Below are 57,671 nucleotides of genomic sequence, written 5' to 3'. Positions count from 1 at the left end.
AAATACGTATCACCCTATTTTGCCATTTTGCTTTTTTCACGCTCAAAGTGAACCAGGAATCATTCAGAGCTTTCATTCTCAACAAGAAAGGAATAATTCTCGCCCCTCAAACGCTCGGCGAGCACCTTCGCAACCGGAGGCTTGCCTTGAACTTGCGTCAGGAAGACGTGGCAAGCCAGCTCGGCAACTTGCGAGAGGTTTACGACCGCTGGGAACGTGATGAGCGGCAGCCTGTCGTGTCGGAATGGCCTGGTATCCTTTCATTCCTTGGCTACTACCCATTCAGTCTTGAAACCGCTGCCGATCTTGTCCTCAAAACCCGCCGGTACCAAGGCATGGATCAGAAGCATCTCGCAAATTTGCTTGGGGTCATCCACCAGCGTTTACGAAGATGGGAGCATGGTGCAGAGATTCCAGATGAGGGCATCCTCCTTCGCCTTGCACGAATGGCCCGATTACCCGGCGCATCCCTTGACCAAATCCCCTGCTCAGGATCGTTGTTGAGGTGTTGAAAAAAGCCCCTGTCATCTGAAGGGGCAATGTGCCAGATTCCTTTTTCAACATGGCCCATCTTTCCAGTTCCGTTGGCGTCCTCCCACCTTCCCGATTCATCGCCTTCTTCGATGAATGCGGTGACCACTCGCTGACGAAGATCGACCCGGACTTCCCTCTTTTCGTGCTCGCTATGGTGGTGGTCGAGAGAGAGGCCTATCAGGACGAGATCTTGCCTAAAATGAACGCCTTCAAGCTCCGCTATTGGAATCATGAGGGTATCAACCTCCACAGTCGTGATATTCGTTTGGCACAGGGGCCGTTTTCGATTTTGCTCAATGCCCAAGTGCGCACACGGTTCATAACCGAGATTTCGGAATTGATGGAAACCTTGCCATTCACTTTGTTTGTGACTGCCATCCGGAAATCGGCCCATGTAGACAGGCACGGTACCGAAGCCACCAATCCATACGATCTGGCGCTGGAGTTTACCATGGAGAACCTGCTCCATTTCATGGAGTCTCATGGCGAAACCCACCTGCCAGTTGTAGCAGAAGCAAGAGGTCGCAATGAAGACAATTCTTTGGAGCAAGTGTTTTACCGCATCCTCTCACGTGGAACCGAAAACGTTCCCGGAGAGCGATTCCGCCGGCTTGACTGCCCGTTGGCCTTCCAGTCGAAAAAGAACAACATCGTTGGAGTGCAACTTGCGGATCTCTGCGCCTACCCATGCGCCAGACACATTCTCAACTCACTCAAGCCGAATCGTGCTTTTGAGGTGGTGAAGAACCATTTTTACTCGTCCAATTCCGCAAATGGCTGGAAGGTTTTCCCCAGTCTGTAAAATCAAATGGGCGCTTCCGGCTTTCGCCAGAGAGCGCCCACCGACCGAGCATTCTCAGTCCTGTTCACATAATATCTGCCTCAGCAGAAATTGCAACCTCCCAGTGCGACACGGACGAGACTGACCCGAACAAAAAGCTCAACCTCGCCAATGCCCGTTACTCAGACATCGCCAGCCTCCGTCAAGATTGAGCTGTTTCGATCTTTGTTTCGGGGCCGCACCGAGGTCTATCCGCGACGTTTTGAGAGTCGCAAGACCGGAAAGTCAGGATACCAGCCTGTCTGTGGAAACGAATGGGTGCGCGGTGTTTGTGAGAAACCACGCATCAAGTGCAGTGAGTGCCCCCACCAGCGATGGCTCCCGGTCACTGACGATGTGATTCGATGGCATCTCTCGGGCATGGATGACCACGGCCAACCATTTGTCATGGGTGTGTATCCTATGCTGCTTGATGAGAAGTGCTGGTTTTTGGCGGCAGATTTTGATGGGGAGGATTGGGCTGTGGATGCAAGTGCGTTCCTGGAAACCTGCCGAAGGCTCAAAGTTTCTGCGGCCTTGGAGCGCTCACGTTCAGGCAACGGCGGGCACGTTTGGGTATTTTTCGCCAATGCGGTTCCAGCAGTGCTTGCGCGAAAGTTGGGGGCGCATGTGCTGACCGAGACGATGGAAGGCAGGCCGGAGATGGGATTTCGTTCGTATGATCGATTTTTTCCGAATCAGGACACCCTCCCAAAGGGGGGCTTCGGCAATCTGATTGCCTTGCCTCTGCAAAAGGGCGCACGTGAACATGGGAACAGCTTGTTCATTGATGAGTCTTTTTCTCCCCACGCCGATCAATGGGCCTTTTTGAACGGAATTGAGCGGCTTCCGGCATCGCGACTCGATCAATTGGTTCGCTCGGCTGAAGGTCGAGGAAGGGTGATCAATGTGCGTTTTGCAGCACCTGAGGAAGAGCCTGACACAGCGCCATGGATGCTTTCTCCCTCCCGCCGCAATGATCAGATTCCGCAAGGCCCCATGCCTGCCAAACTAGAACTGGTCTTGGCCGACCAAATCTATCTTCCAAAACAAGAACTGTCTCCGTCATTGCGAAACGCCTTGCTCAGACTCGCGGCGTTTCAAAATCCGGAATTTTACAAAGCCCAGGCCATGCGTCTCCCCACCTATGACAAGCCGCGGATCATCGCCTGCGCAGAGGAGCACGCTGAACACGTCGGATTACCACGCGGGTGCCTGGAGGAAGTACTTGTGTTGTTGAATGCGCTTAAAGTTGAAGTCAGCCTGCGTGACGAACGCTTCATAGGCCATCCAATAGACGTGAAGTTCAACGGGAAACTGCGGAATGACCAGCAAAGAGCAGGCACCGCCCTGCTTCGGCACGATACAGGAGTACTCTCGGCGACAACTGCATTCGGAAAGACTGTCATTGCGGCATGGCTTATTGCTCAGCGAGGGAAAAACACCATAGTATTGGTGCATCGCTCTCAGTTGCTGGAACAATGGGTGGAACGACTCTCTCATTTCCTCGGCTTGCCCTCGAAGGAGATCGGCCGCTGGGGAGGTGGAAAAAAGAAACTCACAGGCCTCGTTGATGTGGCGTTGATGCAGAGCCTCGTTCGCAAGGGAGCGGTCAATGACCTCATAGCCGATTATGGCCATGTGATCGTCGATGAATGTCATCATCTGTCCGCCCAGAGCTTTGAATTGATCGCTCGGCGGGCAAAAGCCAAATTTGTCACAGGGCTCTCAGCCACTGTCACGCGCAAGGATGGCCATCACCCCATCATTTTCATGCAATGCGGCCCGATCCGACATCGGGTAGATGCACAACAACAGGCCGCTGAACGCCCCTTTGCTCATGAGGTGCTGGTTCGTCCTACAGGATTTTTGCCCCAGGGTGAGCCGGATGGCGATCCGAGAAAGGAGTTTCAACGTCTGTGCGATGCGGTGGCAAAAAACGACACACGTAATCGCATCATCTGTGAGGAAATCTTGCGAGTAGTCAAAGCAGGCCGCAATCCGCTTGTTCTGACGGAAAGAACCGAGCATCTGGAAAAGCTTGTCGATGAACTGCGCCCCGAAATCCCACATGTGATCGTGCTGCAAGGCGGCATGGGAAAGAAGGCTCTTCGTGCTACTTTGGATCAGCTTAACTCTATCTCTCCTGACGAAGGACGTGTCGTGGTCGCGACCGGACGGTTTGTGGGTGAAGGGTTTGATGACCCGCGTCTGGATACTTTGTTTCTCACCATGCCCGTCTCATGGCGAGGAACCATCGCACAGTATGTCGGCCGTCTTCACCGCCTCTACGAAGGGAAACGCGTAGTCCAAGTCTATGACTATGCCGATCTTGATATTCCAATGCTGGCCCGCATGTTTGACCGCCGTTGCGCAGGCTACGAAGCCGTCGGCTACAGCATTTTGCTGCCCGCCAGCGCCTTGCCGGGCTGGCCTGCTGAGGTACCTCTGCCTGTTGATGCACAATGGAAGCAGGACTATTCTGCCAGCGTGCGCCGCTTAATCCGCGACGGCGTCGATCAACCTCTTGCGCTGCTTTTCGTCCATGCTGCGCGCCCTGCTTCTGCAGACGCCCAGGGTGTCGAACGAGCTCGCAGCGCAAGCGAAGCATTCTTCTACCGACGGCTCGAATCACTGGGATCGACCAAAGGTTTGTTCAAACTCAATGGCTCATTACCCATCCCGTTTGACGACGGCAGCCAGATGGAAGTCGATTTTCTCTGTCTCAACCTGCGTTTGGTGATCGAGATTGATGGCATGCAGCACCTCTCCACCCCAGAATCATGGCGTCGGGATCGGCGAAAAGACGCGCTGCTTCAATTTCACGGCTTTTTCATCCTTCGCTTCTTTGCCGATGATCTAAGCAAACGCCTGGACGAAATTCTCGACATGGTTCTCCGCTCGCTTGAGCATCTGCGGAGTGGCAGAGACGTGTAATCCGGCTTTCACAAGCACCTCCACCGCGTCGCCAAATTGGCAAAAGATTGAGCCAGCAGATCGGCCACTACAAATCACTGAAAAAGAACGATTCACCAACTATTCGAAAAACGTATCACCCTATTTTGCCATTTTGCTTTTTCACAATTCGGGCCTCACGAACCGCTCTCCGGTTCAGAAAGCTCACACGGAAAGGATTCATTCTGAATCCAGAAAGCCTCGGACAGCATCTCAAATCGAAGCGCTTGTTGCTAAACCTCACTCAGGAACAAGTCGCCAAGCAATTGGGGACAGTTCGGGAGCAGTATGAACGTTGGGAACGCGACGAGGTCAGCCCGGCTGTTTCATTCTGGCCCCGCTTGATTCGCTTTCTTGGTTACTACCCTGGCCCGGAGGTCAGCTTTGCAGATTGGGTGTTGAAGGCACGTCGGATGTGGGGTCTAAGCCAGTATGGGCTTGGCAGAAGAATCAATGCCATTGCCAGCGCTGTCCGACTATGGGAGCATGATGGCAAGATCGAGCCGCCTCTGGCTGTGTTAAAGAAGATCAAAATATTAGCCGACAACGGGATCGACATCGCAAAGTCGCATCAGCCGACTGGGTTGCCAGATGGCGCTGTGGGTAACCATGAGGAGCATGCAGTGGCGAATGGTTTCAGGACTCACGATCAATCCCAAGGCTCAACCCGGCTGCTTGCCATCACTGCGGTTTGAGAACATGAGGCGTGTGACATCGAGCAAGCAGTCGCACTCCTTACCGAAGTCTTGTTCCATCCCTCCTAACAATCGCGTTTTGAGGACACGGAACGGTTGTGATCTGCCCCCGGAGCTTGAGCCAGTTTCTATGAGAGTCTGGCAGCGGTTTGCGGCTTGGTTTGGGTGTTGGGTTTAGTTGGGGGAGATTGTGTTGCCTTTCGGTTGACGGAGCGTAGCGTAGTCAGCCGAAAGGCAACACTGCGCGAACTCTGCCGGGGTTTGATAATCCAGCGACGAGTGCAGTCGCTGTTCATTGTAGGTGCGACGATACTCGCTGCCCAGCACTTTTGCTTCGGCCAGCCTGGCGAAGACCTCGCGGTTGAGCAGTTCGTCGCGCAGAAGGCTGTTGAAGCTCTCGCTGTAGGCGTTCTGCCACGGGCTGCCTGGCTCGATGTAGAGGGTTTCGAAGCCTTGGCTTGCGATCCTTGCACGCACCGCCTTGGCAATGAACTCCGGCCCGTTGTCGCTGCTGATATACACAGGTGCTCCGCGTTGTGCCACGGCTGCCGCCAGCACGCACACCATATCTTTGGCCTCCATCCGTCGCTCGACTTCCAGCGCCAAACTTTCGCGGGTGAACTCGTCACAGATGGGCAGCCATTTGAGCCGCCTGCCGTCCTCGGTCTGGTCGAACACAAAGTCGTAGCTCCACACTTCATTCATGGGCGTGGCACTTCGTCGTTGCGTGCTGTTGTCGCCGTGGCCCAGCCTGCGGCGCTTGTGCTGGCGCTGCGGCACTCACCCAAAACTGCCCCTGGCGTTTGGTCTCAAATCTATGGGCGTTGCTGATGATGACGGAATTGTTTATTCTGCGAATGGAACGAAGGTGCTGCGCCTCCTGAATAGGAAATCGACGTGGCATCCATAAAGAAGGCGGTCTCCCCTGTATTTACCTTGCCAAAATTTGTGGTTTCAAATAGAACGGAAAATTATTGGCTAATTTATAATTTTATTCTTAATAAGAGAACCAAGATTATGCTCCACCAAATACGTGAACCGAGTTCGATTATAGCATTTGGGGTTCAATTATTGGCGCTGACCTGCCTATCATCAGCAGCGGACATTACGCCATTCGATGTGCTGTCCACTTCCCGTGTTACGTATAACGGCGATTCCACGGATCGCAGAACCAGTGGCCAGAATGCGTCCGCAAAAACCAAATCCAGTGCCGAGGATAAATTGATCATTTTCCCTTCCTATCCTGGGGAACCTGCAAAGAAAGTTGATTATCCGGCAGTTGGATTCTTGGCACGGGACAATCATCTTCCAGAGTGCAGCTGCTTTTCGCCGGACTGCGGTAACGAGTCTGCAGACGAGCGAACTATTGTCATTGTGGTGAAGCGCAGCGGGAAAAGCGATGACGTGAACTTTCATGCCACAAGTGATTCCATCGCCGCGCTCCGTCGGCTGTCATGGACTCGTTTTAGGGCCGTGCAAGCCGAGTTCTTGCAGTGGTTATTTAAAAAAAGTGCACCGCCAATCTGCCGGATATTCAAACCCGCCGCATGCCGGTTCAATCAATCACCAGGGCCGAATGGAGAGCCGGTTTATCAGGATAAATTGGAGTGCTTTTGGAAGAAGTGTCTCGACACGGCGCATTTCGATGACTATGCAAAGGCGAAGCTGCCGCCCATCTCGGGCCGGCCGCCCCGCAGCCTGGGAAGTTCCGCTGGCGAGAGAATGGGGGCTCTCTTGTTGCGACCCGGGATGCGCCTTCGGGTCGCGTGGGGCAGCACGGCCGATTACAATGCCGGCACATTCGGAACGATCAATCGTCAGACGCAGGGGGGCACGACGCTGATTCCAGTTCTGCAAAGGAACGGACGTGTCGTCGTCGGTCCGCAATCCGATTGGGATTTCAACTCGGTGCCACCCAACCAAGGGAAACTGAGCGGTGCAAATTTGGAAAAATTTCTCCCCTTTGGTAAGGACACTCCGTTTACCAAAAAGGTCATGGCAGTCGATAACGAGTTTGACCTCCATCAAAGACCCGTTCCCCCGTCCGGCTCACCCAATCTCTTCCTCCTCATCCCCCAAGAATATACCAAAGCGGATCAATCAGCGAGCTTTGATGGAGGAACGAGCGTCCCATTCATCAGCGATGCCCGTGATGACCAATCGATGGATGTGAAAGACTCCGTTTTCACGGGATTGTCACGCCGATTTATCATCTGGATGTCAACGGAAGACAATCCGCGCAAAATCATCCCCAAGTTCACGGAAGATGAGATCAAAAAATGGTATCCCGCCTATGTGTTCGGCAATCAATCCTGGGTCTCGGCCGAAATTCCGGTGGATGCCCGAACCAATGCCTTCGATTGGCATCCCGTCGGAACCAGTTGGAGCGACATCTTGCAAGCCTATCATCCGGAAGCATCAGGCGGGGGCATCGGCGAACTGCAATGCCCCCTCATCACGATCAAACGGGTCGAGAACCAAAAGGCAGGACATACTCCATCTTATCGCTTTTGGGATATGGAGCTGTCTACACTGGAAAGCGTGGAATGCCATTCGGGAGATTCATTTAGATAAACATTATGAATTTTACTCAGTGTTACTCTCAGAACTCGATTGTCGCTTATACACTCGCCAGCCGCTCGGATTGCGCTGTTCTCTTCGACTTAGGCAGTGCATCCGTGCCACCGTCGAACCTAGATGGCAGCGTCCTTTTCCAAAAATGGGATGCGGCTCCCACCGGAAGCCAGGGAGTGCGGCGGCGTGCTCTGCTCTTCTTCCCCAGCGATTCGCAACATATTGCCGAATATGTCGATACTGCCATCTCTAACGAGACTTGGGGAAAGCTATGTTATTGGCGGACACCTCTGCCAAATCAACTTCCCCTGACCTTCCTCACTGGAGGGTCGAGAATCGTCGGTATCAAACAGATCGGATTGGGCCTGGCGCAAGATGGGGGATGGTTACGCCCACGCTCGTTGGATGACCTCGACATCATGTGGGATACGGATCGTCTATTATTGTCGGTGCCGGACGCGGTCTGGGTCGCAGAAGATACGGACGCCAGCTCCACTTTGCTCTATGCCACGGGTCCAGAATGTGCCATCGATTTTGATCCTCGAGCGGTCTTCCCGATTGGCGCATTGGAAGTCATCGGCACTTCGACCGCCTTCGAAAATATTCCCTTTGAGATCGGTTACTCGCGACTCGTCGCTAATCCGGATACGACGGTTCAACGGCAATCAGTCCTTCGCGGGCGGGTTTTCTCTGCCAGCAACGATGGCACGCAGTCCACGCTGGCTCTCGACCCCCGCGATTCCGATCAGGGCATTCTGCTTCAGGATCCGTTCCTTTCCCGGGTGGAATTTGCGAGCGGCAGCCAGTGGCAGTCCAATTTTGTCACCACCCACGGCCAGAAAGTCGTCTTCTCCATTCCAGCCGATGCGGAGGCGGGCTTCGCCTCTCTGCAACTGGAGATGGATATCACCGACGGCACCACGACTGAGTCTCAGTTTGCTTCATTTGTGCCCGTTAAGAACTTTGTCTTTTCCAGCATCCAGCAGGCGAAGCGAATTACTTCACGCACCAGCGTGGAACCACATCGGATCATGACAGGGACGGCTCCCACCGAGCACGCCCTAGCGAACATCGGAGATACCTTTCGCTTTGAAAGGGGCAATCGCGCGCTCCTCCTCGTCGACGGCGATCCCTCTTTGCGGCGGCGCAGGACCCGGAGTCCAGATGACATCAATCTTGGCGACGCGGATCAACGCATCACGACCTCCTGGCTCACCGTGCTTCCTCAAGGTCACGGCGACGCGCCGACCTTCGTCTCCGAATCAACGAAGTCACCCCTATTCGAACCGCAAGCCCTCCGGAATCGCGCGCACCGCGGCCGCGCGGTCACCCGGCTGGGGCGGACGCACCTGCAGTATGGAACGTTTTCCGCGCAAAGCTTCGTCCCGGTATTTCCCTGGCCGGGCTCGCAGGCCACCGCTCCGATCGAGGTCGTCAAGACCGGCCCGGACTACGAGACCTCCTTCCTCGCCGATGCCCGCCGGAAGCTCTTTTCCGGCCCCTACTCTCGAAAGAAGCGCCCGGGCCGGGTCAATCGCTTGGACGGCGGCTCGACCATCGGCGTGACCCCGCAAGGTATCGTCGCGCAGATTACCGACTCCAATTTCACCGCGCTCTACTTTGGGGATCCAGATGCCGGGAGCACCCTGGCAAAGGAATTTACTATTGGGATCACTCCGGCCACCTCATCTTCGACCCAGAGCGAACAGGATCTGAGTGAAGAGCTACAGCGAAACCTGCGGGCCAACAACCTCTTCATCGTCCTGAGTCAGCACGATGGGTATGTGGATAAGGTGATCCAACTCCGGGGCAATGCCAACTCTTCGGGCGGCCAGTTGACCTTGCTCGGCATCGCAGGCTTTCACTTTGAACTTGGCTGGAATTCCGGCGCAAAGCCGGAAGACGCCGGGATCATCATCCTGAAATATTTCCGGGGGATGTCGCTCGCCACGCTCGTGGAAAAACAGGAGCTGTGGGCCTGCCGGTCACATCTCGCTCCCAAACTGGACTCCCAAGTCGTCACGAACGTGGCCAAGCTCCCGGCGAATAGCGGCGCGCAGAAATATTGGAGCAGCATCTGGGACGATAAGGATTGGCAAGGGGTTCTTTTCCTCAATTTCCTGCCTGAAACCGTGAGCGATCTGGTCGAGGCCTTGGGTGCCGGCATGGACATGAAAGCCTTTCGCTTCCACGATTTCGGCCTTTCCTTTCTCCCCATCAAGTCGAAGGACATCTCCGGTGGAAGCACCCCGGTGCGCATCGGCTCGGCGTTCGGGTTGCTCTGTTACGACAAGGCTAAGGCGACCACCATTCCTGCCACCGTTGGGAATGAAAAATATGAACCGATCGACACCACCACCGGCGAGCTCCCCACGACGCCGGACTATAAGTTCAGGGTTAACTTTCTGGAAGTCGCCTTCAATAACAGCCGGATCGCCAGTTTCCATGCGGACGCCGACATGTTCTTCAGCCACTTTATGTGGGATGAGGCGGTCACGCCGCCCTCCCCCCACGCGGATCCCAATGATCCCAAGGCGGTCCTGAACCTAGTCGCCTCCTATGAGGCCAAGGATGGTGACGATCAATCGTCCATGCTCCGCCTCACGACGAAAGAAGGCTTCAACATCAAGGTGGACTTTACCAAGGCGAATCCGAAATCGTTCCTCCAGGAATTGGAGATCACCGCGGCCGAACTCCGGGTGACGAATGTGCGGCCCCTCGGGAACGCGCCGCGGCAGATTGCCTTCTTCATTGGCGTCAAGGGCGACCTGAAGTTTGACCCCGCGCAGCAGCCCTTCCACGAGTTGGTGCATGTCAACAGCGTCCACCTCGACCAATTAGGCCTGGAGATCGACTATCAACCCGCCAACTCCGACGTGAAGTGCCGCTTCCGCGCCGATGGCGTCCGGGCGGATGTCGAAATCGGGGATGTTAGGGATTCGCTCTTCTCGATTTGTCCGCTCAAGTTGAAAGGGTTTCGCATGGCGATCGGCTCGCCCTTCGATCTTAAAGCGCTCAACTACTTCTCTTTCCCAGGGCTCGGCGGCGCCGGCAAATTGTTCGATTTCGCCTTCGATCTGGAGATTGATTTTGGCAAACTGGGAGGCTTGATGGGAGGTGCGGGAGGGCTGAAGTTTCCGCTTATCCTGGGCTGGCGGAAGAAGACGCTTGATTTCGGATTCGGCATCCAATTTCCAAACCTTAACAAGAAAGGTTTCGAGATTGGCATTCAACAGTTCGTCGCCATCCGCGCCGAGAAGGCGGATTTCCACGCCTGTCGCTCGGGCGGGAATATCGTCGCCCAGGTCATTGCGTTCAAGAACGTGCGGCTCGTCTTTTTCGGAAAAGAGTGGCCGAGCAATTTTCCGATCGATCTCGCCCTTTTCATCGGAACGAATGGCGAACGTAAGTTTGCCTGGATCTTTGGGCATCAAGCGCCACCGCATTCCTCGGAGGCACTGCAATATATTGCCGCCGGCCATCGGGTGCTGGTCCCTTCCGGGACAACCGCGGAGGCCATCATTGCTTCGGCGGAGGGCTACCTTACCCTGGAGCCCGGGAAGGATCCCTGTGCGCTGCTTTCGACGACGGATAAAAGTCAGGATGGCTGGATGGTGCTCTTCGATTACCAGAGCGAGGGGTTGTTCGAGGCTTGGATGGCGATTTGCGACAATCCCGCGGTCTATGCCCTCACGCTGAAACTCATCGGCAAAATCAAAATCGGCGCCGCCTATCGTCGCGTGAACGATAAACTCGGCGTCTACTCAGCGGAAGTTAACTTGGCCGACACGATCCCGCCGATGCAATTTGGCGTGGTCTCGGTCCGCCTGCCCAAGATCGCCACGGAGGTTTATACGGACGGCGGATGGTTGATCAACCTCGGCTTCGATGGACACGATTTTGGGGGCGGATGCCAGATCGAATTTGCCATCTTCCTCGGCACGATCGGCATGTATTTTGGCTATACCTCCGCGATGGCCACGAAGTCCTTGCTCATCGAGGAGGGCAAGTTTGGTTACCACGCTCCCCCGGCGACGATTGATAACGATTACGTCAAGAGCTTGTGCGCCATCCGCGCCGGTCTCTCCCTGCGAGTCGGGATCGGCCGAAGCATCGACCTCGGCATCCTCAAGGGCGAAGCCTCCATCAGCGTTTACGGAATCATCGAGGGCGCCGTGGTGTTTAAAGATGGACTCAACGTGGTCCTCTACTCGATCAAGGGAACCACCGGGATCATGGTCCTCATCAAGGCGGACCTGGACTTCATCGTGCTGCAGGCCAGCGCTTCGCTCTGTGCCTATCTCCAGTTCGAATTGGTGCTGTCGAAAGTGCTCGCTTACCAGCCCGGCGGGCTGAATGGGCACTACTGGGCTGCCACCATGCCGATCGTGATCGCGGCGGAGGTCGGCATCCATCTCCACTTCGAAGTGTGGGTGACGATCGGCTGCGTGCGGGTCAAGCTTTTCGATCTGAACTTTAGTGCGACGTGGCGAATTGAGGAGGAGATCGGCGGCTTCGATCCCGGCCCTGAATTGCCAGGCCACAAGGCTCGGAAGACCGCGCACCCCGCCCTTGCGGCTGCGCGTCAGGGAATGCCGCGTATCATCCCGCAACGAGGCATCTGGGGGCCGCCTCCCTCCAACCTTCGGACCAGCAGCGTGCAGACGCTGACCATCTACGCGGTGATGATGCCCTGCGTGGCCGACCCGGCCGACCTCGGCCAAACCACGGGTCAATACGTGCCGTGCCTCGTGGGACAAATGATGCTCGACGTGCACAAAGAGTTCGTCGTCCTTGCGCAATTCCTCACCGCTTGGGCACTAGGGCTGCCCGACTATTCGCAGAACCCGCCCATCTTTCATAGCGACATCGACGCCGCCCGCAGGAGGCTGCGCGACGAGGCTTATTGGAATCAAACCGGTGCGCCGCAGCTCCTCGCCGGCATCCAGGGTGCGTTCGATGTCACGGTCGTCGAGGCGCAACCGGATCCGGACCCTACAGACCCCGTTACGACTTATGCCGTCATCCCGGCCTGGCCCGGCATTACTTGGGGACTGGAGGGTGCCAAATCCAACGATCCAAAGTTGATCACCTTGCCCCCGGGACGCGGGGTATCCACCTCTACCCCCGGCGTCGGCGATGCCGGGATCAATGTGTTCTTGGACTACCTTCGTCTCCTCACCCTGTCGTTCCTCGCCGAAATGGATCGCCAGGTCAAGGCATCGGGCGTCAATCCCGGCCCACACGACGATCCGATGTTACCCTGGGATAAGATCTGGGAAAAGATCGCCCCGAAGCAACGGAGAAGGCGGGTCAAAGCGAACCGCTCCAAAGCTCGTCGCACCTCCGTCTCTACCCGCAAAGAAAGGGCTCTCTAACTATGGCCGAAGATACCTCCATCGTCGCTAACATCGCCCGGGACATGAACCGCCAGGTCCTCGGCGGAGGACGCTGTCTCAACGATCAAACCAAAAAAATGGAACCCGCCGGGCTTCTCACCGGCCAGCAGGCTCCGGTTAATCCGGCGGATATGAAAACGTATGACGTACGCTACCGCAAAAACGGGACGGATATCCCTGGCGGACTGTTGTCGGGCCATCGCTCTACCGTCGATCGGGCATACACGGCGGCGAAGACTGCGCTCACGGGAGACATGGGTGTTTATTTCGACCTTCAGGAGGATTTCAGCGTCCCCACCTGGCTTCTCACGCCGAAGCAATTCACCATCTCCACCGCCCTCGCGCCCGAGGAATTTGTCAACATCGACAACACCCATCGCGTCGCGCGCTTGCCCGCACCGGCGCTTATCGAGGCGGCCTCCAAGTCGCCCAAAGTCTCTTACTGTAAGGTCATCAAACTCGAGGAAGACAACGCAACTTCCCTGGCCTTGGAAACGATCCCCAAAGCCGATTGGAAATCCGCGATTCTCCTCCGCTGTCCGGTCAGGCTCGCTCCCTCTCCCCCCGAGAAAACCAGCCGGACACGCCGCGGGAAGACAAATCGGGCGGCGGCCCGGGCGCCGGTCGTCTATGAGTTGAAAGGCATTCCCCAAGGCGATCGCTGGTATCTGGACCAACTTCACCTTTTGCCCGGGCCGACTGAAACGGCCGTGCCACTCGCCGGGGCCACCCTCATGCTCTTCGTCGAATTTACCAATGCCAACAAGGAGCGCCAGCGGACCTTGGTTTCTGAATGGACGATGGCGCGGGATAACTTGAGCGGCCTCGCCCGGCCCGGCAGCACCTTCCAGCTGAATTTGCAGCACCTCAAAAGCAATTCTCTGCCCTATACGGCCGAGAGCGATTCGGCCGGGACCGATCCATCCGATGCTCTTCGTTTGCTTCAGATGGCCAGCATCACGAACAATGGTGGCTATTACTTTCGCGTTATCACGAGTGATGTGGATCTTTCTGCTGTGGCTGGAGAAGACATCGTGCTCTGCGTGGTGCTCTTGCTCCCGGATAACAGGCGGCTGCGGTCCGCCGACGAGTCGCGCTCCCTGCCGGTCTATGCCAACGCCATCGAGTTCTCCACGGCCCCTACCGGCGATCCGGCTGACACGCAGAATCGCATCCTGCGCTTCGATGAGAAGGAGCATTTCAACATCACCCCGACCTCTCCTCCCGGATGCCTGACCTTCGGATGGACCCGCCATCTGCCTTGGCCGATGGATCCTAAATTGGATGTTCGCGACCCCAATGGCTTTGCTGAAAGCATTCACCTCGTCGATTACGAAGTCGCAGACAGTAATGGCAAGCTGATCACCAGTTGGTCGCCGATCCCGGACTCCTACGACATCGATCCCGATAAAAATTGGAAGTCGTGTGTTTGTGCCGCGGATTCGATCACCCCGCTGTCCCCGACCAAGGATATTGGCATCGCCGCCCCCCTCTTCGACTACCGCGATCTACAGGATAAGCGGGTCGCCGCGAGGTATCTCCCCACCTCGACTGACCAGACCAAACGCGCTGCGCGAGCCACGGCGGGTGAGCATACTTTCAAATACCGCACCACGGTGAGATTTGCTTACAAGGACGTATTCAAACGTATGGCGGTGGAAGCGGACGCCGAATTTGCGCTCACGGCAGGCTTTCGGGATCTCTACGGAAACCGGCTCTTTGCCGGCTCGGCGAAAGCCAACCGCACGTTGATTTACACGGACGCTCTGATCAAGCCGCAGGATTGGCCTGGATTTCACTTCGCCGCGTCTGCCAAGGGCGGCCAGCTGTGTCTGAAAGTCTGGTTTGAGAGACCGGATCCCCTCAAATTTCATTTGGGGCAGGTGAAAATGGAAGAGATGACCAAGTCGTTCGGTGCGGCCCGTACGCGGGATATCGACACCTACGTCAACAGACGTCTTTTGACTTCGTCGGGGTTCTCGATCAGCAAGCTTCCTGATCAACCCACTCTTGAACAGCAACATCGCTTTGTGCTCGGATTGCGCGCCATCGTGGACGGGCCTAATATTTACGACCCTAAGGTCTTTAAACATGTTAACTTGAGAGATGAAACCGCAGCGCTAATTCTAACCAACCCAAAAGGCGAGCAACGCCGTCTCCTCAATCGTCTACTTCTGGAAGATAGTTTTCCACATACCTTGGCACCGTATCAGCCGCGAAATGTCAAGACTGACCATCAACTCCTGCAAAGATTGGCGTTGATCCTCGATCAGCTCACCGGGACGGCAGACGACGTAACCGTATCACTTTGGGATGCGGGACGCCGCCCCCTTGCTCAGCTCAATCCCAATGCGCCGAATGAGGCCGATCGTGCCAATTTTGATTACCAACACCCCTCGATCGATCTGCGCAAGGCGTTGCGCGAATACTTAGCCAAGATTCTGGCGACCGGGGGCATTCCGCCTACACAGCCCGTCGAGTGCTACTGGGACGTGCAAAAACGCAGCGATCGCCCGGGCCCCGTCAGGCTCTATCCAGTTTTGCAGATTGCCCGAGACACAACGCATTTGCCAGTCAACGAATTGCCTTCCGACGGAGACTTGAGCATTCAGATTCTACGGCAGATCCGTTTGGCCGAATCGGCGATGCCGCTCGCTTCTGGAGACGAGGGAACCTCTGCTCCGCATGTCGAATTCAAGGCCGTCGCCCTGGCCTTCCGCGCCCAGCTCCAAGTCGGCCCTTCTTGCCAGGTCGGGATGACAAGGAACCGCTTCAATGAACACGAACTCTGGTTCATACCCAATACTTCCTTCCCTACCCTCGCTCCGGCAGATCCGATCTACGCCACGCCACGGCCGCTCAAGAATCAGTTGGGCAGCGAAACGTTCGTCCTTCCCGACTTTACGAAATACGTCGGCACGTCGGCTTCGAACCAATGGAATGGATTTCCCCTTCCAGAGATTCCCACATCCTTCGCCGGTCTGGACTACGATGTCCTCGGCCGCCGGATCTTTGCCGCCTTCGAAGGAATGCTTACTCCCTTGGCCGTTACCGAGCCGAACGACACAAACATGACGCCCTGGTTTGCACCCTTGCTGCCCGCCAAGGACCTCGTGGCCATGCAGTTGGCCGATCCCGACAATTGTATCCTCCCGCTCTTTGCCGAACTGGTGCCCAGTGCTAATGCCAGCGGGATTAGTCGCATGGCGCAGGATGCTTTCCAAGGCAGCCTCAAGAATTTCTACGATATCGATACCTTGATCGGTCTGCCTCTCATCGCCCCAGTCGACGCGCCCCAACTGGCCGGCCGAATCCGCAATTACTATGGCAGGACCATCGCCACTTTCCCGCCTAAGCCATTTCCCGCGGCGAAGCCATCCGTCACTAGTCCGGTGAGCGTTCCGTCGTTTTCGGATTTTGTCATCTCACTTGACGAAGACTTCTCTCCAAACTCCGATCCCGCTGGCTATCTAACCCTCGCGTACCATCTCCCGCCCGGGGAAGAGGCCAACTGGGTGTCCTGGAAACCCACGTCCCTCGCCACCACGATAACTCACGTCCAGCTTCCCGTCCCCAATCAACCAGCATTGCACGCTTTCGATGCCGGACAGTGGTTGGAACTGGCCTTTCCAAATGCCAGCCTAGATCCCAACGTCACGCAGCAATGGAATCTCAAACAGTCCATTCCTGCCATTGACCGAGTTTTTCCGCCGGAGCCCGCTCTCAAGGCCGTGACGCCGATCAAGTGCATCAACTTCGTCACGGATATCAACGGCAACCCGCTCACCCAGACGAGCGAAGAGACTCGGCATGCCTCACGCTGGGGTTGGGAGATCGACTTTGCCGGTAACTACGACAATAACGATCGTGTCTATTTGGAGATCGATTACTACACCGAGGAGGCCACCAAACGTGTGGTCGCCAAGCATCTGGCGACTTGGCGACCTCAAAGCCTCCTACAGGTCCTGGTCGCACTCGATTCGCTGCTCGCGGCCTACCCTACATGGACCTCGACTGCGATTAATGACCTGCCGAGGTGGCGCAGTATGATCGAATCTCTTGCCAGCCTGCTCGATTCCTTCGTCACTTTCGTCAATCAGGTTCGTTCCAAAGCCACCGCCGCTCCGCCCACGCCGAATAACTATTGGCTAGATATTTCCACCGCCACGCCCACGGGAACCCTCCTACCTCCTTTTGGCACTCCAGGCTTGTTGGTGGATCAACTCCGATTCGCCATTACTTCGCAGGGCACCCAGCCCGAAACGCGAGAATATTCGATCACCGCCAACGTGGACAAGGCCAACGAGCCTCACAACCACCTGCTCTTGTTTGGGAGCACCTTGAATGCCTTGGGCTTTCAGCCAAGACTCTCGTTGAAACGAAATGTTAGTATCCCGGATACTCTTGGCCTCAAGTTCACGACCGATCCCCGGCTCGTTTACGAGAGTGGCCCGGTGGTCTGGCCGAAGATCGTCCCCGTCACCAATTCCTGGCCGATCCTGTCGGTGAACGATGCCAAGGGCCGGAAACTGACGGATATCATCCTTCAGACTCTGCAAGGGATTTTTGGAATCGGCTCAAACCTTGACGCTTTCACGTTGCGCATTTCCATCAGGCACGCGTTCAACCTCCTGCCCAGCGATCCCACCGGACTAATAGTCGAAGACCCCATTTGTCTCTTCCCGGTAGACTATGGTTATTCCTCCGTTGAATTACTGGCCGAAGCCATCGCGCACGAGTATGTGGTGTATCTCACCAAGCAGGGTGGGACGATCAATGAAAATCTGGACAAGATCGTTAGTCCGCGCCTACGGTTTGGCATTCAGGCCGCGCAAGGCAACGCTGAAGCCAAGCCGCCGACGCCTGTTTCCCATGTGCTCCTGGAGATCGAAGCCATCGAGATCCCGACTGATCAATTGAATTGGAGTGCATGAAGATTTTCCTCTCATTTCCAACCTTAGGACCACTCTCTTTGCCCCTCTTGCGATTGTGCAAAGATTGAGGGCACAGTCTACTCGCTTCTTTTCATCCAGATAATTCTTCCAAAAAATGAACACAAACTACAATTCACCATCATTGTCCGTTTTTGCCAGGAAATATTTACTTCGGTATGGCTACCTCAACGACTCCAAATCTACAAGCAGAGCCTCAGAAGAAGAGATTTCTTATGCCATTGCATTATTTCAAGACATATTTGGACTGGAGAAAACAGGCGTGCTAAACAAGCAAACATTTGATGCCATGAAGATAGAAAGATGCGGCATGCCGGATATTATAGACAATCGTTTTTCCAAGATTACATGTGCATGGGACCGCAAATCTCTCAATTACTCATTGGGGGACGCCACTCAGTATGTTAGTGCTGATCAAGCTTTTCAAGCTGTGCGAAATGCATTTGCCACCTGGTCATCGATCACCTCTTTTTCTTTTCATGAGGTAAGCTCCGATCAATTTCCGGATATTATCATCGGTTGGGTTACTTCTAGCGATTCCGATTTCCCAAATATGGCCCAGAATGATGTGCTTGCACATGCTGATTACCCACCCAACTGTGCTGTAATAAGCGGTATCGGCCCTCGCCCTTTACATTTTAACGACACAACGGCTATATGGTGTGTCGGGGCAACCCCAGGAGCTTTTGACATTGAAAGCGTCGCCCTTCACGAAATAGGTCATATCCTCGGCCTGGCTCACAGTAGCGATATTTCCGCCGTGATGTATCCAAGCGTTCAACCAAACGCTATTCGCCGCGATCTTGCGCAAGATGATATCGATGGAATTAGACAGTTATATCCATGATTAAGTTTTTTTGAAGTTAGCCACGCAATCAAATCTTAACTTTTACACCGTTCATTTCCTAAGATATATACATCCTCATGCGAGTACGGCGGAGCGCAGCAGCAGAGAAAACGCAGCGTCTGGGAGGCCGTGATCTGGTGCCAGGCTCCGGGTGGGATGAGGATGGCGTCGCCGGGGGAGACGGTGCGCGTTTCGCCGTCGATCTCCATGGCCCCCTGCCCTTCGAGGATGAAGTAGAATTCTTCGCTCAGCTTGTGGTAGTGGCGCTCGGTGGGGCGGCCCACAGGGACGGTGGCTTCGGCAAGGCTCTGGTTCTGCACGGGCGCATTGGTGCGGTCCAGGATGCTGCGAATGGTGCTGCCGTCCTTGGTGGTGAACGGCGGTTGTGCGGAAAGAGCGTTGAGAGTCATGAATGCGCTCCCAGCCTCAACGCTGGGACCGGGAGCGCCACTCGAAAATGTCTAAAGACAAGAATTCTCAGGCCACCAGCCCAAGCTCGGCTGACACATGATCTGAGCGGTCTGAGGCGAGGAGCTCGCCGATGGCGGTGAGGATCTCGCTGGCCGAGTAGGGCTTGTTCAGAAAGGTGTTGATCTGCATGGAGGCGAGCGCGGCGGCCTTGTCCTGCCGGCCCTTGGCGCTGCCCATGCCGCTGGTGGCGATGATCTGGATGGACGGGTCCATCTTTTTCAGCGTGCGCGAAAGAGTGACGCCGTCCATGAAGGGCATCATGATGTCGGTAAGCACGGCTTTGATCTCTCCACGGTTCTGGGAAAACTGGGCGATGGCCTCCGTGCCGTCTCCAGCCGTGATGACGCGATAGCCATGCGCGAGCAGTGTTTTCTGCACGACCTCGCGAATGACCTCCTCGTCATCCACGACGAGGATCATTTCCCCCTGGCCGCGGGGGGCCTCCATGGCAGGTGCCGCGCTGCTGGCCGCCACCGCATCAGGCGCGGCAGGCAGGTAGATTTCAAAGGTGCTGCCCGCCGAGACCCGGCTGCGCAGATTGACGAATCCTTGGTGGCTTTTGACGATGCCCATCACCGTGGAAAGGCCCAGCCCGGTCCCCTTGCCGGTCTCCTTGGTGGTGAAGAAGGGATCAAAAATCTTGTCGATCACATCAGGAGAAATGCCTTCTCCGGTGTCTGACACGCGGATCACCACGTAGGGGCCGGGCATGGCGTCCACGTTCATGGCCGCAAAATTTTCGTCCAGCCGCGTGTTCTCTGTGGCGATGGAGAGCGCGCCTCCCGCCGGCATGGCGTCGCGTGCGTTGACGCAGAGGTTGAGCAGCACCTGGTGAAGCTGCGTGGGGTCGCCGATCACAGGCCACACGTCTTCGGGCGTTCTGGCGGAGAGGCTGATGTTCTTTGGGAAGGTTCCGGACATGATCTTCATCATGTCCGAGGCGATCTCGCTGATCTGCACCACATGGCGCTGGCCGCTCATGTCGCAGTTCACCGTGAGAAGCTGCTTGATGAGGTCCGCCCCGCGCTGGGCATTGGTCTCGATGTTGGTGAGCATCTTTTCAAAATCGTCCGGCGGCAGCTTGCGCCGCAGCATGAAGGAGGAGATGAAGATGGGGGTCAGGATGTTGTTCATGTCATGGGCGATGCCGCTGGAGAGCCGGCCGACGCTTTCCATGCGCTGCGAGCGCAGGAACTGCGCCTCCATGTTTTTTTTCTCGGTGATGTCCTCGACCACGGCGACAAAGGATCTCACGCCGTCCATCTCCAGCACGCTGATGCGCGACCGTGTGATGAACGGGGTGCCGTCCTTCTTCCGCGAGCTCATCTCCCCCATCCAGGCGCCCTTTTCACGCAGAATGCCAAAGAGCTCGTCCATGGCCTGCCTGCCATCCTCCGCGGGCAGATTGCGGATGACGGAGTAATGCTGGCCGATGAGCTCCCCGCCTTCGTAGCCAAACATGGTGTTGCAGGAGTTGTTGCTGAAGACAATGCGTCCGTCTTCATCACAGACGGTCACGCCTTCGGCCATGCTCTCCAGCACACGCCCCTGCATCTTCAGGGCTTCATCGGCCTTTTTGCGCCCGGTGATGTCGGTGTTGATGGCGAGCACCGATTTCGGCTGCCCTGCGGCATCGCGCACGAGAGTCCAGTGTCCTTCGATCACCAAAGAGCGGCCGCCTTTGCCGATCTGGTGCAGCTCCCCCACCCATTCCCCGGTTCGCACCACCTGCTCCCGGGCGCGGTGAAACGCCTCCGCGTCCTTGTAGAGGAGCTGTGCCACGGAGCAGCCGGCCACCTCCTGTGCGCTCCAGCCGTACAGCCTCTCCGCTCCTTTGTTCCAGTAGGTGATGCGCTGCTCCAGGTCATGCGCGAGGATCGCATCCTGGGCTTTGTCCAGAAGGGAGGCCTGCTCGCGGAATTTTTCTTCCAGCGCGCGGCGCTCCGCCATCTCGCGTTTCAGCTCCTCATAGGCCTGCTCGGCCTTCTCCCGATGGCGCACCGCGTCCGCCATCATGCTCACCGCCGCGGCCTGGGACTCCTCCAGCTCCCGGGTGCGCGCACTGACCATGCGCTGGAGGTCGCCAAACTCGACCTTCGACTCCTGCAGCCGCAGCCATTTTTGCGTCAGCGCATTGGCCATCTGCAGAATTTCGATCGTGTCGAAGGGCTTCTTCAGCACCATCAGCCGGTCCTGCGGATTGATCTGGTCCTGCATGTCGTTCCAGGAGCAGTCGGAGAATGCCGTGCAGATGACCACCTGCAGGTCCGGGCAGATCTGCCAGATGCGCTGGGTCGTCTCGATGCCGTCCCAGCCCGGAGGCATGCGCACATCCACAAACGCCATGGCGTACGGGCGCCCCTCGGCCAGGGCTTTCTCCACCATCTTCAGGCCTTCTTCACCCTGGCAGGCGGTGTCGATCTCAAACAGCATGGGCGCCGGGGTGCCGAAGATTCTGGCTTCGGCGGCCTCCAGCGCGGCGTCCGGGGAGTCCGATTCACCAAGGATCTTCCGAAAATCATCATGGATGGCCTGGTTGTCATCAATAACCAGAATGCGGCGGTTGAGATTATCGGTGGTGGTGTTCATCATATTGTTTGGTTGGGGTGCGACAAAGGAAGCTCGAGTGTGAAGACTGCGCCGCGGCCGACGCCGCCGCTTTCGGCCATGAGCTTTCCGCCCATCTCACGCGCGGCCAGGGCGCCGCTGTGCAGGCCGAAGCCATGGCCGTCTTTTTTGGTGGTGAATCCGTGCTGAAAAATCCGGGTCAGGTTCTCCGGCGCGATGCCGGCGCCATTGTCAATGATCTTGATCTGCACGGTGTCGCCGCCGTCCATCGACACGCGCACCTTCAACTGCTTTTCCCCGGTGAGCTCGGCGAGCGCGTGCTTGGCATTGCTCAGCAGGTTCACCAGAATCGGCATCACTTTGTGGCGGTCCAGCACGACGGGCGGCACCGTCTCAAATTCGCGCACCAGGGACACTCCGTGATGCATCAACCCCACGCGGCTGATGCTGATGGCGTCTTCAATGATTTCGGCCACCTCCAGGGTTTCGAGGACGCCCGCCACCCGTGCGTGGTTCTGCTGCATGGAGACGATCTGCTTGATGTGCTCGATGTTGTTTTGCAGATACTTCACCTCTTCCAAAATCGCTTTCTGCGGCTCCGCCAGAGTCTCCGCCAGCCGCACCAGGTAGTCCGGCAGCTCCCTGCCCCGCGCGTCATGAGTCAGGAAGTCCGGCAGGTGGTGCTGATGCTCGCGCAGCAGACGGGCCACGTTTTTCAGGCTGGCGATCCTGAAGTGGCGGATCTTCCCGGCCACGGTCTCGGCGGACACATTCACGCTGTTGAGCACGTTCCCCACGTTATGCAGCACATTGGTGGCCACCTCCGCCATGCCCGCCTGGCGGGAGGTCATGAGAAGCTGCTTGTGCGCCTCCGTCAGCTCCGCGGTGCGTTCGATGACCTGGCTTTCAATCTGCGCATTGATGCTTTCCAGCCGGCTGCGCCGCTTCGCCACTTCCAGGGTCTCCGTCAGATTCTGCTGAATCGAGATCATCAGGAAGACATCCTCGATCATCACCCAGCCGACGTGCTCCAGCCACCGCCACTGGCTCACATCCACTACGCCAAAGATGGACTGGGGCCAGAGGATGCCGCGCACCACATGGTCTGCCACCACCACCAGGGTGGCCGTCACCAGCACCCGCCAGTCCCGGTAGAATGCCAGGAAGGTCAGCGAACCGAAGATATGAAAGTGTGTCTCAAAGCGGCCCCCCGTAAGGTGAATGAGGAGGGCCGAGGTCAGCACCTGAGACACCGCGATGACATGGCGCGTCACCACCCGGCCGGGCTGCCGCCACGCCAGCAGCACGGGCGCGGCGCTGATCGCCCCGCCCAGACAAATCGCCGCCCAGACATGCCACAGGGGCAGAATGCCGGAGCCGTTCCACGCCATCGGTGAGATCCAGACGGCGATCACGATGCCCCCCAGCCATTGCATGACCATGAGCTTCGCAAAAAGCCGGTCCGTCAGGATGTGGTTCCGGCGCTGGGAGATGCGATAAAGCCGCGCTGTGCGCTCCTCCTCGACCCCGGGCAGCTCCCCTTTTTTCTGGCTGGCTATGGAGTACATGCGGCCGCTCCTCCTTGCGGTTTTGCCAGGGCAAAGGGTTTCGCTCGAAAAAGCTGGGGGAAATTGAGGACCATTTTCCTGATTATTTTATCAACATTTATATTTATTGTAAATATTAATAAATATAGGCTCAGGTCATAATTTACCAAGCTTCATAAGGCTAAGGGAAGCCTTAGGCTCAACCTCCCCTTTTCCGAGGCATGTTTTGCCGCGTCGGCCTCGGCAGGTGGCCCCTCCCACCCCGTCCCAATGCATGCATTTGCGCAGGAGCGACTTGTGGAGGCCTGGGCGCGTGGCTACTCCTAGCCTCATGCCCCACGGATTTCCCCTCGCACACTGCCGCGCCGTCATCACGGGCGCCTCCTCCGGCCTTGGGGCTGAATTTGCCGGGCAGCTCGCCCCCCATGCGGAGGTCCTGGTACTTGTGGCCCGCAGGGCCGAGGCCCTGGAGGGAGTGAAGCAGCAGCTCTCAGCCTCCCCGGCGCGCATCCTTTGCTGTGTGGCTGATCTGGCGACCGATGCCGGACTTCGTACCGTGACTGACTTTCTCGCCGCAAACGGGGTGAAGCCGAATTTGCTGATCAACAACGCCGGGATGGGAGACTACGGAAGCTTTGAGAGTTCCGCGGCGGAGAAGACGCGCGCGCAGATCGACCTGAACATCACGGCGCTGACCATGTTGACGCATGCGCTGCTGCCGCAGATGGAGCGGCCGGGCGGAGTCGTGAATGTGAGCTCCCTGGCCAGCACCCTGCCCATGCCGGCGCTGGCGGTGTATGCGGCCTCGAAGGCCTATGTGACCAGTTTTTCAGAGGCGCTGGCGATTGAGCTGGCGCCCAAGGGGATCACCGTGAGCTGCGTGTGCCCCGGGCCGACGCCGACGAACTTTAGCAAGACCGCAAAACGTTCCGATGGCACGGACACCAACCGCGAGGGCCAGGGCCTGCTGCGCATTCCTCCCGCCCAGGTGGTGGGTGCGGCGCTGGAGGCGCTGCAGCAGGGGCGGGCCTGCGTGTTTCCGGGCCTGGGGGTGTCCATTGCCAGCCGGGTGTTTCGGCTGATGCCGCGTGGGATTCTGCGCTGGGTGCTGCGGCGGCGCGCGGCCAAGGAATGATCATTGCGCAAGTGAGGGGCTGCGTTGTACAGTCGCCCCGTGCGCTGTCCTGCCTGCCGAGCTCCTGCGATTGAAACTGATGCCGCCTGCCGGCAGTGCGGGTTTTCGCTGGAGGTGGCGGACCGGACCTTTGGCATTGCCCCGGCGCTGGCGGGGCCCATTGCGGACAGCGCGGGGGTGCTGGGGGGATTTGCGCAGAGGCGGGCGGCGCACGTAATCGCGGAGGTGGAGCGGCGCTTTCCACAGGTGAGCGTGGCGGTGGTGCTGATGGAGGTGCCGCAGCAGGCGCCGATGGTGCCGTATGCGTTCTGGATCTTCAACCGCGGCAGTCTTTCCAGCGCAGTGGAAAAAGGCGGCGAGAACCGGCTGGTGATGCTGCTGATCGACACGAACTCTGACCGGGCGATCGTGATGGTGGGCTATGGGCTGGAGCCCTTCATCCAGGAGGTGCATCTGCAGGCCTGCCTGCAGGCGGCGGAGCAGCCGCTGCGGCGCAGGCGCTATGCGCAGGCCATCGAGTCCTTTGCCCGGGAGCTGGACCGCCAGCTGGTGGCGCTGTGCCGGCTGGTGCCGAAGCAGTTTGGCCTGGTACCGGAGGCGCAGTGGCTGAATGCCAGCGCGGCGGGAGAAGGTACTTTGGGAATGGCGGAAAACCTGTATTGATCAAAGACATGCTGACACGACGACATTTTTTACACCTGGGCCTGATGAGCGGAGGGGCATCCCTGCTGCAGGCAAAGGAATTCCTGCCTCAAAACGTGACCTTCAAGGGGACGGAGAAATTTCAGCAGGTGGTGGCGCTGGCGCAGGCACAGAACTGGGCGGCGCTGCCCATGGGCGCGCGCGTGGCGCAGTTCGGCCAGGCGCTGCGCGGGATCAAGTATGTGGGCTGGACGCTGGAGATCGATGACCAGGTGGAGTCCCCCTCAGCCAATTTCACCGGGCTGGACTGCTGGACGTTTTTTGAGATCTCCCTGGGGCTGGCGCGCATGATTGGCAAGCGGCAGAGCAGCTATGCGCCGTCGGATCTGCTGAAGCAGATCGAGGAGACGCGGTATCGCGGCGGGGTGTGCCATGGGCAGTATCTGGACCGCCTTCACTATCTGGACGAGTGGTTCACCGACAACGCGGCGCGCGGAAACATCCGCTATGTGACGCGGGATGTGGGGCCCGTGGTGCGGCTGACGGGACGCGCCAATGACGAGATGTCGCTGAATCCGAAGCTGTATCGCTACCTGCGCGCAAATCCCGCCCTGGTGCCCGCGCTGCGGCAGATCGAGGCACGGCTGGAGCAGGTGCCCTTTGACTACATTCCGAAAGACCAAGTGGCCGCCTGCGAGCCGAAGATTCAGAGCGGGGACATCATCGGCATCGTGACCAGCCGGCCCCATGTGTTCTGCTCCCATGTGGGCCTGGCGCTGCGCACCGGAGACGGCGCCTGCCACTTCATGCACGCCTCCGCGACGTACAAGAAGGTCGTCGTGGACAAGACGATTCATGAGTATTTGTACTCCGTGAAGAGCCACGCGGGAATCGTGGTGGGCAGGCCGCGGTGAGCCGCCATCACCTTACACCTCTCGTTTATGCCTGAAGAAACGCATGCCTTCGTCATCCGTAAATATGACCCGGACGATGCGGAGTGGGGATGCACGTCCAACGGGCTTACGGCAAAATCCGTTGCCGATGTTGAGGAGTTCGGGCTGGAGGCCGGACTGCCGGTGAAAGAAGCGGGTTACTCAGGAAGGGTGATAAATGTCGCTCTGCACGAAGACGACCCGCGCCTCGCCCGGCTCTATGAAGCCATTGAAGCCAGGTATCAATTCAAGCCCAGTCCGTGGAAGGTCGTCCCCGTGCCAGAGCGCGGCCGGTACTTTGGCGTCACGCGCAAGATGACCTGGAGTGAAGAGGAAATCGATGCGGCGGAGTTTGTGGAGCTTTCGTGTTCCAGACAGATCGCGAGCCATGAAAACCCTGATGATGAGCAGTGGGCGCGTGAGGACTATGTGGCTGAAGTGGACAAAAAGCAGTCCACCCAGGTGCAGCTCGGCATCATGTCGCCTTTCCACGGCCTTGCTGTGGCGGAGCCGCTCAGGTCCAGCCTGCTGGCGGCAAACCTGGAGGGGCTGAACCTGACGCCGGTCATTTTTGTGCGCGGAGGCACCGTCAAAAAACCGCTCTGGGCCCTGAAAAGCCATGTGATCTTACCGGACACTTTGAATGCCATCCAGAACGGACAGGGAGAAGTGGTCGCCTCGGACAAGGGCTGGGAACGCTTCGAGTCACGCCATCTGGATGACGCCGGACGTGATCCCCCCGCCCTGCGGTACCAGCGCGCGCAAGTGGAAGCCCTCAAACCCTTCGACATCGCCATGACCCGCGCACGCCTTGGCAACGGCCGCGAGATTTCCTACCGCTGGTGCATCATCTCTCAAAAGTTCCGCGCCGAATTGATGCGCCTCAAGGTTCCTGGCCTGCGTTATGTGCCGGTGGCGCTGGAGTGATCACGCCAGATTTCTTGTTTATTGAGGCTCATTCGATTTCATTCGGCTTGTCAAAAAGCTCCTGAAACTTCTGATTTCTGGCAATGAAGGCAGTTGCTTCCGAGCCGTCATTCTCGCAAAGGCATTCAAATTTAAGCTTCTTAAATATGTCGGTCCAATGCCCGAGTTCTTTTCTTTGACATCCAACACAAAAAGCCAGCGGATGATCATTGATGAATTGCTCCCATTGTTCTTTATCGTCCATAACGAAATGGCACTTTTCGAGGTCGATTTCGGAGTCAATTTTGTCCGCAGTGATGAAAATCATCAAAGGATGCTTGGTTTCGTACATAAACCTTTTGAAGAGCTTGTTCTTGTAAGAACCGACGTGAGGACCCCGACATTCCAGGATACCATCAGGCTTATCGAGCCCATCTTTCACCTTGATTTTGCTGGACAACTGCAAGCCGGAGGCGGCCGCGAGAAGCAGCGTTTTGTTTCCTGGACGGTGAACTTTTTTGGCGGCATCCGAAAGCTTGCGAATTTCGGCAAGCTCTCTCTTGCGTAATTTCCCGGGCGGGAACAATGGACTTCTGTCCATGGCAACATTGATTGCCAAAGGACCAAGCGCCGCACCATAAGTCTCTTCCGGCGTGCCCCATGGAAAGGGAGTGCATGGGATCAAGTGCTTGAGCCAGAGAATCAAATAGGCGAGCACGTTGTTCGTGCTGACTTGAACATGCGGATTGCCATTTTTGTCCAGCGCCCGCGCCTCGGTAAGACCACGACCAAGCTGGTCTGCAACATAAATCAGTGTTGAACCGGACTCAAAGAACAAGCTGAGATGTTTTTCGTTGATAGCTTGCAAATAAAAGTCCGAAAAGCACCTCGCCAGCGCGGACTTTTCTTCAGGATGCTTGATCACCCGGCTGTCGAGAGTGTCAAGCGCGCTCAAAGCTCCCACAATATCCACGATGTAACGGTTTCTGGAAATGGAAGTGAAAGCGTCGCGTTGACTGTCATTCTCAGGCTCCCTAACCCAGCCCCGTAGCTCTGGAGCCTTTACCACTGCAAACAAGGATTTAATGACTTCGGCTTTGAACTCCGGTTCAGCATGGCGGAACACGCAAGCAAAGTGTTTGTCAGGATTCTTGACAACGGCCCTGAATGCTTGAAACGCTTCCTCATTGCGAATTTCAGCCACATCATCCGGGTCTTTGCTCTTATACAGTTCCGCACGGAGGCTGCGCACATCATCGTCATTCACCACAAAGGTCAGTATTTTAAGCCCGGACTGCACCGCGTGCTCATATTCCATCTGGGTGAAGCTCTTTTTGACCATTCCACCATCTGCGCCTGTGACATCGAGAGTCGAACCATACCGATACCCCACTATAACGACATAAATCTGGCACTGTTCGATGGCACGTTTGATGACATTTGGCACCGGCTCTGCATGAGAGGAAAACCGCTCCAATGCAACGGGTATGTGTTCGCAATCCAAGACAGCATCCAGCACCTGCCGACGACGTTCAGGCAAGTCCTTGAAAGTCGAGCTTATGAACACTTGATACTTGCGGACAATACTTGTTGGCTCGGATTTCATGACGATTCATTGGTTGATCATGGAAGACGGCAACTCCCCGTTCAGGAACTTACGGCAAAGAGTGTCGCGCAGGGTGGCAAGGGTGCTGGATTAGTTGAGGCTGGCTGTGATTTAGGTGAGAGCGGCGTAACCTATGAGGGTAAAGGCCGCCATGAAGGGTTTCAGCAACAACGCAACGCGAATAAGGCTGAAATACTGTTGCTGGTTTCTGCTAAAGTTGTCCCTGTGGCTAGGCTTTTGATCTCTAGGCGGGCAGTTTTATTGCGTGACTTATGGGCGGATGCCAAAGCTTGGCTTCAAAGGCGAAATTGGCGGACGATGAAACATTGGGGCTCGCTGCCTCTTTCCATTTCGAGAATTTCACTTATCCAATCATGGAAAGGTTCGGATGACAAGGGAATCGCCAGAGAAAAAAAAGGGGGGGGGGGATAAGTGTGCTGGGTCATTTTCCTCTTCCGAATGGCGTGAGGTCTTGCTGAAGCGAATTTTCGAGATGCTCGATTTGCGGAAAGGCCCGTTCTCCGTGCAAGGCTTCGAAGGATCCCGTATCACTTTTCCTTTTCAGTTTCAGAGTCGTGGTGTTTACGATGAGGGCGTGGCGGCTATCCGAAGGACAGAAAGGGCGTGGAATTTCATAACAGCCTGATGTTCCGGCGCTGTTCATGCGCAAGCGCTTGCGCTGGGCTCATCTCGGCGGAGCGAGATGACTACTTTGCGGAGGCGCTGTGGGCTTGCCCACGCTGAGCGAGATTGGGGCTGTGCGGCATGCGAAAACGCGGATAGATCGGCAGGGCGGGCTTCGGACGCGCACAGCGCAGCCCTACGATTCCATTTGAATTATTTGTCAAAGAAGGAGGATTCTTCGCGGTCGCCGACTTTGAGGTAGCGGTAGAAGACTTCGAGCTGGAGGGTGCAGAGGCACTGGCGGTAGATTTCGTCGGCGGCGTCGCCGGCGGGCCAGTTGGGGCGGCCGCGCTTGAAGGAGCCATCTGCCTGCTGGGCGGCGAGGATCTGGGGGAGGAACTGCTGATTGTAGAACTTCCAGTCGTCTCCGCCCTGCTGGAAGAAGGCCTGGGTGTAGTAGTACCAGCAGTAGAGGTTGCAGTTCTTGTTCCAGTCCAGGGGCTCGGCCGCGAGGAAGTCGCGGAGGAATTTGATGCCTTTTTTGACGGGGGTGGTCTTGCCTTTGGCCATGGTCTGGAGGCCGAGGATGGCGACGCCGGAGAGGGACCATTGATTGTAGCCGGCGTCGCGGTTGGTGTTGCCGAAGCCGCCGTCTTTGGTCTGCTTGTCTTCGAAGTATTTGGTCATCTTGGTGATGGCGGAATGAAGGCCGTCGATCTTGAGGCTGGTGTTCTTGGCGGCCTTGAGCGCCTGGAACTGCCATCCGGCGACGGAAAGATCTTCGCGGCTTTTGCCGCCGGCGTAACCGCCAGTTTCGGTGTCGTACACCCAGGAGCCGCTGTCCTGCTGATTTTCGATGATGATCTTGACGCCGGCCTCGAAAGCTTCGCGCATGCCGGGGAGGGATTTGCTGCCGAGACGCGCCAGGGTGTACATTTCGCCGAGGGCGTAGGTGGCGATGCCGTGCTCATAGACGGGGGCATTTCCCTTCTCGGAGAGACTGAACATCTTGTGTTTGTTCTTCTTCTGCGCCTCAAGCAGGAACATGATCCCTTTCATGACGTTGTCGCCGTAGAAGGGGGATTCGGGCGTTTCGCAGCGGCCCAGGTAGCAGAGGAGGGCGAGGCCGGTGAAGGCGCACTTGTTGTTGCGGCCCCAGGAGCCGTCGGGGTTTTGCTTGGTTTTGAGCCATTCGAGGGAGGCGCTCACTGCAGCCTCGCACTCGGGCGAGCCGCCGTTCTGGCGCAGCTTTTCCAAGCGCTCCTGAGTGGAGCAGCGGCTGCGCATGGAGGGCGGCAGGGTCACGAAGCCATTGGCCGCGCCCATTCCCATGCCTTTGCCAAAGCCGCCACCGGCACCGCCGGCACCGAAGCCACCGCTGGCACCCAGCGCGCCACCGCCCATCATCGCGCTGACGTCCGGCATGTCCAGGGAGTCTGGCGGAGCCTCAGGCAGGGTGATGGAGGCGTTCGTGCTGGTGCTGACCAGCTTCTTCATGGGCATCTGCTTGTTGATGGTGCTGCGCTTCTTCTGCTGCACCTTGTGCTGCAGATCGGCGCTGGCCTGCGCGCCCTGGGCGGTGCCGCCACCGGGCAGGAAGTCCACCTGCTTGTCCATCACACCCGTGGTGAAGACGATGAAAAGGGCGAGCACGCCGAGGCCGGCATGGATCAAAATACTCAGCATCAGGGAGCTGGCGCCAGCCTTGCGCCACATCTGCACGAACTTGTTGGGCGGAGGACCGGTCTCGATGTGGGTGAGCGCAGGCGGGTGATAGACTTCGCCTTCATGGTGCTCAATGAGCACAGGGGCACCATCAGGATCGTCTGCCGGGACGGCCAGCACGGCTTCAGCAACGGGTTCACCAGGGGCTGCGCCGGCAGGCACAGGCATGGCAGCCGCGACGGGTACGGCGGCGCTGGCGGGCTTGGGAGTGGCAGGTGGCGGTGCCGCGGGCGAAGGCGCGGGCGGCGGCGGCATGGCCGGAATGGGCATCTGCGGCATGTAGCCGGGCGGATACCCCGGCATCTGCGGCGGGTAACCCTGCGGCACGGGGTAGCCCGCCGGGTAGCCTGGCATCTGCGGCGGATAGCCCGGAGGGTAACCGCCGGGCATCTGCGGGGGATAGCCTTGCGGGTACCCCGGCATCTGCGGCGGGTAGCCCTGAGGCGGCGGATACCCCTGCGGATAGCCTGGCATCTGCGGCGGATAACCTGGAGGCGGTGTGTAACCCGGCGGGGGCTGAGCGGCACCGGGATGGCCCGGGGGCGGAGGGTTCTGCGGGGTTCCAGGCTGCGAAGGGTTCATGGAAAAAACGTTTCAGAGACAGGACGATGGAGCCCGGCCCTTTATTGGGGGAAAAACCAAAAACCAGTGGAGGGAAGGCCTTAGAACCCTTCGTCGCTGCCGACCGTGAAGGTGACGTTGGCGATTTTGGCGACCGAGAGGGCATTGAGGACATCGATCACGCGCTCATAGGTGGCCTGCTCCTCGGCCTGAATGGTGACGATGACCTTGGCGTTGCGGTTGTCCGCCTCCTGCTTGAGACGCTTGAGGGTGTCAATGAAGGTTGGAAGCTTTTTGTCCGGGCGCCCGCTGTCGAACTCCTCCTCATTGAGGGTGACGGCGCCGGATTCCTCCACGCCGACGACGATTTCGTCGGGCATTTCAGTGGGGGCGTCCGCACTGGGGGGAGCGAGGCCGGGGAGCTGGCTCTTGAGCTCACGCTCCACCTTCACGGAACCAACCATGACCATGAAGAAGAGCATGATGACGAACACCACGTCAATCATGGGAGCGATCTGGAAGCCGACGGCGAGCTGTTCCTGTTCGATTTCGCGGGGCTTTTTGGTGCCGTGAGCAGACATGAGGCGGAGGAATTATTGTTTGTTCAGGGCCGAGAAGGAAATGTCATCGATGCCAGCCTGGGCGACGACACTCATGACCTTCTGGATCTCGATGGCAGGGAGGCGCTTGTCTCCACGGATGACGACGCGGTACTTGGCGTTGGCATCGTGGCGGCCGCGGAGTTTTTCAACCAGCGGCTCCACGTTCTCATAGGAGTTGTTTTCGAAGACAATGACCGACTTGCCATTGGTCCAGCGCACATTGAGCGCGGCCTCGTTCATGACATTCTTTTCCTTTTTCTTGGCGTCTTCAGCGACAGGGAGCTGGATCTCCTTGTCGATGCTCAACACCTGCGCCGAGGTGATGCTCATGAAGAAAATGAGCAGCACCAAGAGCACGTCAATCATCGGAGCAATCTGGAACTCCGGTTCGCCATCACCGCCGCCGCCGCCGCCGCCCATAGTGTTAGAAGGTCAAGGGTTGATAAGTTGAGGAAAAGAATGCCACAGAGGGATTATGCCGCAGCGACGGCAGCGCCTTCGCCAGCGACCCAGTTCGGGATGGCGGCGTAGAACTCTTCTTCGCCGACGTGGGCGTCCTTGAGATGCGAGTAGGGCATCTTGCGGAAGAGAGAGGTGCAGATTTCCTGCAGGCCGCTCATGGAGACCTGGAGGCGGTTGCGCAGGAAGTAGAAGAACATGAAGGCAGGCACGGCGATGAAGAGACCGGAGGCGGTGGCGATAAGCACCTCACCGATGGCGCCTGAGAGCTTGGCGGGGTCCCCTGCACCGCTGGTCTTCAGGGTGGCGAAAGCGCTCATCATCCCCGTCACCGTTCCGGTGAGACCGATCATGGGAGTGCAAACCCCGATAACGGAAAGGTAGTTGATGCGGGTCTGGATGGAGGCGTTGGCCTTGTTCAATTCAGAGAAGAGGGCGCCTTCAGTGGCATCGTGGCCGTCGCCGAGGAAGCTGAGGGCGACACGGGTGGTATTGGTGAAGGCAGAGGGGTTGCCTTTGCAGAACTGGTAGGCTCCCACGTAGTCGCCAGCGCGGAAGAGATCCTGAACCTGGGCGACCTGGGCCGGAGGGGCCATCTTCTTGATGCCGGTGCGCATCCAGAGGTCCACCGTGAGCCAGACGAGGGCCACGGAGCAGGCGGTGATGGGGTACATCACCCAGCCACCTTCAATGAAACGGTCGATCAGCGAGTGTGTGTGCGGTTCGCCGCCAGCAGCAGCCCCCTCAGCAGCCGCAGGCTCCTGGGCGAAGATGTTGAAGGAAGCAAAGACACCCAAGGCCAGCAGGACGCAAAAGAAGGCGCGGGCAGGGCCGTTGGGGATGGAGCGGGTCATGTGGGTGGCGGTGTTGGTTTGCATGGGGAAAGTGGATCAGGCTTTGGGTTTTTCGGTGGATTTGGCGGGCTCTCCTTCTTTGGGCTTGTCTGCGTCGGATTTCCCGGAGGCTGCGGCGGCCTCTTCCTCGGTGACATTCTTCATTCCGGCAATGGCGGCTTTTTCCTTGAGTGCAGTTTCAGCCACGGGAGAGCCCGGATAGGACTCGCCGATGCGGGTGAGGAAGGCGCTGGCGTCCTCATAGCGCTTCATTTTGATGAGCGTCTTGGCGGCGTTGAGCTCGGCCTCGGGGACACGTTGCATCTGCGTGCCGTAGAAGACGGGGATGCGCAGGTAGGCCAGGAGGGCCTTTTCATAGTCCTTCTTTCGTGTGTGGACATCGGCGATGATGGTCCAGAGCGAGGCGCCAATGGCGGAGTCGTCGGTCTCTTTCAGGATGCTCTGGGCCTCAACGAGCACCCCCGCAAAGTCGGAGGTGGTCTGGCGTTCAATATCTAGCTGGATGATGCGGAGGCGCATCTTCTGCGCGTCAGTGAGCTTCAGGGCGCGAAGCGCGGGGAGAGACTTGACGACTTCGTCGAACTTTCCGCCCTGATTCAGTGCTTCGATGTAGGCGAAGAAGACATCGACGTACCAGTTGCCTTCGATCCCCTCAAAGTGCTCGAAGAAGTCCTTGCCCTTCTTGAGCACAGCGATGGCTTCATCAGTCTTCCCCTTGGCGAGGAGGTCGGCGGACTCGGTGAGCTCCGCGGGATAGGGCCACTCGAGGGAGTCGATGTTCTTTTTGTCGAGGATGGAGGTGGCCTTGTTTTCGCCGATCTGAACGGTGCGGACGATCTTGCCTTCCGGCGTGATCGAGAACTCGGAGGAGAAGACGCGGTTGCCATCCTTGAGGACGATGGCCTGCCCGAAGGCGGAGCCTGCGGCCACGAGGGAGATGAGAAGCAAAAAGCGGGCGAACGAGTGCATGGAAATCGTGAGGTGGGTTCGCATCAAAATCACAGGGTGGAAAGAAGCTTTTCAGCTTCTTTGAGTTCCGCAGGCTGGCCCTGGAGGTCCTTGCGGGCGATCATTTCCTGCAGGGTGGCGCGGCCTTCGTCGCGCTTGCCGAGGGCGGCGAAAGATTTGGCACAGCCCAGATAGGCCTTGGCCATTTCGTCCTTCCACTTCTGGTGGGCGATGAAAACACGCTGGAAGTAGGCGATGGCTGCCTCGTGCTTGCCATTGAGCGCCTCGATCTCGCCGAGCATGCGCAGGGCATTGGCGGTGGCATGGCCACGCCACTCCTTGGTGTTGGCGATCTGCTCGAAGATCTTCTTCGCCTCGTCATATTTCTTGAGTTTGACGAGGGTTTTGGCCTCGCCCTGGGTGGCGTCAAGCACGTGGGAGCTGCCCGGGTAGTTGTTCAGGGCGTCGCGGAAGAGTTCGAGGGCCTTGTCATATTCGCCCTTTTCAAAGGCGATCTCGGCGAGGCCGACAGGAGCTCCATCGGCGAATTCACTGTCTTTGAAAAAATCGCGAAGGCGGACGTAGCAGCCGTTGGCCTTGTCCAGGTCGCCCTTCTTGCGGGCGCTGTCCCCCACCATGGCGAGGAGCATGGGGCTGAGGTCGTCGGGCTTGGCCACCTCGACAATGATGGTGAGGAACTTCTCGGCCTTGTCCGGAAGCTTCATGGTCTTGGCGAGCCAGGCCTTGGCAAAAAGAATGCGCATCTGGGCGGTGCCATTCATGGCGGCCTGCGGCGGCGTCAGCAGTTCTTCGAGCTGCTTTTCGACATCCTCAAAGGTGACTTCCGGCGCCGGGGGCGGTGTGGGGGCCGGGGCGGGAGCGGTGGCGCCGTCGGCAGGCTTGGCACCTTCTGCAGGCGGCGGGGTGGCGGCAGGAGCGGCCGCACGGCGGCGTTTGGGGGCGCTGATGCTGACCAACTGTTGAATCAAGCCTTCCACCTGCTGATTGGCGACGATGGGAATGCGGGTTTTGATGTGTTCCGCGAGGAGCTTTTTGGCCTCCTCGATCTTGCCCTCCTTGATATTGGCGCGGCTGATCCAGAGGATGGCCTTCAGGGCGAGGTCGTCGTTGTCCTTGTGGGTGTTGTAGTAGCGCTGCCACATGTCAGACAGCTCCTTCCACTTGTTGGCACCGACGTAGAGATCGGTCACCTGATCCATGGAGTAGTTGAGCACGTCGTCGGTCTTGGCTTTGTCAACGGCCGCGGCGAACTGGATCGTCGCGTTTTCGTAGTCGGCGCGCTGATTGTAAATGTCCCCGAGAAGAGCGTGCACCTGGCCGATGTTTTGATCGTTTGGCGCGTCCTTGACGATGCTCAGAAGCTCGGCTTCCGCGGCCTTCTTGTCGCCGCCCTGGAAGTCGATGAAGGCCAGGCGGTAGCGGGCGTCCACCACGTATGACCCCTTCGGGTTGGCCTTCATGTAGTTCTTGAGAGCCTTGATGGCGCCCTTGGAGTCGTTCTGGTAGAAGTAGGTGAGGGCGATGCGGTAGAGGATGTCGTCCTTGTAGGTGGTCTCCGGGTAGCTCTGGATCAAGGTCTCGTAGGTCATGCGGCCTTCATCGAAGCTCTGCATTTCAAACTGCACGCTGCCGATGAGGAAGTTCAGGCGTTCTTTGTCGGCCTTGGGGTAGGAAAGTGCTTTTTTCCAGGCATTGATCGCCTCGCGAAGCTGCTTGTTTTGATAGTAGATCATGCCGGCCATCATCGACACTTCGCCGACCATCTCGCTGTCTGGAAACTCATCGATGAAGCGCTCACAAAGCTGTCCGGCTTCCTTCACGCGCTTGAGGGCGGCATTGACGGTGATCAGGCCGTACATGCACTTGTCACGCTGTGGGAACTGCTTGAAATCAGTCACGATGACCTCGAAGGCCAGAATGGCCTGCCAGAGGCGGGAGGGATCTCCGGCGGTGCCATCCTCTTTGGGGGAGCCCATCTCATAATAGCAGCGGCCCAGACGATAGTAGAGGGAGGCGTCGTAGTCCGTTCGCTTCTCAATTTCGGCCATGATTTCCTGGTTGGCCTTGAGCTTGGTTTCGAGTTCCTCCTTGCGCGGTCCTTTCGGGGCTTTGGCAGCCTGAGCCTGGAGCTTGGCGATCTGCTCGTTTTGGATGCGGGAAATTTCAGCCTTCTTGCGGACGAGCTGGTAGGCGCCCAGGGCCTCCTTGTAGGCCTTCTTTTCCATCATCTCATCGCCGAGCTTGAGATAAATGTTGTTCATCTGGGCGATGCTGTCGCCGCCGGAGGCGAAGTTGCGCACCTTGTCCATGAGGGCGGTGGCTTCATCCAGCTTCCCACTGCTGACGTAGATGTTGGCGGCCATCATGGCGGCCTGGATGGATTCGGCGCTGCGGATGCCGTCCGCGATCACGGAGGTGAGGATTCTGAGCGCCTCCTCCTTCTTGTCCTGCTTGTTGAGGGCGTCCGCGATGGCGAGACCGGCCTCGCCCTTCTTTTCCGGCGAACTTTTCACCACTTCGGTGAGCACTTCAACGCCCTTGTCCACCTGCTTGCTGGCGATGTAGGAGCGGCCGAGGGCCATGCGCACATCGATGATGGCGGAACCCTGGGGAAACTCCTTCATGTAGGCCTCAAGGGCCTCGATGGCCTTCGGGTACTCGTTCAGATTGTAGTAGCAGGCGCCCTCCATGAAGAGGATGCCCTCGAAAGGCTTGTTGTTGAGGTTCTTCTTGGCGACGGCGAGCTTGGAGAGGGCCTCCTGGTATTTGCCTTCGGCAAACAAGGCGCTGGCGGCGTTGACGAGCGCCTCGGTTTCCTGCTGGATGTTCAAAGCTCCGGGCGCCGCCGGCGCGGCGGGTGGTGCAGGCGGCGGGGCCTGTGAAAACACAGGCGTGACAATGGCCAGGGCCAGAGCGGCACAGAAAAGGGGTCTCATGAGTTGCAGGGGGCGTTCCACTTCAGCACAAAGTACTAAAAAACGACAACGGAGCACAAGCTTGAATTTACGCATGTCATTGCCAATGGAGGCGCGATGAGGCTGGACATCTGGAAAAACTGACATTTTTTGTGAATGAGGGTTGAGATTAGCAGGATGGTCATTTTTGTCACGGGAGAAAAATCAAAAGGATAAAATCTGTCCACGCGGGCGAAACGTTGACCGTCAGCGGTGTCTTGGGGTGAAAGTGAAAGCGCGTTTTAAAATGGACCGGAGGTGGTGAGTGAAGGCGAAGCGGGGATGCGGCGCCGCGAACATAGAGGACCGCCGGCGCACTCAGCATTCGACATTCGGGGTTGGTTATTCCACCCTCTGGCTGCATGTCCAATCCTGTTCTTGAAGTCAATGATCTTACGTTTCGCCGTGGCCGCCCGATCCTCAAAGGCATCTCGTGGCGGGTGGAGCCGGGCCAGCACTGGTGCATCCTGGGGCCGAACGGCTGCGGGAAGACCTCGCTGATCAACCTGATCACCGGCTATGACAGCGCGACGGGCGGGACGCTGCGGATCGGGGAGAGTGTGTTTGGGGATGACGACTGGCGGGAAGTGCGCCGGCGGGTGGGACTGGTGACGAACACGCTGACGACCTACCTGGAAAGCGGCGAGCCGGTGATCGATGTCATTTCCAGCGGACGCGAGGCGAAGCTCAATTTGATCGAGGATCCGCCGGCGGCGGTGCGGCGTGAGGCGGCGCGGCTGCTGAAGCAGGTGGGCTGCGCCTACCTGCGGGAGGCGTACTGGGGTCCGCTGTCCCAGGGGGAGAAGCAGAAGGTGCTCATCTGCCGGGCGCTGATGGCGAAGTTTCAGGTGCTGATCCTGGATGAGCCCTGCGCGGGGCTGGACCCGGTGGCGCGGGAGCACTACCTGCAGTGGATGCAGTCCCTGGCCGTGCAGCCCCACTCCCCTTCCCTGGTAATGGTGACGCACCATGTGGAGGAGATCCTGCCGAGCATCACCCACTGCCTGCTGCTCCGGGACGGGCGGGTGCATGCGGCGGGGACGAAGGCGGAGGTGCTGCACAGCCGCCACCTGAGCGAGATTTATGGGGCGCCGATGAAGCTTGGCCGGCATGGCGAGCGTTATTCGCTGCGCCTCGCCTGAGCCACCTCCAACCCGAGCCCTGCCATGACCCAAAGGATCGCCGCACTCCTGCTTCTGCCGCTATTCACCTACGGAACGGAAGTTGTGCTGGAACGCGTGCCCGAAAGCGGGGTGCAGCCACAGGTGGTGAGCACAAGCGACGGAACTTTGCACCTGGTGTACCTGGTGGGAAATCCCGGCGGGGGCGATGTGCACTACGTCTCCAAAAAAGCCGGGGCCAGCGGGTGGAGCGCGCCACGAACGATCAACAGTACGCCCGCGAGCGCGGTGGCGATGGGGACGATACGCGGGGCGCAGATTGCGGTGGGGAAAGGCGACTCTCTGCATGTGGTGTGGAACGGCCCGGGCGGGAAAAACCAGCCCGCCCCGCTGCTGTACAGCCGCTCTGTAAACGGAGGTGGGACATTTGAAACACAGCGCGACCTGCGGTCGGGGACGCAGGGGCTGGACGGCGGGGCTTCGATTGCGGCCAGTGGAACGGGCGAGGTCTTCGTGGTGTGGCACGGGGCTCCGGCAGGGGCTGCACCGGGAGAGATCAACCGACGGGTGTTTGTGCTGAAATCTGCGGATAATGGAGGCACGTTTACGAAGCCGAAGATCGCGAATGAGGACGACCCCGGGGTCTGTGCGTGCTGCTCGCTGAAGACGTTTGTGAGTCCTGGCGGAGAACTGCTGACGCTGTACCGCGCGGCGCGGAGCCCGGAGCAACGGGACATCACGCTGATGACCTCCCGCGACGGCGGGGCGACGTTTCAGCGCCGGAACGTGGGACCGTGGGCGATCAAGGCCTGCCCGATGAGCAGCGCCAGCGTGATCGCGACCGGGGGCAAAACGCGGGGCGCGTGGGAGTCCGAGGGCAGGGTGTACACAGCGCTGCTGGATGGGACCTCCGAAGCGGTGGCGGTTTCTGGGGACAAAGCGCGACATCCGGCGCTGGCGGTGAATGCGCGGGACGAGACCCTGGTAACGTGGAGCGAGGGCACAGGATGGCAGAAAGGCGGGCAGCTCGCGTGGGTGGTGCTGGATTCGGCTGGCAAGCCGACGGGCAGCCGTGGTATCAAGCCGGGAGTGCCCGTGTGGGGATTCACCAACGCGTATGCGAATGGGCAAACCTTTGTGATTCTATATTAAATGCCAATGACTTCATCTCCTCTCCTGCTATTTCGTCGCGTCCGGTTCACGGCGTGGATGTCATGGCTGATCAGCCTGGGGCTTTTTTCCTCGCCGCTGGCGGCACAGCTTTCTCCGCACGGTGACGACGGGGATGCGGCCTGTTCCAGATTTTTCAAGCTGCTCGAGGCACCGCCGTTTCGTGGCAAGATCACGCACCTCAAAGTGGATGACCGGTCGATCATGGCCACCATTGAACGCGGCGACCTCCAGCAGGTGTCCATTCGTCATACGCCGGGCCAGGACTGGGACAAGGCGCGACGAATCGCCGAACGGCTCAAGCAAGACGGCGTGTATGAGTTTCCGGCGGTGCTCGCGGATGACTATCAGGCGCCGCTGGACGGTTTTGTGCCGCAGGCGACTACGGACGCCATGCGCGCCCTTTCGGGATTCATCGGGGAGTGGCGGATGCGCTTCACCACCGGGCCGGGGAAGGACATGAAGGAGGCGATTACCATCCGCTATTTTTGGAACAACGACGGTACCGGGCTCTGGCGGGAGGTGCACCTGCCCGCGAGCATGAGCAGCGCACCTGGAGCGCAGAACGCCGGCAAACCGCGGGTGAACGCCATGCTCACGACTTATGATCCCGAGACGAAGCGCTACCGCGAGATTTCCTCGACGCCGTCCACGAAAGAAATGAAGGAGAGCGCCGAATGGGATGCAGCGACGCAGACGCTTGTGCTGCACACGACGGAGGGCGCGGCGCCGCACACCACCCACCACAGCACGCGCCGCCTGGTCTCGCCAGACCGGATCGAATTCCACACAAAGGCCACGAAGCCTGACGGCAGCCTTTTGTACGAGCTCGAGGGGTACTACGAACGCATCAAGCCATGACACGCCGAGGGATTCTTGCCGGGGGCAACTTCATCATTGATCACGTCAAGGTCATCGACGCATGGCCGGAGCAGGACATGCTGGCCTTCATTCAAAGCGAGACCTCCTCCAATGGGGGCGGGCCGTACAACGTGCTGAAGGACCTGGCGGCGATGGGCTGCGGATACCCGCTGGAGGCGGCAGGACTGGTGGGCCGGGATGTGAACGGGGACTGGATTTTGAAGGACTGCGAGGCGGCGGGGATCGACATCGCGCAACTGCAGCAAACCGACCGGGCGCCGACGAGCTACACGGATGCGATGACGGTGCGCGGAAGCGGCAGGCGCACGTTTTTCCATCAGCTCGGCGCGAACGCGCTGCTTGGGGAGGAGCATTTCGACTTTAGCCGCACTCAGGTGAAGATTTTTCATCTGGGGTATCTGATGCTGCTGAGCGAGATGGACCGGCTGCTGGAGGATGGACGCAGCGTGGCGAGCCGGGTGCTGGAGGCGGCGCAGAAGGCGGGGCTGCTGACGAGCGTGGATCTGGTCAGTTCGCCGTATCCGGAGTTTCGGCAGATCACCGCAGCCGCCCTGCCCTTCACCGATTTCCTGATTCTTAATGAGATCGAGGCCGGGAGCGCGACGGGGCTGGACCTGCGCGGGACGCCGGTGAATGTGGGGCTGATCGAAAAGGCGGCACGGGCGCTGCTGGAGGGGGGCGTGCGGCGCGAAGTGATCATTCATTTCGAAGCGGGCGCCATCGTGGTGGACAAAGGCGGGACGGTGCATCGGCAAAGCTCGCTGAAACTCCCGCAGGGTTTCATCGCCGGAGCGACGGGCGCGGGAGATGCCTTTGCCGCCGGTTACCTCCATGGCACGCATGAAAACTGGCCGGTGGCCGAGCGGCTGAAACTGGCGGTCTGCACGGCGGCGATGTGCCTGACGCATCCCACCCCCTCGCAGGGACTGAAGCCGGTGGCCGGGTGCCTGAAACTCGTTGAGGAACTGGGATTTCGGAATGAAGGGGACTGAAAAGACAAAAGGCTTGTCTTCATGACTGCAGCCTGATATTTCCGCCCGTTAATGAGCACGACCAGCAAACCTCTTCGTCAGCCCGGCCTCCTCGTTTACCTCTGTGGTGTGGGTACTTCCATACTGGCCCTGTGGGGAGTGCAGCTCGCGAATGACAACGGGGAGAACATCATGGGCTGGTATGCCAATGGGATCATCCCTGCCGGTGCCTTGCTTGTCGGGGTGGCCAGCGGGCTGGGCTATGCGCTGGGGTCGCGCTTCCTGAATGTGAAGCTCAGCAAGGCCTTCGTTCTGGGCATGATCGTGACGGCGATCGTGGACTACTTCGCCGCGCAGTATCTCACCTACCAAAGCCTTCTGGAGCGCATGCACATCCCGCCGGAGCGGTACGGATTCATCGACTACTTTCGTGAAATCAGCGAAGGCATGTCCTTTAAAAAGCGCCACTCGGAAGAGGCCGGCGATCCCCTGGGCATGTGGGGCTACGCGTACAAGGTGCTTGAAATCGGCGGCTACTCGGTGGGCGCCATGATCCCTTCGCTGACGGTGTTTGGCATGCCGTACTGCAAGAGCTGCCAGCTCTACCTGAAGAAGCACCGCACGGGGCACCTGCACGCGCCGGAGCAGTGGTCCGTGGTGAAGAAGCTGAAATCGAAGGAACGCCTGCCCGCGCTGCAGGCGGCGATCCAGGCGCTGACGGCGCGTGCGAACGAGTTCACCGCGCCCATCGCCGCGGCGCCGCTGGCGGAGACGGAGGCTGCGATCGGCACGCTGGACCAGGCGGTGCAGAAGGACGCGGCAGCACGCATCACCTACCATCTGAAGAAGTGCCCGTGCTGTGATGCGCACCACCTGCAACTGGACCTGACGAACTACACGGTGGACAAGAAGGTGGCGAACACCACGGTGGCGAAGATCGACAAGACGAAGGTGGCAGCGGCGGAACCTGCTGCTGCGCCTGCGGCGGCGGCCGTCTGAGGTCCGAAGGAGGCCTGCGGAAAGCTGCCGAGGCGGATTAACGTTATTCGGGAATGATCCGTCTCCTTCTCTGCCTCACGCTTACAGTCCCATTGCTCGCCGAAGAACGGCCGGTGGTGAAGGTGCCGCGCCAGACGAGCGGAGACAGCGCGGTGCAGCCGAAGTGGGAGGAGCCGCTGGTGATCAGCGTGGGCCTGAGGGATGCGGACATCGTGGGCGGTGACCAGCGGGCCATTCAAGCGGCGGTGGATTATGTGGCGCGGCTGGGAGGCGGCACGGTGCAGATCAAAGAGGGGACGTACCGGCTGCGAAACGCGGTGTACCTGCAAACGGGCGTGAACGTGCGCGGCGAGGGCGACAAGACAGTGCTGATCAAGGAGCCGTCCGTAATCACCCCCTTGAAACTGGACAGCGACTGGTATGACCAGGAGATCACGCTGCATGATGCGGCGGGGTTCCGGGTGGGCGACGGCGTGTGCCTGCGGGCCAAGGATGCGAAGACGGGCCGGCTGACCGTGATCAAACGCACGCTGGTGGCGCGCAGCGGGAACCGATTCAAGCTGGACAAAGGGCTGCGGGAAAATCTATGGCAGATGAATGAGGCGACGTGCGCCACGCTTTTCCCGCTGCTAAGCGGTGAACTGGTGAATGATGTGCGCATTGAGAACCTGGTGCTGGATGGCAATCGCGAGCACAATGCCGAACTGGATGGGAACTATGCGGGCTGCATTTTCCTACAGGACTGCAACCGCCTTCACATCAGCGACATCACGGCGCGCAACAACCATGGGGACGGCATCAGCTGGCAGATCTGCCACGATGTCGTGGTGGAAAACTGCCGCAGCGAAAACAACAGCGGCCTGGGCCTGCACCCGGGTTCCGGCTCGCAGCGCCCGATCATCCGCAACAACACCCTGCGGGGGAATGACATCGGGATTTTCTTCTGCTGGGGTGTGAAGTACGGACTGGCGGAGAACAACCGGATCGAAGGCAACCGCATTGGCATTTCCATCGGCCATCGTGACACGGACAACCTCGTGACGGGGAACACGATTCAAGACAGCAAGGTGAATGGCTTGCTGTTTCGCCCTGAGCGCGGACCGGACTTTGCGGGGCACCGCAACCGAATTGAGAAGAACCGGTTCATCGACAATGCGCCCGAAGGCGGGACGGTGATCGACATTCAGGGCGGCACCGAATCGATCACGATCAGCGGGAATGAATTCACTGAAACCCGCGGCGGGAAAGCGCGCGTGGCGGTGAAGCAGGGCCCGGAGACGAAGGACATCGTCATCGAAGGCAGCCGGACGAATGGATTGTGACTGCGACTTTGCTCCATTCGTGATGAACTTTGCCGGTTCGTGACGTTTGGTTGAGGCTCTCATTCCCAACCATGAACTCCAAGCTGCTTTTCCTTGCCGTTGTTGCTGTCTCCTCCCTGGCGCGCGCCGAAGACATCCGCCAGCAGCCGCCGAAGGATTTGAACGGGTACTTTCCCTTCAATCCACCGTCGTCGCTGAGTGAATGGGATGCGCGGAGGGAGGTGGTGCGGCGGCAGATCCTGGTGGCGGAGGGCCTGTGGCCGATGCCGACAAAGACGCCGCTGAACGCGGTGGTGCATGGCAAGGTGGAAGGCGACGGATTCACGGTGGAGAAGGTGTATTTCGAGAGCGCGCCGGGATTCTTTGTGACGGGCAGCCTGTGGAAGCCGAAGGAGATCAAGGGCAAGGTGCCGGGGGTGATGTTTGCCCACGGGCACTGGAAGGATGCGCGCCTCTCCCAGGAGACGGAGGCGAAGGTGCGGGGGGAGATCGCCGCAGGTGGCGAGCGGTTTGAGCGGGGCGGGAAGAGCATTTTTCAATCTTTGTGCGTGCAACTGGCGCGCATGGGCTGCGTGGTGTGGCAGTGGGACATGCTGAGCGATTCGGACTCGGTGCAGATTCCACGGGAAGTGGTGCATACCTTTGGCAAGCAGCGGCCGGAGATGAACACGGCGGAGAACTGGGGGCTGTACAGTCCGCAGGCGGAGGCGCATCTGCAGTCGATCATGGCCTTGCAGACATGGAACGCGGTGCGCGGGCTGGATTTCCTGCTGTCGCTGCCGGAGGTGGATCCGGAGCGTACGGCGATCACGGGTGCGAGCGGCGGGGGCACGCAGACGATGCTGCTGGCGGCGATCGATGACCGCATCAAGCTCTCATTTCCATGCGTGATGGTGAGCACGGCGATGCAGGGAGGCTGCACCTGCGAGAACACCTCGCTGCTGCGGATCAACACGGGGAATGTGGAGTTTGCGGGGTTGTTTGCACCGAAGCCGCAGGGCATGAACACGGCGAACGACTGGACGAAGGAGATGGCGACGAAGGGATTTCCTGATCTGCAGAAGCTGTACACGACCTTTGGCAAGAAGGACAATGTGTTCCTGCTGCGCGGGGAGCACTTCCCGCACAACTACAATGCGGTGACGCGCTCCGCCTTTTACACCTTTTTGAACAAGCACTTCAAGCTGGGGCAGACGTCTCCGGTGATCGAGCAGGACTATGAACCGCTGAGCCGTGAGCAGCTCTCGGTCTGGGACGACAAACACCCTGCCCCGAAGGCGGCGGACCCGGAGTTTGAGCGCAAGCTGCTGGCCTACCTGGCCAGCGATGCGGAGAAGCAGCTGAGCAAGGCGGAGCCCAAGGTGCTGCGCGAAGGCGTGGAGGTGGTGCTGGGCCGCACTTATGACAAGGCAGGCGAGGTGGAGTGGACGCTGAAGGACAAGCAGGACCGGGGCGGCCACCTGGAGATGACGGGCACGCTGACGAACAAAACGTACAGCGAGGAGCTGAACGTGGCCTGGCTGTACCCGAAGCAGTGGAACGGGCGCGTGGTGATCTGGCTGGACGACGCGGGCAAGCCGGGCCTTGCGAACGACGACGTGAAGAAGCTGGTGGCGGGCGGAGCGGCGGTGCTGGGGGTGGACCTGCTGTTTCAGGGCAGCGAAGAGGGGAAGCAGAACCGCGTGGTGAAGAATCCGCGTGAGTTTGCGGGATACACGTATGGCTACAACCATGCGCTCTTTGCGCAGCGTGTGCATGATGTGCTGACGCTGACGACCTTCCTGCGAAACACGAAGGTGGGCACGCACCCGAGCCCGAAATCGGTCTGTGTGGCGGCCTTTGGACCGCAGACGGGACCGATCGCCGTGGCGGCGCGTGCGCTGGCCGGTGAGGCCATCGACCGTGCGGCGGTGGACACGCACGGGTTCCGCTTTGGCAAGGTGCTGGATTATCGCGATCCAATGTTCCTGCCAGGAGGCGCGAAGTATCAGGATGTGCCGGGAATGATCTCGCTGCAAGGAACGCAGGCGAAGTGGGTGAAGGGCGAGGGCAAGGCCCCTGAAGGAGATCCGGTGAAGTGGCTGATGGAGTAGCCGTAGAAGCGAAGCCACGGCGGGTGTGCGCCGCCCGCCTTGTGGGTGCGACGCACGCGCGTTGATTTTGATCCGCGATCAACCCAGGGGGCGGACGCGCAACTGGCGCAGGGTGTAGAAGGGTGACGCTGACTCGGTGATGCGGCGGCCGCCTTGTTTGCGCCTGGGGCCGAAGCGCTCGCGCTGCGAAGCGAAGATGTCTTCCACGAATTCCCTGCTGCCCAGCGCCACGCCATCGGTGAAGTAGCGAACCCGCAGACGCACGAGTTCGGCTGGGCTGAGCTTTCCGCCCTTTGCCAGCACGCTGCGTGCGGAGTCTGTCGTGACACCGCGGCGCACGACTTTCTCGTTCTGCGCGTCACGTACTTCGCGGCCTTCATCGTGCAGAAGGCAGCGATAGGCTTCCGCGACTCCGGCAGTGCGCCAGCCGTCCACGGGTTTGCCCTGAGCTTTGCAGAGTCCGCGTTGCGCGCGGCGACTGCCGCTGAGGGCTTCGGCGTAGCCGCACCAGCGGTAGTCCTTGGGATCTTTGACGAGACCGGCGCGAACGGGATTGAGGTCGATGTAAGCGGCCATGGTGCGAAGGGGTTCGCCTTTGCCTTCCACCAGCACGCTTTTGAAGCGGTCCATCCAGAGGGTGCCGCAGCGGGTGTGGCGTTTGTTGTACCAGCGGCTGAAGCGCTCTTTGATTTCTTTGACGAAGAGGGAGAGGTCGCAGAAGCGCTTTTTGATGGCGGTGATGCGCTGCTCGGCGAGGATTGCCATGCCGCGGGCGCGGAGGTCGGCGAGCTCATCTCGCAGGAGACCGAGGTAGGCTCGGCTGTAGAGGATGGAGAGGTGCTCGAAGAGCTTGGCCTCGCCATCTTTGCCCTCAAAGCGCTGGAGCCAGGTCTGGCGGTGGGGCACCTCCGCGAGTAGATGGAAATGGTTTCCCATGAGGCAGTAGGTAACGACCTTGACGCCAGAGAACTCCGCCATGCGCCAGATGACGCGGCGGAGGGCTTCCTTTTCGACGTCATCGAAGTGAACCTCACCGCCGCAAGTGCGTGACATGACGTGATAGCAATAGGACTCGAGGGGGCCTTTGCCAAGAATGCGATGCCTGCCACCGGACCAGGAACGCGCGGCAGGATAAAGCGCCGTTTTCGCACTCACGCCAAGGAGCTGCTTCTCAAGCGGAAGCGGCTGGAGATCAGAGGGTTGGATCGCCTTCATGGGGGTCAGCGTGGCGAGAAAATGAAAGCAATCAACAACTAAATGCCTGGCATTATTTACAAGCGGGGTGGATGAAGGGCGAGGGCAAGAAGCCTGAGGGAGAGGCGGTGAAGTGGCTGATGGAGGAGGCTAGAGACCGTGCGGCCGAGGTTCAAGCTGATCTGCCCCGAGAAGACATCTCAAGCCAGGCGCTTCAAATCCACTCAACCCGGACCAGCTCGGGTGGGGGCCCATCCCAGTGCTCAGGCGGGGCGTCCGCCTGACCGGCCTGCGTGTATCGGGCACAGAGGCCGAGTTGATCCATCTCCGCCCAGCTCTTTGGGGAGGCTCCTTCGCGTGTGGTGAAGTCCTTCAGCTCCAGCGCCAGCGTCTGGGCTTCGTCAGCACCGGTGATTTCGCGCGTGCAGACGTAGGTTTTGCGCGGGCCGCGATAGCTGCGCCATTCGTTCTCCTCGAGCACCAAGGCCATGCGATTGGTCTTCGGCATTTTCAGCGTGAGGCCCAGCCTGGCTCCCTCGGGGCCGCGCCAAAGCGGATCGGTGATTTTGCGCGTCCATATCTGCTGATGGGCGGTGTTGCCTTGATTGAGCACGTACCAGTCACGCAGGCCGTGACTGAAGTCGTCCACCACAAGGCCAGGCTGTGCGGTAAGCGGAATGCGAGCCTGCTGCAGTTCCTCCGCGCTCCGGCTGTGAAGCAGGGTGCTGATGCACACCTCCGTCACGGGTGCGCCATTGCCTGGCAACGCTGAAAGTGAAACCGGCTGCGGCAGGGTGAAATAGACATTGGCAAAAGCATGCAAAGAGGCCTCTCGCGTGTGCAGCGGCAGGTCCGCTGTGAAGCCGCCCTCAGGCAGAGCCTTTGCCTGCGCGCTGCGCCAGAACCGGGCGCGGGGATCATCATCGATGCTGTAGAAGATCTCACAGCGTGCCACCGGCCAAGGATGTGCTGCCGGCCGCACCTGGAATGCGGGCACGGAAGCGAGAAGGAGCTGGCTGGGCGGTGTTTCGGGCAGGGGTGCGCCCCCTTTGAGATGCTGGTCAAACCAGAGCGGCATGGTCACGGCCCCCGCCGGAACGAGGCGGTGGTTTAGATGCGGCGCCCAGCTGTACCGAGTGGCCTGCGGGATGAGTGCATTGGTGCGGTACACGTCGTCCATCCAACCGTGAAAATCATTGGTGCCGCTGCGGTGCAGCACCGGGCAACGGATGAGCGGCGCGTAGCTTTCAAAGCTGAGCGTTTTGCGGAAGAGCTGCACGTCTCCCTTCACCGCATCCTGGGCGGCCGCCTTAAATCCGCCAAAGACATGCTCCTGCCAGCGCCAGCCCTGACCGCCCACGGCTGGAACGGCGGCCTTCACACGCGCGTCTGTGCCGGCCACGTACATGGTCAGGTTTCCGCCCATGGAGTAGCCATGGACGCCGAGACGTGAAGCATCCACCCCGGGCTGCTGCTCCAGGAAGGTCAGGCCGCGGCGGCAGCCGAGTGCCAGAAGATACCAGTTGTTGTTTTTCGGGTGCTCGCGGTCTGCAAAGAACTGCTTCGGTCCGGGAAGCATGGAGGCATAGCCCGGCACATTGAGCTGGCTGGGGTCAACGGCACCCCAGTCTGTGTTCGGATCTCCGGGGAGGGCTTTTTCACAGGTGTTGAAAGGGGGCTTGCCCGTGCCGCTGCCGCCCCAGTTGACGGAGAGCGCCGCGTATCCGCGGGAGATGAGCAGCTTCACCTCCGCCACGGAGCCACGCTGGCCGCCGCCGTGGATGTGCATGACTGCCGGGATGCGGCTTTCCGCCTGCTGTGGAAAGCCATACACCGCCGCCATGAAAGCCTTCCTGCCTTTGAAGACGCCAATGAGATAACGGACATGGCGGAAGGTGCCGCCGTCCTCCTCCCATTCGCGGATGACTTCGATCTCCAGCGGATCTTTGCGCGGATCAAAGTCCGCCCACAACTCCGCCACGGACTGCGGCACCGCGGCATCCTTCGCACTCGCTGGTGCGATCCAAACTGGCAGAGCTGCTGCGGCGCTGGAGACAAGAAAACGACGGCGGCTGGAGGAGGTGTCTGCGGTGTTCATCGGCGATTCAGGTACGCAGCAGACTGGGCCTGGCACTCACACAAGCGCCTGGATGGTGTGTTTTTCCAGGAGGTCCGGCGTGGACAAAAAACAAGGGGCCGAGCGGCCCCTTGTTGTCTGATGGATGGAGTGCGGCTGTGAGGCGGGGATCAAACCGCCACGCAGTGGACCTTGCTGATGCCCTGGATTTTTTCCAGTTCGGCGAGGACTTCGGCACTGGGGGTGGAATCGAGGGTGAGCAGGGTGAGGGCCTTGCCGGTGACTTTGTCGCGGCTGAGGCTCATGTCGGCGATGTTGACCTGGTTTTTGCCTAGCGTGGTGCTGTAGGCGGCGATCATGCCGGGGCGGTCGATGTTCTCGATGAAGAGCAGCGTGCCTTCGGGGCGGGCCTCGATGCGGTGGCTGTTCACCTTCACGATGCGGGGTTCATTGCCAAAGAAGGTGCCGGCGATGCTGACAGATTCTGTGTCGTTTTTGGCAATGACTTCGATAAGGTCGGTAAATTCGCTGGCCTCAGGCAGGCGGCTTTCAGTGAAACGGAGGCCGAGGTTTTCGGCGACGCCGTTGGCATTGATGTAGTTCACCTGCTCGGCACCGACGGCGCGCTCAAGGAAGCCTTTGAGCACGGCGCGGGAGATGAGGGTGGTGTCGCCACCGCCGACTTTGCCGCTGTAGTTGATGCGGACGACGTTGGCGCGGGCGGGGGCAAACTGGGAGACGAGGCGGCCGAGGAGCTCGCCGAACTTGAGGAAGGGACCGATTTCGGCGAGCACCTTGGGATCCACGTTGGGCATGTTCACAGCGTTGACGACGGTGCCGTGGAGGAGGTGGGCCTTGATGACTTCGGCGATCTCGATGCCGACGTTTTCCTGAGCTTCCTCCGTGGAGGCGCCGAGGTGCGGAGTGAAGACGGTATTGGGAGCCTTCAGCAGCGGGTAGTCGGCGGGCGGGGGCTCGATTTCGAAGACGTCGAGAGCGGCGCCGGCGATGGTGCCGTCGGTGAGGGCCTGGGCGAGGGCGGCGTCGTCGATGAGACCGCCGCGGGCGCAGTTGATGATGCGGCAGCTCTTCTTGAGCGAAGCGAGGCGCTTGGCATTGATCATGTGCTTCGTCTCAGGCGTCAGCGGCATGTGCATGGTGATGTAGTCGGCCTGCACAATGGCGGCGTCGAGGTCTTCGCACAGGGTGACGCCGAGGCTTTCAGCGCGGTTCTTGGAGAGGTAGGGGTCGTAGGCGACGACGCTCATGCCGAAGGCCTTGGCGCGCTTGGCGAACTCGGCGCCAATGCGGCCCATGCCGAGGACGACGAGGGTTTTGCCATAGACTTCGGTGCCCTGGAAGTCCTTGCGGGCCCACTTGCCGTTCAGGATCGAAGCATGAGCCTGGGGAGTGGAGCGTGAAAGCGCCATCATGAGGGTGAAGGCCTGCTCGGCGGTGGAGATGGTGTTGCCGCCAGGGGTGTTCATCACCACCACGCCGCGCTTCGAGGCGACGGGGATGTCGATGTTGTCCACACCAACACCAGCGCGGCCGACGACTTTGAGATTCGGGGCGGCCTCGATCACCTTGGCGGTCACCTTGGCACCACTGCGGACGATGATGGCATGGGCATTGCGGGAAGCCTCGATCATGGCTTCCTCGGGCTTGAGATTCATGTTCACCTCGACAGAGAAGGACGGCTCCGCTTTGAGCAGGTCGATGCCTTTGCTCGAAATGGGGTCGTTGTTGCCGGCGATGAGGATGTTGAACTTGGACATGGGGTTGGTTTTGGGGAAAGGGGCGCAGACTAGCCACCTTTATCGTGCGCTCAAGGAGCAATGCGTGCTGGACAGAACACAGAGGGAGAGTTCATATAGGAGGTATGTTTGCAGGAACTATGTCAGGAAAAGCCATGCTCGCTTTGATCGTCCCTCTCTCGCTGGAACAATTTGCCGCCGTGGCCGCCGCCGCCGTCCTGCTGCCCCTGCTGATCACCTGGCTGGTGATGCGGAGCAAACTCAAGCGACTGGAGCGTGAGTCCACCGCCGCGGCGGAGCAGCTGCGCAGCGAATCCGCCGCCGTCCTGCAGGCCACCCAGGCCAAAGCGGCTGCCGAGGCGGCGGAAAACGCCAAAAACAGCGCCGCCGCCGCCGCGAGCTTTGCCGATCTGCAGCAGCGGTTCAACACGCACCGGGAGGTGGCGGAGCGGCGGGCCAGTGACGCCTCGCGGCAGATCGCCCAGCTGGAGGCCGAACTGGCGACGGCGCGGGAGATCGCCGCACAACTGGTGCCGACGCAGTCGCGGATCAAGGATCTGGAGACGGCGCTGTCCGCCGAGCAGGGGCGGGTGAAGGCGCAGGAGCAGGCGATCGAGGCCACGAACGCGCGGGCCGCTGATTTTGAAAAACGGATGCTGGATGCCAAGGACATGGTGCTGAAGCACAAGGCGGAGATGCAGGAAACCGCGGTGGAGCTGAAGAAGATCCGCGATGAGCAGGCCGCCTATGCCGCGGCGGGAGGGCCGGAGGCCGAACTGGCGAAGGCCAAGGAGGCGACACAGCAGGCGGAGGTGAAGATTGCGAACCTGCAGCGTGCCCTGAAGGCGGCGGAAGCACGCACTGAGATGGTGCAGAAGGAATTCATGAACGCCGTAGGCGTGAGCACCGCCCCAAGCCCGGGAGCCGCCGCAGGCGCGAGTGACAAGAAACTGCGCGAGCAGGAGGAGAAACTGGCCCATCTGGAGGCCGAGTCCCGCAAGCGTGCGCGCGAAGACGGATACAAGATTGCCGAGCTGGAATACCGGCTGAGCGAAGCGCTGGAGGCCATCAAGGCGGCGCAGGCACCGGCCAAGGCTGAGCCTGCGGCGGCACAAGCACCCGCCCCCTCCCCCGCCCCATTTCCAGTCCCTGCGGAAGCACCTGCGCCTACGCCCGCTGCGGTGCCAGCTGATGAAGCCGCGCCGGTGGCACCGGCGGCAGTTCTGGCGCCCAAAGAAGAGGTGCCTGAGGCGGGCATTCCCATGCCGCAGGCTCCGGCTCCCGAAGCTGGAATCCCGATGCCGCCTCCGGCTGCACTGATCTCGGAGAATCCGGAAGTGCCGCCGCCTGCTGCGCCTGAGAGTGCGGCCTGATCCGACTTTCCTGTCCTGAGGCAGGAGTCTTTGGGCAATTTTTCTCCAACCACCCGCGTTTTATCGTTTCGCATGAAATTCACCCTCGCATTCATCACGCTTCTTTCTGTATCTGCCCTCTCCGCAGCGGACTGGTCACGCTTTCGCGGTCCGAACGGTTCTGGACTCGCCAACACCACCGGCCTGCCCGCGGTCGTGGATGACAGCACGACGCTGTGGAAAATTCCGGTCGGCAAAGGCTGGTCTTCACCGGTGCTGTGGCAGGACATGGTCATCGTGACGGCTGAGACGAGCCCGACGCGGCGTGCGGTGATCGCCTTTTCCGCCAAGGACGGCAAGGAGCTGTGGAAGCATGAGGAGGAATTTGTGCCGCATAACATCCACAAGACCTACAACACCTTTGCGAGCAGCTCGGCCTTTGTGGATGCGGAGCGCATCTACGTGAACTGGAGCAGCGGCACGAACATCCAGGCGCTGGCGCTGGACCACAAGGGCAAGCTGGTGTGGCGCAATGACCACGTGGCCGACTACATCCACGAGCACGGCACGGGCATTTCACCCATCGTGGCGGACGGGCTTATGATTGTGCGCAGCGAGTTTGACTGGCAGAGGGATGGCAAGATTTACACCGAAGTTCCGGAGCAGCAGAAGTGGAAGAGCTGCATCGTGGCGCTCGACGCCAAGACTGGCAAGCAGGCCTGGAAGCTGGACATCCCTAACTGCCTCAACACGTTTTCAACTCCTGTCGTACATGAGTTAAAAGACGGGAAAAAGGAAATCATCTGCGCGGACACGGGCAGCGGCGTGATGGGCATTGACCTGAAGAAGGGCACGATCAACTGGCAGTACAACCCCGGCTACAAGCAGCGCAGCCTGGGCTCCGGTGTGCTGAGTGATGATTTTTATTTCTGCACCTTCGGCACTGGCGGCGGTGTGAAGGAGATCGCGGCGCTGGACCTGAAGAGCGGCAAGCCCAAGGCAGTGCCGTTCGACATCCCCAAGGGGCTGCCCTATGTCCCCTCCCCTCTGGTCATCGGCGAGCACATGTACCTGCTGGGAGACGGCGGCATCATGCGCTGCGTGGAGTTCAAGACCGGCAAGGTGATCTATGAAGAGCGCCTGGAAGGCACGCAGGGCAGCGCGAAGTTTTTCAGCAGCCCGGTGGCCGGAGACGGCAAGATTTTCTGCGCGAGCCAGCAGGGAGATCTCATCGTGGTCAAAGCGGGGCCGAAGTTTGAAAAGCTCGCGGCGAGCAAGCTGGACGGGCCGGTGAATTCCGTGCCGGCGATCGGTGACAAGCGCCTCTTTGTGCGCACGGCGACTTCGCTGTACTGCATCGGGGCGAAGGGGCAGCCGGTGCCTTAGCAGGAGAGCTTAAAGGCTCCCGTCCTTCCAACGATCATGCCTGAGAGCAGCCAAAAACTTTATCATGCCATTGTGTGGCGTGAAGGTCCGGACCAGACAGGAGAGCGTGTTACTGCATGGGCAAGTGATCTGGACGAAGCTGCAAGGTTGCTGGCAGAAGAATACGGCAAAGGAAACGTGTATAACCTGCACAATAAAGAAGACGCAGAAAAGATACGCTGACCTCGTCACGATCAGCCACCAGAAATGAAATGCCCTGAGCCATGTGACTTCACCGCGTTTTCACCGGCACTTGCAGCTGCACTTCGGGGGTGACGGCAGGCTTCAGCACCGCACCCTGCCTGGGCAGGATGGCGAGGAGGTTGTCGTGGGCGATGCGTCTGGCGGTTTCGGGTTTCATGGCGTCGAGCAGGAGGTAGTAGCGCTGCATGACGGGGGCGTAGTCGTGGAAGCGGCCGACTTTGTCTGAGCCGATGAGGAAGCGCTGGGGATATTTTTCGAAGAGGGCGATCCAATCGGCCACGGGTTTGCCGTCTTTGACGAGATAGGTGTCAAAGAGGACCCAGGAGATGTCCATGCTCACATTGGGATAGGTGGCCAGCATGCGCTCGATCTCCTGCGCGAGGGTGGGCACATCGAGACGGCGGCTGATGCCGGCGTGGCACCAGACAAATTTCGTTTTGGGATGCTGCTGCACGGCTTCCTCAAATTCGTGCAGGTAGATGGGCTCGCGCTTCCAGACGGAGGAGATGTTGGAGTGGACGAAGACGGGCAGATCGAGCTCGGCGGCGAGCTCGTAGATGCGGTGGAGTGATTGGTTGTTCGCACGCGCCGTTTCGCCGTAGGTGAGCGCGGAGAGGTCATCGTGGCGGGTCATCACCTCGCCGATGCCCAGCCAGAAGCCGGGGTTCCATTCGATCATGCGGCGCACGTGGTCCACGGCGTTGCGGTCCGCGCCGTTGAAGCCGCAGATGATGGGGTGGAAGTGTTTGCGGTCCGTTTCGGGAAGCGCTTGGATCTCCCGGGCCACGAGCATGTCCGTGGCGGAGTACCAGTAGCAGCGGGCGTCGTCCTCCAGGTAGTACTGGGGCTGCCGGGGATCTGACTCCGACCACTGCTTCACCAGCGGCATGCCGCTGACGATGGCGTCTGTGACGCCGGATTTGGTCATGGCGGCCAGCGCGGCGGTGGCGCCGTCGGTGCGCTGGAGGAAGTCCACGAGGTGGAGGTGGCAGTCTGCCATGGTGTGGCGCACGGGCTCGGGCTCCACGGGGACGACAGGAGAGGGTGGAGTGGCTGCGGGGGTGGGAGGGGCGGGCTTTTTTTGCAGGTCGCGCGCCAGCAGGGCGGAGGCGGCGAGAGCGAGCAACAGAGGCAAAGAGAGGGGGAATTTCATGGTGGAGTCTGCAGCAGACTTCAGCCCAATCAAACAGGCTGGATTTTCCTTTTTTTTGGCACCTGGCTATTGCCCTGGGAACGGTGATCGACGGTGCGGGGCAAGGGATATGCAAGGCAGCGGGGACGGCACAACTGCAAAATCGTGGCGTTTTCCATCAATTCGGCTCATGCCAGCCATGAGGAAAATCTCCTTTGCCAAGCCGGAGGGGGCGGGTATGTCTGCCGCCCCTAAATATCTATGAGCAAAAAAAGTGACTTCGGATTGATCGGCCTCGCTGTAATGGGCCAGAACCTTGTTCTCAACGTGGAAAGCCGCGGCTTCCAGGTGAGCGTCTTTAACCGCACCACCAGCGTGACGGATGAGTTTGTGGCGAAACACCCCGGCAAGGCGCTGGTGGGCTGCCACACGCTGGAGGAGTTTGTGCAGAGCCTGGCCACGCCGCGCAAGATCCACATCATGGTGAAATCCACCGCCGTGAAGGACAGCGACCGCGACGCCGTGGACGCAGTGATCGAGCAGCTCATTCCCCTGCTGGACAAGGACGACATCGTGATCGACGGCGGGAACAGCTTCTACCAGACGACCGAGCGCCGCGACGCCTACCTGGCCTCCAAAGGCCTGCGCTTCATCGGCGCGGGTGTGTCCGGCGGTGAAGAAGGCGCGCGCAAAGGCCCGAGCATCATGCCCGGCGGCCCTGCCAGCACCTGGGAGGTGATGAAGCCGATTTTTGAATCCATCGCCGCGAAGGTGGATGGAGAGCCCTGCGTCATCCACATCGGCCCCGGCGGCGCGGGCCACTATGTGAAGATGATCCACAACGGCATCGAGTACGGGGACATGCAGCTCATCTGCGAAGCCTACAACATCTTCAAAAACGCCGGATTCACCACGGACGAGATGGCCGCCATCTTCAACGAGTGGAACGAAGGCGACCTGCTGAGCTACCTCATCCAAATCTCCGGCAAAGCCCTGGAGCAGAAGGATCCTGAAACCGGCAAGCCGATCGTGGAACTGATCGTGGACAAGGCCGGCCAGAAAGGCACGGGCCAGTGGACGCTGCTCAATGCGGCTGAAAACGCCGTGGTGATCAGCACCATCAACGCTGCCGTGGAAGCACGCATCCTTTCCTCCCAGAAGAAGCAGCGCGTGGCCGCCAGCACGCAGCTCACGGGGCCGGCGGTGAACATCACCACGGACAAGAAGGAACTCGTCAAGAAGGTGCACGATGCGCTCTACGCCTCCAAGATCATCTCCTACGCGCAGGGCCTCGACCTCATCAAGACCATGGGCGAGAAGAAGCAGTGGGGCCTGGACCTGGGCCGCATCGCCGCCATCTGGCGCGGGGGCTGCATCATCCGTGCGAAGTTCCTCAACCGCATCACGGATGCGTACCGCACGAACCCTTCCCTGGCGAATCTGATGCTCGATCCCTTCTTCAAGGAAGTGCTGGGCAAGACCCAGCAGAACTGGCGCGAAGTGGTGAGCATCGCGACGCTAAACGGCATCCCCGTCCCTGCTTTCTCCGCCTCCCTGGGCTACTACGACAGCTACCGCGCCGCCCGCCTGCCCGCGAACCTGCTGCAGGCGCAGCGCGACTTCTTCGGCGCGCATACGTATGAGCGCGTGGACAAGCCGGAGGGACAGATGTTCCATACGGAGTGGCCTGAGGTGATCGGGTAAGCTGCTTTCTCCAGTTGCGGCGCAACTGGGCTACTTTGAAGGCGGCCGGGGTGACCTGGCCGCTTTTTTGTGGCTGCATCAATTCAAGGCATTCGGGTCGCTTTGCAGCCTGCGCAGAGCCATGGCATCCAGCCGGTCCTTCTCTCTCACAGACTTTTCTTTCCAGGCTATCAGGGATGCCTTTGACGCATACCGAATCGCCAGGTCTCGCAGCATCCAAGTGTCGGCATCGACGATGACATCTGCATAACGACGCCCAGTCATCTGCGTGAAGATATCGACCTGGCATTGCTCCGTCTCCTCCACAATGCGGATCGCACCTTCACCTCCATCAAAGTCCTCACGTGTAAGTTCCGCGGCAAATCCTTCTCCATAGCCCCCAAGGGCAGCGAGCAGCAGATCAATATTTTCAGTGCTGTCTTCGATCAGCAGATCCACGTCTTCAGTGAGGCGAACATAACCCTGCAGGGTGACAGCGATGCCCCCCACCACCACGAACTGGACGCCTCGCTCAGCGAGCAAGACCAACAACTTTTCGAACGAGGGTTCCATCGTCGGGAGGTGGCGACCATTTGCCGCCGCGCAACAGGAGCGCATTGCGCCGAAGCATCTCCAGCCGCTGCAACGGCGGCAGACGCGACAGGCTGCCGCCCACGCGCTTTTTCAGAGGCTCGGTCAGGTCATTTACCATGGGCGTACCATACGTTCCCTGGTGAGGATGGCAAGTCCACTCCGGCAAGCCGGCGAGGTGCCACATGGAATTTTGGAGAACGCAGGAGAATCCCGGCCGCCTTTTTTTGTGCAAACCTTCCGCAGTGCCTTATCATCAATTCATGGCCTCCACCCTCTCCCCGGAATACATCGCCACGCTGCAGCGCATGACGGGCGCAGAGAAGCTGCGCACGGCGTCTGATTTGTACTGGGGTGCCCGCGACAT

Annotated in this window: 41 protein-coding genes (1 of these 41 only partly in view); 24 read left to right on the top strand and 17 right to left on the bottom strand. The window is 59.4% G+C overall.

Going from position 1 to position 57,671, the window contains the following annotated elements:
* The first annotated feature begins 47 nt into the window (after positions 1–47).
* The 4 genes from ACILSQ_RS21000 to ACILSQ_RS20985 all read left to right on the top strand — a co-directional run bounded on the left by ACILSQ_RS21000 (position 48) and on the right by ACILSQ_RS20985 (position 5,004).
* Positions 48–512 carry a helix-turn-helix transcriptional regulator gene (locus ACILSQ_RS21000; protein WP_395745621.1) on the top strand — a complete coding sequence of 155 codons (465 nt, stop codon included), beginning with the start codon at positions 48–50 and terminating at the stop codon, positions 510–512.
* A gap of 50 nt (positions 513–562) precedes the next feature.
* Positions 563–1,336, top strand: coding sequence for a DUF3800 domain-containing protein (locus ACILSQ_RS20995; protein ID WP_395745620.1), 774 nt, complete (start codon positions 563–565; stop codon positions 1,334–1,336).
* 150 nt (positions 1,337–1,486) lie between these two features.
* Complete coding sequence (locus ACILSQ_RS20990) at positions 1,487–4,291, top strand: TOTE conflict system archaeo-eukaryotic primase domain-containing protein (protein ID WP_395745619.1); 2,805 nt, start codon at positions 1,487–1,489, stop codon at positions 4,289–4,291.
* Positions 4,292–4,338: 47 nt separating this feature from the next.
* The gene (locus tag ACILSQ_RS20985) at positions 4,339–5,004 is read left to right on the top strand and encodes a helix-turn-helix domain-containing protein (RefSeq protein WP_395745618.1); all 666 of its coding nucleotides are present in this window, start codon (positions 4,339–4,341) and stop codon (positions 5,002–5,004) included.
* A 174-nt stretch (positions 5,005–5,178) separates the two neighbouring features.
* On the opposite strand, the gene ACILSQ_RS20980 is transcribed toward ACILSQ_RS20985, so the two are convergent.
* A complete protein-coding gene (locus ACILSQ_RS20980; RefSeq protein WP_395745617.1) occupies positions 5,179–5,784 on the bottom strand; it encodes an IS3 family transposase in 606 nt (201 codons plus the stop codon).
* A gap of 117 nt (positions 5,785–5,901) precedes the next feature.
* On the opposite strand from ACILSQ_RS20980, the gene ACILSQ_RS20975 reads away from it, so the two are divergent.
* From ACILSQ_RS20975 to ACILSQ_RS20960, 4 genes are all read left to right on the top strand, one after another.
* Positions 5,902–7,578 (top strand): hypothetical protein, encoded by a 1,677-nt coding sequence (locus ACILSQ_RS20975; RefSeq protein ID WP_395745616.1) that lies wholly within the window; start codon positions 5,902–5,904, stop codon positions 7,576–7,578.
* 5 nt (positions 7,579–7,583) lie between these two features.
* Complete coding sequence (locus tag ACILSQ_RS20970; RefSeq protein WP_395745615.1) at positions 7,584–12,956, top strand: hypothetical protein; 5,373 nt, start codon at positions 7,584–7,586, stop codon at positions 12,954–12,956.
* A gap of 2 nt (positions 12,957–12,958) precedes the next feature.
* Positions 12,959–17,911 carry a hypothetical protein gene (locus tag ACILSQ_RS20965; protein ID WP_395745614.1) on the top strand — a complete coding sequence of 1,651 codons (4,953 nt, stop codon included), beginning with the start codon at positions 12,959–12,961 and terminating at the stop codon, positions 17,909–17,911.
* Positions 17,912–18,026: 115 nt separating this feature from the next.
* Positions 18,027–18,776, top strand: coding sequence for a matrixin family metalloprotease (locus ACILSQ_RS20960; RefSeq protein ID WP_395745613.1), 750 nt, complete (start codon positions 18,027–18,029; stop codon positions 18,774–18,776).
* A 35-nt stretch (positions 18,777–18,811) separates the two neighbouring features.
* Here the strand turns inward: ACILSQ_RS20960 and ACILSQ_RS20955 are convergent, their stop codons facing one another.
* The 3 genes from ACILSQ_RS20955 to ACILSQ_RS20945 all read right to left on the bottom strand — a co-directional run bounded on the left by ACILSQ_RS20955 (position 18,812) and on the right by ACILSQ_RS20945 (position 23,383).
* The gene (locus tag ACILSQ_RS20955; protein WP_395745612.1) at positions 18,812–19,186 is read right to left on the bottom strand and encodes a cupin domain-containing protein; all 375 of its coding nucleotides are present in this window, start codon (positions 19,184–19,186) and stop codon (positions 18,812–18,814) included.
* Between the two features lie 67 nt (positions 19,187–19,253).
* Positions 19,254–21,836, bottom strand: a complete 2,583-nt coding sequence (locus ACILSQ_RS20950) for a PAS domain S-box protein (RefSeq protein WP_395745611.1) — start codon at positions 21,834–21,836, stop codon at positions 19,254–19,256.
* Entirely contained in the window at positions 21,836–23,383 is a 1,548-nt protein-coding gene (locus ACILSQ_RS20945) for a sensor histidine kinase (RefSeq protein WP_395745610.1), read from the bottom strand. Before ACILSQ_RS20945 ends, ACILSQ_RS20950 begins: the two co-directional genes overlap by 1 nt.
* 310 nt (positions 23,384–23,693) lie before the next feature.
* Here ACILSQ_RS20945 and ACILSQ_RS20940 point away from each other — a divergent pair, with 310 nt between their 5' ends.
* The 4 genes from ACILSQ_RS20940 to ACILSQ_RS20925 are packed head-to-tail and all read left to right on the top strand — an operon-like array spanning position 23,694 to position 26,998.
* Positions 23,694–24,497 (top strand): SDR family NAD(P)-dependent oxidoreductase, encoded by an 804-nt coding sequence (locus ACILSQ_RS20940; RefSeq protein WP_395745609.1) that lies wholly within the window; start codon positions 23,694–23,696, stop codon positions 24,495–24,497.
* Positions 24,498–24,536: 39 nt separating this feature from the next.
* Positions 24,537–25,160 (top strand): TPM domain-containing protein, encoded by a 624-nt coding sequence (locus tag ACILSQ_RS20935; protein WP_395745608.1) that lies wholly within the window; start codon positions 24,537–24,539, stop codon positions 25,158–25,160.
* 8 nt (positions 25,161–25,168) lie between these two features.
* Positions 25,169–26,053, top strand: a complete 885-nt coding sequence (locus ACILSQ_RS20930) for an N-acetylmuramoyl-L-alanine amidase-like domain-containing protein (protein WP_395745607.1) — start codon at positions 25,169–25,171, stop codon at positions 26,051–26,053.
* A gap of 27 nt (positions 26,054–26,080) precedes the next feature.
* A complete protein-coding gene (locus ACILSQ_RS20925; RefSeq protein WP_395745606.1) occupies positions 26,081–26,998 on the top strand; it encodes a hypothetical protein in 918 nt (305 codons plus the stop codon).
* Positions 26,999–27,026: 28 nt separating this feature from the next.
* Here the strand turns inward: ACILSQ_RS20925 and ACILSQ_RS20920 are convergent, their stop codons facing one another.
* The 7 genes from ACILSQ_RS20920 to ACILSQ_RS20890 all read right to left on the bottom strand — a co-directional run bounded on the left by ACILSQ_RS20920 (position 27,027) and on the right by ACILSQ_RS20890 (position 37,313).
* The gene (locus ACILSQ_RS20920) at positions 27,027–28,583 is read right to left on the bottom strand and encodes a DUF4062 domain-containing protein (RefSeq protein ID WP_395745605.1); all 1,557 of its coding nucleotides are present in this window, start codon (positions 28,581–28,583) and stop codon (positions 27,027–27,029) included.
* A gap of 837 nt (positions 28,584–29,420) precedes the next feature.
* Entirely contained in the window at positions 29,421–31,514 is a 2,094-nt protein-coding gene (locus ACILSQ_RS20915; protein ID WP_395745604.1) for a prenyltransferase/squalene oxidase repeat-containing protein, read from the bottom strand.
* Between the two features lie 80 nt (positions 31,515–31,594).
* The gene (locus ACILSQ_RS20910; RefSeq protein WP_395745603.1) at positions 31,595–32,074 is read right to left on the bottom strand and encodes an ExbD/TolR family protein; all 480 of its coding nucleotides are present in this window, start codon (positions 32,072–32,074) and stop codon (positions 31,595–31,597) included.
* Between the two features lie 12 nt (positions 32,075–32,086).
* Entirely contained in the window at positions 32,087–32,515 is a 429-nt protein-coding gene (locus tag ACILSQ_RS20905) for an ExbD/TolR family protein (RefSeq protein WP_395745602.1), read from the bottom strand.
* A 53-nt stretch (positions 32,516–32,568) separates the two neighbouring features.
* A complete protein-coding gene (locus ACILSQ_RS20900; protein WP_395745601.1) occupies positions 32,569–33,432 on the bottom strand; it encodes a MotA/TolQ/ExbB proton channel family protein in 864 nt (287 codons plus the stop codon).
* Between the two features lie 12 nt (positions 33,433–33,444).
* Positions 33,445–34,377 carry a tol-pal system YbgF family protein gene (locus ACILSQ_RS20895; protein WP_395745600.1) on the bottom strand — a complete coding sequence of 311 codons (933 nt, stop codon included), beginning with the start codon at positions 34,375–34,377 and terminating at the stop codon, positions 33,445–33,447.
* A 29-nt stretch (positions 34,378–34,406) separates the two neighbouring features.
* The gene (locus ACILSQ_RS20890) at positions 34,407–37,313 is read right to left on the bottom strand and encodes a tetratricopeptide repeat protein (protein WP_395745599.1); all 2,907 of its coding nucleotides are present in this window, start codon (positions 37,311–37,313) and stop codon (positions 34,407–34,409) included.
* Between the two features lie 380 nt (positions 37,314–37,693).
* Here ACILSQ_RS20890 and ACILSQ_RS20885 point away from each other — a divergent pair, with 380 nt between their 5' ends.
* From ACILSQ_RS20885 to ACILSQ_RS20855, 7 genes are all read left to right on the top strand, one after another.
* Entirely contained in the window at positions 37,694–38,473 is a 780-nt protein-coding gene (locus ACILSQ_RS20885) for an ABC transporter ATP-binding protein (protein ID WP_395745598.1), read from the top strand.
* A 24-nt stretch (positions 38,474–38,497) separates the two neighbouring features.
* Positions 38,498–39,604 (top strand): sialidase family protein, encoded by a 1,107-nt coding sequence (locus ACILSQ_RS20880; RefSeq protein WP_395745597.1) that lies wholly within the window; start codon positions 38,498–38,500, stop codon positions 39,602–39,604.
* A gap of 57 nt (positions 39,605–39,661) precedes the next feature.
* Positions 39,662–40,483: a hypothetical protein gene (locus ACILSQ_RS20875; RefSeq protein WP_395745596.1), complete on the top strand. Its 822-nt coding sequence runs from the start codon at positions 39,662–39,664 to the stop codon at positions 40,481–40,483.
* Entirely contained in the window at positions 40,480–41,496 is a 1,017-nt protein-coding gene (locus ACILSQ_RS20870) for a carbohydrate kinase family protein (RefSeq protein WP_395745595.1), read from the top strand. The genes ACILSQ_RS20875 and ACILSQ_RS20870 overlap by 4 nt, the downstream gene beginning before the upstream one ends.
* 51 nt (positions 41,497–41,547) lie before the next feature.
* Entirely contained in the window at positions 41,548–42,474 is a 927-nt protein-coding gene (locus ACILSQ_RS20865; RefSeq protein ID WP_395745594.1) for a hypothetical protein, read from the top strand.
* Positions 42,475–42,527: 53 nt separating this feature from the next.
* The gene (locus ACILSQ_RS20860; RefSeq protein WP_395745593.1) at positions 42,528–43,796 is read left to right on the top strand and encodes a right-handed parallel beta-helix repeat-containing protein; all 1,269 of its coding nucleotides are present in this window, start codon (positions 42,528–42,530) and stop codon (positions 43,794–43,796) included.
* A 71-nt stretch (positions 43,797–43,867) separates the two neighbouring features.
* Entirely contained in the window at positions 43,868–45,889 is a 2,022-nt protein-coding gene (locus ACILSQ_RS20855; protein ID WP_395745592.1) for an alpha/beta hydrolase family protein, read from the top strand.
* 78 nt (positions 45,890–45,967) lie between these two features.
* On the opposite strand, the gene ACILSQ_RS20850 is transcribed toward ACILSQ_RS20855, so the two are convergent.
* The 3 genes from ACILSQ_RS20850 to serA all read right to left on the bottom strand — a co-directional run bounded on the left by ACILSQ_RS20850 (position 45,968) and on the right by serA (position 50,938).
* The gene (locus ACILSQ_RS20850; protein WP_395745591.1) at positions 45,968–47,104 is read right to left on the bottom strand and encodes a transposase; all 1,137 of its coding nucleotides are present in this window, start codon (positions 47,102–47,104) and stop codon (positions 45,968–45,970) included.
* Between the two features lie 193 nt (positions 47,105–47,297).
* Positions 47,298–49,181 (bottom strand): alpha/beta hydrolase family protein, encoded by a 1,884-nt coding sequence (locus tag ACILSQ_RS20845; protein ID WP_395745590.1) that lies wholly within the window; start codon positions 49,179–49,181, stop codon positions 47,298–47,300.
* 149 nt (positions 49,182–49,330) lie between these two features.
* Positions 49,331–50,938: a phosphoglycerate dehydrogenase gene (gene serA, locus ACILSQ_RS20840; protein WP_395745589.1), complete on the bottom strand. Its 1,608-nt coding sequence runs from the start codon at positions 50,936–50,938 to the stop codon at positions 49,331–49,333.
* A 134-nt stretch (positions 50,939–51,072) separates the two neighbouring features.
* Between serA and ACILSQ_RS20835 the strand changes: the two genes are divergently transcribed.
* The 3 genes from ACILSQ_RS20835 (at position 51,073) to ACILSQ_RS20825 (ending at position 53,877) form a co-directional block, all read left to right on the top strand.
* Entirely contained in the window at positions 51,073–52,290 is a 1,218-nt protein-coding gene (locus ACILSQ_RS20835) for a hypothetical protein (RefSeq protein ID WP_395745588.1), read from the top strand.
* A 72-nt stretch (positions 52,291–52,362) separates the two neighbouring features.
* Positions 52,363–53,655, top strand: a complete 1,293-nt coding sequence (locus ACILSQ_RS20830) for a PQQ-binding-like beta-propeller repeat protein (protein ID WP_395745587.1) — start codon at positions 52,363–52,365, stop codon at positions 53,653–53,655.
* A 36-nt stretch (positions 53,656–53,691) separates the two neighbouring features.
* Positions 53,692–53,877 carry a hypothetical protein gene (locus ACILSQ_RS20825; protein ID WP_395745586.1) on the top strand — a complete coding sequence of 62 codons (186 nt, stop codon included), beginning with the start codon at positions 53,692–53,694 and terminating at the stop codon, positions 53,875–53,877.
* Between the two features lie 49 nt (positions 53,878–53,926).
* Here the strand turns inward: ACILSQ_RS20825 and ACILSQ_RS20820 are convergent, their stop codons facing one another.
* Positions 53,927–55,051, bottom strand: a complete 1,125-nt coding sequence (locus ACILSQ_RS20820) for an amidohydrolase family protein (RefSeq protein WP_395745585.1) — start codon at positions 55,049–55,051, stop codon at positions 53,927–53,929.
* A 240-nt stretch (positions 55,052–55,291) separates the two neighbouring features.
* On the opposite strand from ACILSQ_RS20820, the gene gnd reads away from it, so the two are divergent.
* Entirely contained in the window at positions 55,292–56,734 is a 1,443-nt protein-coding gene (gene gnd / locus ACILSQ_RS20815) for a decarboxylating NADP(+)-dependent phosphogluconate dehydrogenase (protein ID WP_395745584.1), read from the top strand.
* A gap of 78 nt (positions 56,735–56,812) precedes the next feature.
* Here gnd and ACILSQ_RS20810 read toward each other — a convergent pair whose 3' ends face one another.
* Both ACILSQ_RS20810 and ACILSQ_RS20805 read right to left on the bottom strand, forming a co-directional pair.
* Positions 56,813–57,286: a nucleotidyltransferase gene (locus ACILSQ_RS20810; RefSeq protein ID WP_395745583.1), complete on the bottom strand. Its 474-nt coding sequence runs from the start codon at positions 57,284–57,286 to the stop codon at positions 56,813–56,815.
* A complete protein-coding gene (locus ACILSQ_RS20805) occupies positions 57,246–57,491 on the bottom strand; it encodes a hypothetical protein (RefSeq protein ID WP_395745582.1) in 246 nt (81 codons plus the stop codon). Before ACILSQ_RS20805 ends, ACILSQ_RS20810 begins: the two co-directional genes overlap by 41 nt.
* Positions 57,492–57,567: 76 nt before the next feature.
* Here ACILSQ_RS20805 and ACILSQ_RS20800 point away from each other — a divergent pair, with 76 nt between their 5' ends.
* Positions 57,568–57,671 carry the 5' portion of a hypothetical protein gene (locus ACILSQ_RS20800; protein WP_395745581.1) on the top strand. The gene runs 94 nt beyond the window's last position, so only the first 104 of its 198 coding nucleotides appear in the window; the start codon lies at positions 57,568–57,570; its stop codon lies beyond the right edge, outside the window.

The sequence above is a fragment of the Prosthecobacter sp. genome (assembly GCF_044227185.1).
Lineage (GTDB): Bacteria > Verrucomicrobiota > Verrucomicrobiia > Verrucomicrobiales > Verrucomicrobiaceae > Prosthecobacter.
Note: the sequence above shows the minus strand (reverse complement) of the source record. Positions and strands in the feature narration are given on the sequence as shown.

Coding starts and splice junctions, on each gene's coding strand:
- ACILSQ_RS20810 (WP_395745583.1), bottom strand. CDS start 57,286: ATGGAACCCTCGTTCGAAAAGTTGTTGGTCTTGCTCGCTGAGCGAGGC.
- ACILSQ_RS20835 (WP_395745588.1), top strand. CDS start 51,073: ATGCTCGCTTTGATCGTCCCTCTCTCGCTGGAACAATTTGCCGCCGTG.
- ACILSQ_RS20900 (WP_395745601.1), bottom strand. CDS start 33,432: ATGCAAACCAACACCGCCACCCACATGACCCGCTCCATCCCCAACGGC.
- ACILSQ_RS20870 (WP_395745595.1), top strand. CDS start 40,480: ATGACACGCCGAGGGATTCTTGCCGGGGGCAACTTCATCATTGATCAC.
- ACILSQ_RS20825 (WP_395745586.1), top strand. CDS start 53,692: ATGCCTGAGAGCAGCCAAAAACTTTATCATGCCATTGTGTGGCGTGAA.
- ACILSQ_RS20915 (WP_395745604.1), bottom strand. CDS start 31,514: ATGAACCCTTCGCAGCCTGGAACCCCGCAGAACCCTCCGCCCCCGGGC.
- ACILSQ_RS20805 (WP_395745582.1), bottom strand. CDS start 57,491: ATGTGGCACCTCGCCGGCTTGCCGGAGTGGACTTGCCATCCTCACCAG.
- ACILSQ_RS20965 (WP_395745614.1), top strand. CDS start 12,959: ATGGCCGAAGATACCTCCATCGTCGCTAACATCGCCCGGGACATGAAC.
- serA (WP_395745589.1), bottom strand. CDS start 50,938: ATGTCCAAGTTCAACATCCTCATCGCCGGCAACAACGACCCCATTTCG.
- ACILSQ_RS20940 (WP_395745609.1), top strand. CDS start 23,694: ATGCCCCACGGATTTCCCCTCGCACACTGCCGCGCCGTCATCACGGGC.
- ACILSQ_RS20955 (WP_395745612.1), bottom strand. CDS start 19,186: ATGACTCTCAACGCTCTTTCCGCACAACCGCCGTTCACCACCAAGGAC.
- ACILSQ_RS20905 (WP_395745602.1), bottom strand. CDS start 32,515: ATGGGCGGCGGCGGCGGCGGCGGTGATGGCGAACCGGAGTTCCAGATT.
- ACILSQ_RS20925 (WP_395745606.1), top strand. CDS start 26,081: ATGCCTGAAGAAACGCATGCCTTCGTCATCCGTAAATATGACCCGGAC.
- ACILSQ_RS20890 (WP_395745599.1), bottom strand. CDS start 37,313: ATGAGACCCCTTTTCTGTGCCGCTCTGGCCCTGGCCATTGTCACGCCT.
- ACILSQ_RS20920 (WP_395745605.1), bottom strand. CDS start 28,583: ATGAAATCCGAGCCAACAAGTATTGTCCGCAAGTATCAAGTGTTCATA.
- ACILSQ_RS20970 (WP_395745615.1), top strand. CDS start 7,584: ATGAATTTTACTCAGTGTTACTCTCAGAACTCGATTGTCGCTTATACA.
- ACILSQ_RS20895 (WP_395745600.1), bottom strand. CDS start 34,377: ATGCACTCGTTCGCCCGCTTTTTGCTTCTCATCTCCCTCGTGGCCGCA.
- ACILSQ_RS20820 (WP_395745585.1), bottom strand. CDS start 55,051: ATGAAATTCCCCCTCTCTTTGCCTCTGTTGCTCGCTCTCGCCGCCTCC.
- gnd (WP_395745584.1), top strand. CDS start 55,292: ATGAGCAAAAAAAGTGACTTCGGATTGATCGGCCTCGCTGTAATGGGC.
- ACILSQ_RS20995 (WP_395745620.1), top strand. CDS start 563: ATGGCCCATCTTTCCAGTTCCGTTGGCGTCCTCCCACCTTCCCGATTC.
- ACILSQ_RS20885 (WP_395745598.1), top strand. CDS start 37,694: ATGTCCAATCCTGTTCTTGAAGTCAATGATCTTACGTTTCGCCGTGGC.
- ACILSQ_RS20875 (WP_395745596.1), top strand. CDS start 39,662: ATGTCATGGCTGATCAGCCTGGGGCTTTTTTCCTCGCCGCTGGCGGCA.
- ACILSQ_RS20910 (WP_395745603.1), bottom strand. CDS start 32,074: ATGTCTGCTCACGGCACCAAAAAGCCCCGCGAAATCGAACAGGAACAG.
- ACILSQ_RS20830 (WP_395745587.1), top strand. CDS start 52,363: ATGAAATTCACCCTCGCATTCATCACGCTTCTTTCTGTATCTGCCCTC.
- ACILSQ_RS20865 (WP_395745594.1), top strand. CDS start 41,548: ATGAGCACGACCAGCAAACCTCTTCGTCAGCCCGGCCTCCTCGTTTAC.
- ACILSQ_RS20945 (WP_395745610.1), bottom strand. CDS start 23,383: ATGTACTCCATAGCCAGCCAGAAAAAAGGGGAGCTGCCCGGGGTCGAG.
- ACILSQ_RS20930 (WP_395745607.1), top strand. CDS start 25,169: ATGCTGACACGACGACATTTTTTACACCTGGGCCTGATGAGCGGAGGG.
- ACILSQ_RS20850 (WP_395745591.1), bottom strand. CDS start 47,104: ATGAAGGCGATCCAACCCTCTGATCTCCAGCCGCTTCCGCTTGAGAAG.
- ACILSQ_RS20950 (WP_395745611.1), bottom strand. CDS start 21,836: ATGAACACCACCACCGATAATCTCAACCGCCGCATTCTGGTTATTGAT.
- ACILSQ_RS20855 (WP_395745592.1), top strand. CDS start 43,868: ATGAACTCCAAGCTGCTTTTCCTTGCCGTTGTTGCTGTCTCCTCCCTG.
- ACILSQ_RS20990 (WP_395745619.1), top strand. CDS start 1,487: ATGCCCGTTACTCAGACATCGCCAGCCTCCGTCAAGATTGAGCTGTTT.
- ACILSQ_RS20860 (WP_395745593.1), top strand. CDS start 42,528: ATGATCCGTCTCCTTCTCTGCCTCACGCTTACAGTCCCATTGCTCGCC.
- ACILSQ_RS20880 (WP_395745597.1), top strand. CDS start 38,498: ATGACCCAAAGGATCGCCGCACTCCTGCTTCTGCCGCTATTCACCTAC.
- ACILSQ_RS20845 (WP_395745590.1), bottom strand. CDS start 49,181: ATGAACACCGCAGACACCTCCTCCAGCCGCCGTCGTTTTCTTGTCTCC.
- ACILSQ_RS20960 (WP_395745613.1), top strand. CDS start 18,027: ATGAACACAAACTACAATTCACCATCATTGTCCGTTTTTGCCAGGAAA.